Source organism: Microbacterium paludicola (assembly GCF_039529675.1).
GTDB lineage: Bacteria > Actinomycetota > Actinomycetes > Actinomycetales > Microbacteriaceae > Microbacterium > Microbacterium paludicola.
The window spans coordinates 1-54,524 of record NZ_BAAANG010000015.1 but is presented as its reverse complement, the minus strand read 5'-3'; the positions used below and the strand labels follow the sequence as shown (position 1 = coordinate 54,524).

The following is a 54,524-nucleotide window of genomic DNA, read 5'->3' as shown; positions in this document are numbered from 1 at the left end:
TCCTCGGCCCTCGGTCCTCGGTCGTTGAGCGAGCGAAGCGAGTCGAAACGGGGTGACCTTGCCGTGGCGATGTTCCGCCGTTTCGACTCGGTCGCTTCGCTCCCTCGCTCAACGACCGATGCCGAAGGTGGGGTTGTGCACCTTGCCGAGCGTGATGTGCACGGCCTGCTGGTCGGTGTAGAAGTCGATCGAGCGGTAGCCGCCCTCGTGGCCGAGGCCCGAGGCCTTCACTCCGCCGAACGGGGTGCGGAGGTCGCGCACGTTGTTCGAGTTGAGCCACACCATGCCGGCCTCGACCGCCTGCGAGAAGTTGTGCGCGCGCTTCAGGTCGTTGGTCCAGATGTACGCCGCGAGGCCGTACTTGGTGTTGTTGGCGAGCTCGAGCGCCTCCTCGTCCGTATCGAACGGGGTGATCGCGACGACCGGGCCGAAGATCTCCTCCTGGAAGATGCGGGCATCCGGCTTCACGTCGGCGAACACCGTGGGGGCGACGAAGTTGCCGTCGTCGAAGCCCTCCGGCCGGCCGCCGCCGGCGACGAGGCGGCCCTCGCTCTTGCCGATCTCGACGTACGACATGACCTTGTCGTAGTGCTCGGGGTGAACGAGCGCGCCGACCTCGGTCGCGGGATCGTGCGGGTAGCCGACCTTGACGCGCTTCGCCTGCGCCGCGTAGCGCTCGACGAACTCGTCGTAGATGTCGCGCTGGACGAGGATCCGGGATCCGGCCGTGCAGCGCTCGCCGTTCAGCGAGAACACGCCGAAGATGGTCGCGTCGACCGCCGCCTCGAGGTCGGCGTCGGCGAAGACGACGGCGGGCGACTTGCCGCCGAGCTCCATCGACAGGCCCTTCAGGTGTGGGGCGGCGTTGGCGAAGATCAGCTGCCCCGTCGAGCTCTCGCCCGTGAAGGAGATGAGCGGCACGTCCGGGTGCTTCACGAGGGCGTCGCCGGCGTCCTCGCCGAAGCCGTGAACGAGGTTGAACACTCCCTCGGGAAGGCCCGCCTCCTCGAAGATGCCGGCCCACAGCGAGGCCGACAGGGGAGTGAACTCGGCCGGCTTCAGCACGACCGTGTTGCCGGTCGCGAGAGCGGGGCCGAGCTTCCACGACTCGAGCATGAACGGCGTGTTCCACGGCGTGATGAGCCCCGCGACGCCGATCGGCTTGCGGTTGACGTAGTTGATCTGGCGCCCGGGCACCTTGAACGTGTCGTCGGCCTGCGCCACGATCAGGTCGGCGAAGAAGCGGAAGTTCTCGGCCGCACGGCGGGCCTGGCCCAGCGCCTGGGTGATCGGCAGCCCCGAGTCGAACGACTCGAGCTCGGCGAGGCGGGCATCGCGCGACTCGACGAGATCGGCGATCCGGTGAAGGATGCGCGACCGCTCGCGCGGCAGCATCTTCGGCCACGGCCCCTCCCGGAAGGCGGTGCGGGCGGCGGCGACCGCGGCGTCGACGTCGGCCTTCTTCCCCGCGGCGGCCCGGATGTACGTCTCGTTCGAGACCGGATCGAGCACGTCGAACGTGCCGCCGTCGATCGAGTCGACGTGCGTCCCGCCGATGTAGTGCTGGATCTTGGTGGGAAGGTCGGCGGGCACGTGGCGGCGGTCGTACGCGGTGGTGCTCATGCTTTCTCCTGCGGTGTCGGGTCTGTCTCGGCGAGGTAGGCGTTCATGGTTCCCCAGCGGTGCTGCCGGGCGGCGAGCTCGATCTCGATCGGGGCCGCGCCCGCGCGCAGCAGCTCGAGGATCCGTGCGTGCTCGCGCACCGACTCGGGCGCGCGACCGGGCACGAACGCGAAGGACGAGTCGAGCAGGTTGTGAAGGCGGGTCCACCCCCGGTGCACGAGGTCGACGATGTGCGGGTTGGGGCAGGGCTCGAACAGGATCGAGTGGAACTCGCGGTTGAGCCGGGTGAAGGCGATCGGGTCGAAGTCGTCGAGCAGCGCGATGAGCCGGGCGTTGACGGCCTCGGCCCGATCGAGGTCGGCGGGGGTGAGCAGCGGGGCCGCGAGGGCGGTGGCGATGCCCTCGACGACGCCGAGCGTCTGCATCGAGTGCGCGTACTCGTCGCGGTCGACGAGCGAGACCCTCGCCCCGACGTTGCGCTCGAACTCGACGAGACCCTCGGCCTCGAGGCGGCGGATCGCCTCGCGCACGGGCACCACGCTGATGTCCAGCGCCTGGGCGACGGAGCCGAGCACGAGCCGGTAGCCGGGGCCGAACTCGCGCCGCTGGATCCGCTCGCGCAGCCACTCGTAGGCGCGCTGCGACTTGCTCTCGGTGGTGACGGTGCTCATCCTGCCCCGCCCGATCCGGTCTCGGCCTCGTAGCGGGCGCGCCACTCGGCGTTCATCGGGAACAGCCCGTCGACCGGATGCCCGGCAGCGACCTGCGACGCGATCCACGCGTCCTCGGCCTCCTGTGCGAGGCACGCGTCGGCGACCTCTTCGGCGAGGGACGGCGGGATCACGATCACGCCGTCGTCGTCGCCCACGATGATGTCGCCCGGCTGCACGGTCGCGCCGCCGCAGGCGATCGTCACGTCCTGCTCCCACGGCACGTGCCGCCGCCCGAGGACGGCGGGGTGCGGGCCCCGCGAGAAGACGGGGATGTCGAAGCCGGCCACCTGCGCGTAGTCGCGAACGCCGCCGTCGGTGACGATGCCGGCGGCTCCGCGGGCCTGTGCACGCAGGGCGAGGATGTCGCCGAGAGTGCCGGAGGCGGCGTCGCCGCGCGCCTCGATGACGATCACCTCGCCCGGCGCGACGCTGTCGAACGCGCGCTTCTGGGCGTTGTAGCCGCCGCCGTGGGCCGCGAACAGGTCCTCGCGCAGCGGCACGAAGCGGAGCGTTTTCGCGGTGCCGACGAGCTTGGCCCCCGGCGTGTTCGACCGCGGGCCGTCGAGGAAGACCGAGCGGATGCCGCGCTGCCGCAGCTGCTGTGACAGACCGGCGACCGGGGCCTCGAGGAGCTTCGCGCGCAGCGCGTCGGTCAGGATCGGCGCGGGCTCGGGAAGTCCCGCCGCCTCACGCGAGCCCCACGCCTTCTCGCGCTGCAGGTCATCGACGGAGGGAAGCGACCCGAGTGACGGATCGAAGTCGTCCGTCCCCTCGACGACCCGCGAGACGAGCCGTCCGCTCGTGGGAGCGCCCGGCGCATCCGGGGCGTCCACCTCGACCTCGATCACGTCCCCCGGCACGGCGACCGAGGAGCCGGCGGGAGTGCCGGTCAGGATGACGTCGCCCACCTCGAGCGTCAGGTGCTGCGAGAGATCGGCGATCAGCTGTGCGAGCGGGAAGATCATCCGGTCGGGGGCGGTGGAGTCGGCTTGCACCAGCTCGCCGTTGCGCCAGGCGCGCACCCGCAGGCCGGCGGGGTCGACGGCGCGGGCGTCGATCAGCCCCGGGCCGAGCGGGGTGTAGCCGTCCCGGCCCTTGTTGCGGAGGTTCGAGCCCTTGTCGTTGGCGCGGAGGTCGTACAGGCCCCAGTCGTTCGATGCCGTGACCCAGCCGACGTGGCGCCATGCATCGGCCGCCGAGACATGGCGAGCGGGAGCGCCGATGATCAGCGCGACCTCGCCCTCGAACGCCAGCAGCTCGGTGCCGGTCGGGCGCTCGACCTCGGCACCGCTGGGGGCGATCGAGCTCGTCGGCTTCAGGAAGTACGACGGGGCCGCCGGGCGGCGGCCGCGCTGAGCGGCGCGGGACTCGTACGCGAGGTGCACCGCGATGACCTTGCCGGGCACCGCCGGAAGCGCTGCGAATCGGGGGTCGGTCGCCGGATGCGTCACTCCGAGCTCCTTCGCTCTCGTGCCCCGGGGAACCGACCCCGGGCGTCGTATCCGAAATGATATACGATCCGGATCGCGCGGGGAAGGCCCGGCGAGCGTGCGCCGCCTCAGGGCCGCTGCGGCCCGAGCCCTCGCGCGATCGCGGCCGTCGCTCCCAGCCACGCGCGGCGGGTGGCAGGGCGGAGCGCCGTGAAGTGGAGGTACCCGCCCGCCATCGCCGGGTCGTAAGGGATCGCGGCCACGTCGCGCGACAGGTCGCGATAGCCGTCGACGACGCTGCGCACCTCGGCCGCGCTCGCGTGGGGATCGGCCTGGCTGACGATCGCCACGGAGTTCTCGACGAGCGAGGCCGAGCGGGCGTCGCGGTCGGCGAGCGCCTCGAGCAGCAGCGCCCCTGCCTCGGCGTGCTCGGCGCGGGTGGTGGTCGCCAGCACGATCTGGTCCCACGCGAGCACGCCGGCCCCGCCGTAGCGGGCGAAGACCGCCGCGGTCAGGATGGTCGTCGGCGTCTTGCCGCTGCCGCCCTTCGCGTTGACGATCGCGATCGTGCGCGGGCCCGGCCAGTGCTGGGACACCGTGAAGATGTCGGTGCGCTCGGCGCGCTCGTCGGCACTCGGGGGGACGCGCATCCCGGTCTTCGCGAGGAAGCCGCGCCATCCCTTCTCGGCCGGCTCCTCCGCGCGCTCGGGGGTGAGGAACGAGCGGCGCCCTTCGGGGGCGGCGGGTTCCCGCCGGGTGGCGGGCTTCTCGGCGGGCTTCCCGCCCCGCTGGCGGTCGTTCGCGGACTTCGTGGCCCGGGTCCTCTCCGCGCGCGGGCGGCGCGTGTCTGCCTCGCCCTGGGGGGCACGCGTCCCGGGAGTCTGCGGCGAGACGTGCAGCGGCGCGAACAGGTCGATCGGGTCGGCGTCGGGAGCGGCTGGGGAGGGCGCGGTCGGGGCGGACGCGGCAGCCGGGGCCGGCGCGCGGCCCGGGGTCCGCGGCTTGACCGCATCGCGCTTCGGCGCGGCGGAAGGCGCGGGTCGCGGCGCCGGGGCGCCCGCCGGCCGCGGGGTCCGCTGGGGCGCCGGCGTCGGCTCCACGGAGGTCGTCGCCTTCGGCGTCGCCGCGGCCGACAGCGGCTGAGGCGCGACGGGAGGCAGCGGCTCGCTCGCGGGGCTCGGATCCGTCGCCTCGCGCTGCTGACGCCGGGTCGGCGGCTCGGGGCTCGGGTCGTCGACGACGTCGCTGTCGTCGTCGTCATCGTCGAAGGAGACGCCGAGCACCGGAAGGCTCGTCGTCACGAGGCCCGATCCGCGCAGGGGATCCGGCAGATCGATCGGGCCGCTCTCCGTGCTCGGCGTCGCCTGAGCGACGGGCTCGGGTTCCGGCTCGGGTTGGGTCGGCTCCGCGTCCGCCGGGTCGCCGTCCTCGTCCTGGGTGGCGACCTCGTTCTGGGTGGAGTCATCCGGCGTCGAGTCGTCCTGTGGGGCGTCATCGCTCTCCGCGGCCTCCTCCCGCGGCGCGGAACCGTCTGCGGCCCCAGGCTCGGGGGAATCCGACGCCTCGGCGGCCTCGGGCGCCTCGCCGTCCTCGTCCGGCTGGACGTCGCCGTCGGCGTGGACGATCAGCGGCCACGTGCCGTCGGGCTCGGTGACATGGAGGCGGACGGCGGCGTCGCGCTCCTGTGCGGCGGCGATCGCATGCATCATGATCGCGTGGCGGCCGTCCTCGACCGTGGCCGTGTCGAACTCGGTCAGGACGTCTCCCGCCACGACCGCGGCGGAGCCGTCCTCGTTCACGATCGCGATGAGCATCGCGGTGTCGGTGGTGGACATTCGTCACTCCTCCCACGGGAGCCCAGGTCAGGGCGGAATCCCGTCATCCCACAGTAGCGACGGGGTCGCCTCCCGTCGCGGGAACCGGTGCCCGCGGCCGCGTCGAAGTCCGCTCGGCCCCGTCGGGAGGTGCCCCGAGGCCCGTCCCCGCGGCGGTCTGACAGGGTCGCGGCGACTACCCTGGAAGGGGCGGACCACTCGGTCCGATCCACCGCGAACGCGCTGATGGGGAGGTGCCATGGGACGCAACGCCGAAGCCATCCAGGAGGGCGTCGCCATCGCGCTCGCCGCCGCGCGCCTCTCGGTCAAGAACGCCATCCTCGTCGGCACGATCTCGCTGGACGAGTCGTTCGATCCGCAGCACTTCGTGGACGCCGCGCGTGCGGCGCTGATCGCCCTCGCCGACGAGCAGGATGAGGCCGCGGCCGCCGTCTCCCGTGCGCGGAAGGCGGCCTGGGGGCGCCACACGCAGCCGCACGGGACGCACGACTACCGCGACCGGGACGTCCGCAACCTCCGCCGCCGCGCGAAGCAGTACTCGGGTGTGGCGAAGGCCCTGCGGGCGAAGGCCGATGACGAGGCGGAGCTGCGCGAGCTCGTCGAGCGGGCGCGCGAGGCCGCCTGGCACGACGTCGAGGTGAACCTGCAGGGCCGCCTTCGCGTCGAGGCGATGCGCCCCGAGCAGGACCCCGATTACGAGTCGATGCGCGAGGCGCGAATGCAGGCGCTGCGCCTCGTCGACCTGCAGAAGCTCTCGGCGCAGGCGCGCCGCAAGCGCACGCTCGCGGCGGTTGCCGAGGACACCGCCGACGCCGTGTCCTGAGCGACGCGATTAACGCGATCGTTCGATTCAGAGCGGACGGCGCAATCCGCGCGTAACACGCGCTGGGCATACTCGATCGTGCAGCGTAAGCCGTTGCGGGCCCACCGAGCCACAAGATCCCGGTGGTGTGTGGAGGAGTCGATCGGCTCCACGTGCCCCTGCGGTCTGTGGTTCCTGCGACTTCTCGAATACCTGTCATTCGGTAGAGAAGTGAGATGCGGATGTCGCTCAAGGTCACGATCGTCGTGGGAAACCCCAAGCCCCTGTCGCGCACCCGGAAGGTCGCAGAGCTGCTCGTGGAGAAGCTCCTCGATCCCGGGTCGTACGAACTGGAGGTGATCGATCTCGCCGACCACGTCGACGAGATCTTCACCTGGCCGTCGGAGAAGTTCGCGGGACTGAACGCCGCCGTGGCGGAGTCGGATCTGGTGGTCTTCGCCTCGCCCACGTACAAGGCGACCTACACGGGACTGCTCAAGGCGTTCCTCGACCGCTACCCGGCGAACGGCCTGGCGGGTGTCGTCGCGATCCCGGTGCACACCGGGGCCGACTTCACCCACGCGATGGGCCCCACCCATACGCTCGCACCCCTCCTCGCGGAGCTCGGGGCGACCGTGCCGGGGCGTGGGTTCTATCTGGCACTCAGCCAGCTCGAGCACCTCGACGCGGTCGTCTCGGTGGCCGCGTCGGAGTATGCGGCGAACCTCGCGGGACTCGCGCGGGTCGCCGCCGCGACCTCCGCTGCTCACGTCTGACCGACTGCTCGTCATCGATAGGAGGAGAACAATGTCCCACACCGTCCTTGCCACTCCCGCAGTCGACGCGCGTCGCTTCCGCGACGCCCTCGGGCACTACGCATCGGGCATCACCATCGTCACCGGCCACGACGGCGCCGAGCCCCTGGGGTTCACGTGCCAGTCGTTCTACAGCGTCTCCGTCGAGCCGCCGCTCGTGTCGTTCAGTGTGATGAAGACCTCGACGACCTACCCCCGCATCCGAGAGACCGGCCGCTTCGCGGTGAACGTGCTCTCGTGCGATCAGGCCCACGTGTCCGGTCAATTCGCCCGGAAGGGTACCGACAAGTGGGCCGGGGTCGACTGGACGGCCACGGAATCCGGCAATCCCGTCATCGCGCAGACGCTCCTGTGGGTCGACTGCGAGGTATGGGCGGAGTACGACGCCGGCGACCACTGGATCGTGGTGGGCAGGGTGCGCGAGCTCTCTCCGGAGGGCTGGCACTCGGGAGAGCCGCTGCTGTTCTTCAAGGGGCGCTACCGGCAGCTGAGCGCCGTCGAGGACGCTGCCTGACTCGTCCGCAAACCCAGGAGATCCGCCACCCGGAGGTGGCGGATCTCCCGTTTCATCAGGGAAAACCGGAACGTAACACGAGTCGCCCGGTCATGACATCCATCCGAAACAGAGCCTGCCTAACGTAGTGAACCAATCGATTCACTCCGAGACGGAGCCCCACGCGTCGCGGCAATGACCCAGGCACGTTCTTCCGAGCAAACGGAGCAGCCCGATGACTTCTGCGCCCCCACTGACAGCCCCTCAGGTCGTCCCTCTCGCCGCCCCTACGGGGCGTCCCGCGGTCGCCGTCTCCCGTGCCGACAAGTTCTTCCCCCTGGGTCGCGGCAGGTCGCTGCAGGCCCTGGCGGAGGTCGACCTGACGATCGCCGAGGGCGAGTTCGTCGCGATCATCGGCCCGTCCGGCTGCGGGAAGTCCACGGTGCTCCGCCTCGCGGCCGGGCTCGACGAGCCCACGAACGGCACGGTCGAGATCTTCGGCGACGCCCCGCAGACCCTCGCGTCGCAGCATCGCCTGGGCGTCGCGTTCCAGGAGCACGCGCTGCTGCCGTGGGCGTCCGTGCGGCAGAACATCGCGCTGCCGTACCACCTGGCCGGGCGCGCGGTCGACGACGAGCGGGTCGACGGGCTCATCGAGCTGGTCGGGCTCGCCGGGTTCGAGAAGGCGCGACCCAAGCAGCTGTCGGGCGGCATGCGGCAGCGCGTATCGATCGCCCGCGCGCTCGCGCTCAGTCCCGACCTGCTGCTGCTCGACGAGCCGTTCGGCGCGCTGGACGCGGTCACGCGGCGCAGGATGAACGCCGAGCTCGCCCGCGTCTGGGCCGAAGAGCGGATCACCACCATCCTCGTGACCCACGACGTCGATGAGGCGCTCATCCTCGCCGACCGGGTCGTCGTCATGACGGGGCGTCCCGGCCATGTCCGGACGGTGGTGGATGTGGACTTCCCGCGACCCCGCGACGCGGGTACCACCCGCAGCCCGGAGTTCCACGAGCTGGTGGATCAGCTCACGGCGCTGCTGGACGCGAACGAGGGCACATGAACTCGGCCGCTCGCCCTGCCGGCAGGATCGCCTACGCGATCGCCGGAGGGACGCTCCTGATCGTGCTCGCGCAGCTGATCGGCCAGTTCGAGCTGGCGGGCAAGGCGTGGCCGCCGCTCACCGACGTGCTCGCGTACGTGTCGACGCCTGCGGGCTCGAGCCTGCTGGGCCGCAACCTGTTGGTCACGCTCGCCGCGGCCGCACAGGGGTTGCTGCTCGGCACGGTGGTCGCCGTGCTCGGCGCCGCGCTCGCCCTCGTCGTGCCGATGCTCCGGCCAGGACTCGACCGCTTTGCGGCGATCCTGCACGCCGTCCCCACGATCGCGCTCGCACCGCTGCTGATCACGACCGTCGGGCGCGAGGGAACGCCCGCCGTGATCGCCGCTCTGAGCGTGGGCTTCGTGATGTTCGTGTCGATGACGTCCGGGTTGACGGCCGCGAATCCGGCGCACCACGACCTCTTCACCGTGTTCGGGTCCACCCGCCTGCAGCGGCTCGGGCGCCTCGAGCTGCCGCGCGCGGTGCCGGCCTTCTTCGACGGCCTCACGCTCGCGGCGCCGGCCGCCATCCTGGGCGCGACGATCGGCGAGTGGTTCGGCGCGCCGATGGGCATCGGGCTGCTGCTCGTCAGCGCCATGCAGAACTATCAGATGGCCCTGCTGTGGGCCGCGGCGCTCGCTGCCACGCTGCTGTCCCTGGCGGCGTACCTCCTGCTCGTACAGCTGCAGCGCCTCGCCGCCGGGAGGTTCGCATGAACCGCCTGCGTGCGATCGGGATCGGCGTGCTCCACCTGTGGCCGATCGCGGTCGTGCTGATCGCGTGGGACCTGTGGGTCGTGCTGAACGGGTACACGTCGACCGTGGCGCCGCGCCCGTGGAACGTGTTCGCCGACGTTGCGACCGGGTTCGCCGACTATGTGCCGTCGATCGGCTACACGCTCGGGATGTCGCTCGGGGGCCTCGTGGGTGGCACGGCGATCGGCTTCGTCGGCGCGGTGCTGGTGTGGTGGTCGGCCGCCCTGTCCGGGATCGTCACACCCGCGGCGCTCGTCATCCGCTCCGTGCCGATCACCGCGTTGATCCCGATCATCGCCCGCATCGTCGGCTATGGCGATCCCGCTGTGCTCACGTCGACCGCATTGATCTGCTTCTTCCCGGCTTTCGTGTTCACGCTGTCGGGGCTTGCCTCGATGCCCGAGGCCGGTCGTGATCTCTTCCGCGTGCTCGGCGCGAACAAGCGCCAGGTGCTGGGGCGGCTCGGGGTGCTCCACGCGCTGCCGAACCTCATGATCTCGGTGCGCATCACGGCCCCGACCGCGGTGCTCGCCGCGATGCTCGCCGAGTTCCTGATGGGCGCCCACGGCCTCGGGGCTCTCTTCTCCCAGTCCCGCAGCTACCAGGACATGGAACGCGCCTGGGGCACCGCGCTCATCGCCACCGTCGTGTCCGTGCTGGTGTTCGTCGCCGCGCGCGGCATCGAACGCCGCGTGAACGCGCGGGTCACCTAACTGTCGGTCCGACCTCCGCGGCCGCACTCGTCCCACCTCCCACACCCCACCCGAAGCACCATCCTCCGCACCCCGAAGGAGTCCCATGTCCCGCTTCACCATCCGCTGCCGCGCACGCCTCGCGGCCGTCACCGGTCTCGCCCTCACTTCCGCGCTCGCCCTGTCCGGCTGCGCCGGCGCCGCAGGCGAGCCTGCCTCGGGCGCCGACGGCGACGAGCTCACCACCATCCGCGTCTCCCTTGGCTGGATCACCAATGTCGAGTGGGCGGGATTCTGGATCGCCGACGCCAACGGCTACTACGAGGAGGAGGGGCTCGACATCGAATGGATCGGCGGCGGCCCGAACTCCCCGACGACCATGGCGACGGTCGCCGCCGGCGACGCAGACCTCGGCATCGTGCCCGGCACGCAGTCGTGGCTCCAGTCCTTCGCCGATGGCAACGACTGGACCGCGATCGGCGCTCTGTTCCAGGAGAGTCCCGGCGCACTGGTCTCGCTGGCCAGCGATCCGGTCGAGTCGGCCGAGGATCTCGTCGGCCAGACCGTCCTCGGCCAGGAGGGCACGCAGATCAACTACGACGCGATCTTCCGCCTGGCCGGGCTGGAGCCCGACTACGAGTTCATCCCGGTGGGCTTCGACATCGCCCCGCTCGTGGAGGAACAGGGCGTCGCGTACACGGCGTACTCGACCAACCAGCCGATCATGCTCGAGGAGCAGTACGACATGGCGAGCGATGACTACGTCGTGACCATGTACTCCGACCTCGGCATGCCGCTGTACGGCAACGTGATCTACGGCGACTCGGCCTACGTCGAGGAGAACGGCGACGCGATGGAGGGGTTCCTGCGCGCATCGATCCGCGGCTGGCAGGAGAACGGCGAGGACTTCGCGGTCGGCGCCGAGCTCGCGGTGAACGAATACGGGGCCGATCTGGGTCTCGACCTCACGCAGCAGACGCGCGAGAACGAGCTGCAGCAGGAGCTCGTGGTGGGCTCGTACGGCGACCCGCTCTTCTGGATGGACGCCGACCTCATGACCGAGGTGATGTATCCGGGCCTCGAGGCCGCCGGCTACGGCGACGTGCCCGCGCCCGAGGAGTACATCGACATGTCGTACCTGGAGGCGGCGCTCGCCGGCCTCGAGGAGTGACCCACCGCGGGGCCGGGCGCGACCAGCCCGGCCCCGCTCCCGCACGCGAAACGAGAGAAGAGCGACATGACAATCGTCGAGACCGAGTTCGCCGGCGCCTCGGAGGGCGCGCGAGACCTGAAGGCACTGCCCAAGGGGCACCTGCACCTGCACCTCGAGGCCGGCATGCGGCCGGGCACGCTGATCGCGATGTGCGAGGCGCTTGCGCTCGAGATACCCCAGACCAGCGGCTTCGTCGGCTTCACCGAGTTCGGGCTCTGCTACCGGGCCCTGCTCACGGTGCTGCGCGAACCTGAGAACCTCCAACGCCTGATCGACGAGATCTTCGAGGACCAGGCGGCTGATGGGGTCGCGTACGCGGAGCTCGGCGTCAGCCCCACGTTCTACGCCGAGGTGTACGGATCGATCGACGCCGCGCTCGAGAAGCTGGTGGAGTTCGCGGAGGTGGCGTCCCGGCGCCACGGCGTCGCGTACGGCCTGATGCCCACGGTCGACCGCACCGCGAGCGCCGAGCAGGCCATCGCGGTCGCCACAGCGGCCGCAGGGTTCGCCGGCCGCGGCGTCGTGTCGCTCGGCCTCGCCAACGACGAGCGCGGCTTCCCGTGCCGGGACTTCGCCGAGGCGTTCGCGATCGCCAGGGCCGCGGGTCTGCAGTCGACGCCCCACGCCGGCGAGCTCGTGGGCCCCGAGTCGGTGCGCGAGGCGATCGACGACCTCGGCGCCGACCGGGTGCTGCATGGCGTTCGCGCCATCGAGGACACGACCCTGGTCGCCGAGCTGGCGGAGCGCGGCATCCCGCTCGACGTGTGCCCGACGTCCAACGTGCTGCTCGACGTGGTCGGCAGCCTCGAGGAGCACCCCCTTCCGCGTCTGCTCGCAGCGGGCGTCCGGTGCTCGATCAACGCGGACGACCCCATCCTGTTCGGCCCGAATATCCGGGCCGAGTACGAGGCGTGCCGTGCCACGCTCGGCCTGACCGACGAGCAGCTCGCGGCGTGCGCATGGACGTCCATCGAGACCACACTCGCGCCGGATGAGGTCAAGGCTGACGCGAAGGCGCGGATCGACGCATGGCTGGCGGCGTGACGGCCGGGCATTCGACGACGCTGCATTTCGGTGTCTTCGAGGTGATGGGCGCGCAGGTCGGCGGCACCTACAGCTGGCCCCACCCGCGCAGCGAGAGCATCGGCTACCTCGACCCCGCGCATTGGATCCGGACGGCCAAGATCGTCGAGGACGCCGGGTTCGACTTCCTGTTCTTCGCGGGCGGATACGGCTATCCGATGATCGGCGAGGACATCTCGCGCGTCTCCGTCGAGAAGGGCATCAACTTCGGCGGCGCGGACCCTGACTACCTGATCCCGATCCTGGCGCAGCACACCACGACCCTCGGATTCGTCGTGACGCAGTCGACCGGACTGGATCATCCGGCGCAGCTCGCGCGACGGTTCGCGACTCTCGACCACCTCACGGACGGGCGGATCGGATGGAACATCGTCACGGGTGCGTCGCAGAACGCGGTCGCGGACGTGTTCGGGCACGAGGGCATGGTGCCGCACGACACCCGTTACGACATGGCCGCAGAGTACGTCGAGCTCGCGTCGCGGCTGTGGGAGGACGCATGGGATGACGACGCGCTGCTGGCCGATCGCGCGACGGGCGAGTTCGCGCGCCCCGACGGCGTGCATCGCGTCGTGTTCGACGGTGAGCATTATCGCTCGCGCGGCTACTTCAGCACGCCGCCCTCGCCGCAGCGCACACCAGTGCTGTTCCAGGCCGGCACGTCGCCCAAGGGGAGGGCGTTCGCCGCCGGGCATGCCGAGTGCGTCTTCGTGCAGGCGACGACGCCCGAGCGCACGGCGGCCGCGGTCGCCGACATCCGGCGGCTCGCCGCCGAGCGCGGGCGCGACCCCGAGCTGCTGCGCCTGATGGCGGGCATGACGGTCTTCGTGGCCGAGACCTCGGAGGGCGCGCATGCGCTCGCCGCGGAGTTCGACGCGATGCAGTCGGACGAGATCGTGGCCTCGCTGTACGCCGGCAACACCGGCATCGACCTGCTCGCCCTCGATCCTGACCTGACGCTGCACCAGGTGCTCGGTGCGGGCGGCCCGATCGGGCAGATGGGCACCAGCAACATCGAACGGTTCCTGGGCGACGACGCGCCGACCGTGCGCGAGATCCTCGACCAGCTGCGGGGCCGCGGCACACGCGGCTTCCGCGTGGTGGGCGACCCCGTCGAGGTCGCCGACCGCATCGAGCAGCTCGCGGCGGCGACCGACCTGGACGGCTTCCTGATCGAGCCGGTCTTCGCCCCCGGCGACCTGCGCGACTTCGGCGAGCTCGTGATGCCCATCCTGCGCGCCCGCGGCCGGCTGCGCGACGGCGAGCCCGGCGCCTCGCTGCGCGCGCGGCTCACCGAGCGGCCCGGGGCGCATCGGCTCGGCGCCGCGCACCCGGTGCTCGGCCGGTCGGTCGTGACGGCCTGACCCGAGCGTCGCGTCCGCGGGCGCGCGTCGCGGGCCGGCGCCCGCCACCCGGGGCACAATGGACCAGGGCCGAGGGAGGACCGGGATGAGCGAGACGACGATGCCGCGCACTCGTCACCAGCGGGAGTTCGACGCCGACCGGGCGGCGTCATCCCCCGAACGAGAGCGGCTGCTGGGGCTGGTGACGGACCTGATCCTGCGCGACGGCGTGATCGACCTGAGCCTGAGCGCGATCGCGCGGGGCATCGGCTCGAACAACCGGATGCTGCTGTACTACTTCGGGTCGAAGGAGAAGCTGCTGCACGAGGCGTCGCTCGCGGCGTTCGAGCGCTTCCCGCGCCTCGGCACGATGTTCGCGCGGCTCGCCGAGCCCGGCGACCTGTTCGAACGCCTGGACGGCGCGTGGGCAGACCTCGCGGCCGACGAGAACCGCCCGTACATCGCGCTCTACTTCCAGCGGTTCGGGGTCGCAATGCGCGATCGCGAGCAGTGGCATGCATACGTCGACCGGTCGACGCACTACTGGGCCGAGGACCTTGCCGACATCCTGCGCGACGAGGGCTACGGCGCGCGGGAGGCTCTGGTCGTGGCCACGCAGATCGTGGCGACGTGGCGTGGATTGCAGATCGCCCTCCTCGCCGACGGCGATCCGGCGCTCCTGCGCGATGCCTACCGCGCGAGCCTGCGTTCCGTGCTCACGTCCTCCGAGGGGTGACCAGCCGCGCTGCGCGCGCGACGAAACGAGATTTCTCCTGCCGGTGACGGCGCCGAAACACGACGACCGTAGCGTGTGAACCGATCAGTTCACTTACATGCGGAGGTCCTCATGGCGTCACCCTGGAAGATCGGCTTGTTCCAGTGCATCGGGTTGATGGGCTCGTGGAAGCTGCCCGAGAACACCGCGACGGACTTCCTCGACCTGGACCACTGGCTCACGATGGCACGACGCTGCGAGGAGGCGGGGGTCGACTTCCTGTTCTTCGCCGATGACTACGGATACCCCGTGGTCGACGACGCGATCCCGGCCACCGCGCTGCGCGGCGGCATCCAGTTCCCCAAGGGCGACCCGACCGCGGTGCTGCCGGCGCTCGCTGCCGTGACCGAGCGGCTCGGGCTCGTCACGACGCTGTCGACGACCGTGGAGAAGCCGCCGATGGTCGCCCGCAAGATGGCGACACTCGACCACATGACGAAGGGCCGCATCGGCTGGAACATCGTCACGGGCGCGGGGCAGAACGCCTCGGCCCGACTGTTCGGCGTGCCCATGACCGAGCACGACAAGCGGTACGAGATCGCGGCCGACCACGTCGACCTGTCGCTCAAGCTGTGGGAGGGCTGCTGGGACGAGGGCGGCCTCGTGCAGGATCGCGAGGCGGGCGTCTATGCAGATCCCGCCAAGGTGCGCGAGATCGAGCATCACGGGCCGCACTTCGACGCCAAGGGCGTGCTGACCGTGCCACCGGGCCCGCAGCGCACTCCTGTGCTGTTCCAGGCGGGCGCCTCGGCACCGGGGCGCGATCTTGCCGCCCGATATGCGGAAGCGGTGTTCCTCGCGGCGGAGGTGCCGGCGTTGAAGGAGCAGATCGCCGACATCCGGCGCCGTGCCGCTGCGCACGGGCGCGACCCGCGATCCATCCGATGCCTGATCGCGGGCACGTTCGTGGTCGCCGAGACCGACGCCGCGGCGCAGGAGCTGCGTGCCCGCCAGGTTGCGACCAAGACGCTCGACGACGCGGCAGCCTCCTATGCGTTCTTCACGGGACTCGATCTGTCCCGCATGGACCCGGACAAGCCGCTCGACCCGTCCGCCGGGCTGACGCAGACCGGACGCACGAACGTCGAGCGCTTCCTCGGCCCGAACGCCCCGACCGTGCGGGAGATCCTCGAGGAGTTCCAGCGCAACAGCGTGATGGGCACGCCGTACGTGGGCGACGTCGCGCACGTGGTCGACGAGGCCGCGCGCGTGATCGCCGAGACGGACGCCGATGGCTTCCTGGTGCAGCCCGATCACACGGGCACGTTCGACAGCTTCCTGGACCTCGTGATGCCCGAGCTCGTCGCTCGGGGCCTCGTGTCGCCGCAGAGCGAGCCGATGACGCTGCGCGAGCGGCTCGGGGCGCCATCGCCGCACCTCGCCCCGGAGCACCCGGGCGCCGCGTACCGCTCCGCCGCCACGGCGCTGGTCTGAGGGGGTCGATATGACGAAGAAGATCGCCATCGGGATGTTCCAGACGGGCCGCGTGCGCGACTCGTGGAAGATGCCGGGCAGGCAGGACGACCCGAACTTCACTGACCTCGGTTACTGGATCGACTTGGCGCGGCGGTGTGAGGCGGCCGGCGCCGACTTCCTGTTCCTCGCTGACTCGTACGGCTACCCGACGCTCGGCGACGCGATCATCCCCACCGCGATCGAGCGCAACGTGCAGTTCTCCACCGTGGACGCGCAGATGCTCGTGTCGGCGCTCGCGTCGGCGACCGAGCGGCTCGGGATCGTCACGACCGTGTCGACTCAGGTCGAAGCGCCGCCGGTCATCACGCGGCAGTACCGAACGCTCGACCACTTCTCCAACGGTCGCGTGGGTTGGAACATCGTGACCGGATCCGCACAGGCTGCGTCGGCGCTTCTGTTCGGCGAGCCGCTCATGCCGCACGACGACCGCTACGCCAAGGCCGCCGACCATGTCGAGCTCTCCCTGAAGTTCTGGGAGGGCTGCTGGGAGGACGGCGCGCTCATCCGCGACGGAGCCGCCGGAATCTGGGCGGATCCGTCCAAAGTGCACGAGATCGTGCACGACGGGCCGTTCTTCTCCACGCGAGGTGTGCTGGTCACGCCGCCGAGCCCGCAGGTGACGCCGACGCTGTTCCAGGCCGGGGCGTCGACCGCGGGGCGTGACCTCGCCGCCCGCTACGCCGAGGCGGTGTTCCTGGCCGCCGAGGCTCCCACTCTCGCGGCGCAGATCGCTGACATCCGCGCGCGAGCGGTGGGCTACGGGCGCGCCGCGGACGACATCAAGTGCCTGATCGCCGGCACGTTCCGCGTCGCGGACAGCCGCGACGAGGCTGAGGCCGCGCACCGCGCCGCCATCGAGCAGATCAGCCTCGAGCACGCGGCGACGCTGTACGCCTACTTCACAGGCATCGACCTGCTCTCGCTCGACCTCGACCGGCCGATCCCGGCGAGCGCGGCGCAGGGCGACAACGGCCGCACCAACATCGAGCGCTTCCTCGGCCCGGATGCCCCGACCGTGCGGGAGGTGCTCGAGGAGTTCCGCGCCAACGGTGTGATGGGCAAGCCGTTCCTCGGCACGCCCGGGGAGATCGCCGACCAGGCTGAGGCGATGATCGCCGCCACCGATGCTGACGGCTTCCTTGTGCAGCCCGACCCCGACGGGGGCCACGACCTGTTCTTCGGCCGTGTCATGCCCGAGCTGCGCCGTCGCGGCCTGCTGAAGGACGAGCTTCCCGGTGCGACCCTGCGTGAGCACCTGTTCGGCGAGGGCCGCCGGCGCCTCCCTGACACCCATCCGGGGGCGGCTTTCCGACGCTCGGCGGCGAGGGTGCCGGTATAGCGGGGACACGGCTGCGGAGGGCGAGAACGGCTCGCGAAGCGGCCCGCTCTCCGCGCGCCCGGAAGGTCGCGTGGGGGCGCCACACTCGGTCGCCGAGGACACCGCCGACGCCGTGTCCTGCGCGACGCGCCCGGAGGCGCGTCGGACCCGCCTCGATTCGCGAGGACCCCGGGCGATGATGTACAGTAGACGGGTTGCCAAGGCAACGGAATGAGCGCCCGTAGCTCAATGGATAGAGCATCTGACTACGGATCAGAAGGTTAGGGGTTCGAGTCCCTTCGGGCGCACAGGTTCGACAGAACCGCCAGGACTGTGTTGAGACAGTGTGGGAAACGGCTTGCTTCGGCAGGCCGTTTCTTGTTTCCCGGCAGCCGCTCTGGCTCCAGCGCCTCCTCAGACCTCACGGCTGAGCGCGGCCGGCGGCGTCTGTGGCCGCGCCGCGAGGTCAACGCGGCGCGTTCCGCAGGCGGCGCAGCGGACGTAGAGCACTGTGCCGTCGAGCGTGCTGTGCGACGACTCGACGAGCCAGCCGTGCTCGTGCGCGGTCGGGGCGAGGAGCGGCAGGGGCGACGTGCGGGGTTCTGTCACGTTCTCCACGATGATGTAATGGCCTTATGCACCTCAACCCTTACGGCGAGTATGCGGTGCTGATGGCCGCGTCGCTCGCGAACGACTGGCCGGCCGACCGCGCGGGAGTCGTCGCGCGCATCCGCGAGGGCGGGATGACCGGCGCGTTCCTCGAGACGCCGGACGACCACGCGCAGGTGCGCGCGCTCATCGACAAGTGGCTCGAGGTCGTGGACGAGACGGATCCGGATCGTCGCGCGACGCTGCTCAACGCGCAGATGGCGGAGGCGACCGCCTACCCGCGGATGACGAACCACGACGGCGAGGGCTGGCACCTCCACTACCGCGACGACTACCAGGGGCTCGCGCACGTCATCCGCGCGGTGGTCACGGTCGGCACGGCCCTGCATCTCGTCACGCGCGGGATGCACCGTCTCGCCCGCTGCGAGGCGTCCGGCTGCGACCGGGTGGTCGTGGATGTGACGCGCAACGGAAGGCGGCGCTACTGCTCCACGCGCTGCGCCAACCGCTCCGCCGTTCAGCGGCACCGTGCGCGGGCGCACTCGTAGCCTTCGGGCAAAGGTGCCTGTTCGCTCAGGGCGAACGCAACGTCACTCGCCGGGACGTTCGCCGCGCAGCTTCTGCGTGAGCTGGCGGAGTTGGCGCAGCTCGTCCTCGCTGAGCACCGACATCCGCTCCGCGATCGAGCGGCCGTGGTTGACCGCCACCTGGCGGAACGCCTGCGCGCCGTTCTCGGTCGCTGTGACCATCGCGCCGCGGCCATCCGCCGGGTCTGAGCACTTCGTCACGAGGCCGCGCGTGACCATCCGATCGACGAGGCGCGATACGCTCGGCTGGCTGATCAGCATGTTCGTCGTGACGTCGCGCAGGCGTGCGGACATGCCCTCGGCGCGTGTGACGGTCAGCAGCACGTCGTACTCCGACTGCGTGAGGCCCGTGCCGGTGAAGTCGGAGGAGATCTCCGCGAAGATCTCGTGCTGGGCGCGGAACAGGCTCTCCCACGCCTCCACAGCGAGCCTCCGATCGACCATGACTCAAGCGTATCGGCGCACCGCCGCCTCCGCCCGACCCCGCGACCCCATAGCGTGGAGCGCATGGGGTGGACACACGCACGCGACCGGATCGCTCAGACGGGGCTCGCGGTGCTGGCGGCGATCATCCTGATCCTCTCGGCGGCGTTGCCCGCGCGGGCCGACGTCGACGACTTCGTGTTCGACAGCCTGTCGGTGGAGGTCGAGCTGTCGCAGAACGAGGAGGGTGCGGGTGTCGCGCGCATCACCGAGACGTTCGTGGCGGTGTTCCCCGAGTGGGACCAGAACCGCGGAATGCAGCGGCGGATCCCGCAGGATGACGAGTGGACGCCGCTTCATCCGACGCTCGTCTCGGTGACGGATGAGGCGGGCGATCCGCGTCCCGTCGAGACCGAGAGCGACGACGGCGATCTCGTCGTCACGTCGGCCGTTCCCGAGGGGGAGTTCGTCCACGGTCGCGAGACCTTCGTCTTCACCTACACGCTCGAGTACGTCGCGGGGCCGAAGGACAACGGCCTCGACGAGTTCAACTGGGATCTGCTCGGGGAGGAGTGGGCGCAGCCGTTCGGGGAGGTCGAGGCGGGCGTCACGGTCGACGCCGACCTCGCCGCCGCGCTGACGGGAGACGCCCGCTCGTATGCGGGAGATGTGGGGTCCACCGACTCGGAGGTGCTCGAGCCGGCCCCGCAGCCGGACGGGTCGGTCCGCTTCGAGGCGCAGTACCGCGAGGTGCGGCCGTACCAGCCGGTGACCTTCGCGATCGGCTTCGAGCCGGGAACATTCACCCCGTTCGACGCGTCGGTCGCGTCCTCTCCCGCGGCGCTCGCCCAGATCGGCGGCGGTGTGCTCGGGGCGATCGCGATCGGCTGGGCCGTCGCCGTGCGGCGCCGGCGGCTGCAGGACGAACCGGGTCGCCCGGTCGTCGTGGCGGAGTTCACCCCGCCGGCGGGAGTGGATGCCGCGACGGCCGCGGCGATCCTCGGGCGGTCGGGGAAGATCATCGCCGCCGAGGTGCTCGAGCAGGCGGTCTCGGGTTCGCTGCGGATCGTCGAGTCGAAGGGAATCCTCGGCACGTCGAAGTTCACCGCCGAGCTCGTCGATCCGACGCGCGCCGACGACAACGGCCGGATCATCCTCGAGGGCCTGTTCGGCGAGGAGCTCGCGTCGGGCTCGACGTTCGAGTTCGGCACCACCAGCGCGCGCTTCTCCAAGGCCGCGCAGAGCCTGATCAGCTGGGCGGGCGCTCGGAACAACGCCCTTCGCCGGGGCATGTCGCGCAGCTACAAGCTCGGCAGGTGGCCGCTCATCATCGCCATCGCCGCCGTGGTGCTGATGCTCGGCGGCGGGATCGTCGCGCTGGTCTCCTACGTCACGCCGATGGTGCCGATCGTGCTGCTTGTCTTCGGGTTCCTCACGATCTTCGCGATCCTGATCATCCTCGGACGCAGCCCGCTCACGAGCGAGGGCGCGGTGATCCGCGACCACCTGCTTGGCCTCAAGCAGTTCATCGACTGGGCCGAGGAGGACAGGATCCGGATGCTGCAGTCGCCCCAGGGTGCCGAGCGCCGGCCCGTCGACGTCGACGATCCGCGGCAGATGCTCGTGCTCTACGAGCGGCTGCTGCCGTTCGCCGTGGTGTTCGGCCAGGAGAAGAAGTGGGCCGAGCGCCTCGCCGTCATGTACCCCGGCGATTCGCCCGGCTGGTACGCGGGCTCCGCACCCTTCAGCGCCGCGTCGTTCGCCGCCGGTGTCAGCTCGATGTCGACCGCGAGCGTCTCGAGCTCGTCGGGCGGATCGACCGGCGGCGGCTCAGCGGGAGGCGGCGGTGGGGGAGGCGGAGGCGGCGGCGTGTGACGCCGGCAGCCGCTCGCGCGGGCTTCGGTGCCGATCGGCCGTTACTCCCGCGCAGAACGGACGCTTCGCACCGGATCGCGCGCGTCCGGACATGGTGAGGGGCCTGTCGGAGAGGCATCCGACAGGCCCCCTGTCCCTTGCACCAAGAGTGTCCTGCAATCACATGTCCCGGCGACCGCCACAGCAAACAATCGCCGGTGGAATGACTCTATAACGGTGCGATAACGACGCACAAGGGCTCGCCGTTACTTTTTCGTGACAGAAATCCGGCGGGCCGCCAGGGGGCCTCGTCGCCCGCTACTCGTCCAGGTCCTCGCCGTCGACGACCTCGACGTTGTCGAGCTCGAGGTCCTCGCCGAGCTGCACAAGAACGCGGGCGGTGGGGAACTGCTTCTCGGCCCGGAAGGACAGCAGCGACGCGTCCGCGAACACGACGACCGAGACGATCTCGAGGTCGTCGCGCAGGTCGACGTCCTCGACGAGCTCCTCCTCGTCGTCCTCGACGACGGCATCCTCGATCTCGGCCGCGATCTCCTCGATCAGCGCCGTCCAGCGCGTGGCGCTGATCTCGAGCAGCTGCGTCGTGGCGGCGGCGAGCGGTTCGGGATCCGGATCGGGCACGTCCTCGAGCTCCGGATCGATGGTCACGGTGACGACGGCATCCGGACCCACGAGACGGGCCCGGCCGTGCACCATGTCGTCCTCGATCACGGGATCGTCGACCAATCCGCTGTCGGAGATCCGGGCGAGAAGGGTTTCCAGGAGAGCGTCGGTCACGCGGACATTCTGCCCGCTGGAGCGCCGAAGTCCTAGGGCCCCTGCGGAGAGCAGATCAGGCTCCCTGCTGGGGCGGTTTCGCCAGCCCGTGGCGGCCCGGCTCATCCGGCTCGGCGGCGGTGTCGGGCGAGACGGGGGAACCGCCGCTCGGCCTCTCGGCACCGGGATAGGCGGGCTGCTCCGTCTCGATCCCCTCCTCGCGCTCGTCCTCGGGCGGCAGGTGATCGAGGGGCTTCTTTGCGTCGTCACGATTGCTCATGTCCCCAGGGTCCGACATCCGAGGGTCCCCGGGGAGGGGGTTGCGACGGTGCCCGCCTCGTGTTCCGGATGCCTGCCCCGGCTCGCCGACCCCGGGCATGATGGTCGGGTGAGACGTCGCACAGGTGAGGAGACCCGGCAGCTGCTGCTGTCGATCGGTCTCGACATGCTGTTCGAACGGGGAGCGGCAATCGGTGTGGAGCACATCCGCCTGCAGGAGGTGCTGCGCCGCGCGGGGCTCACCACGGGCGCCGCGTACCGGCTGTGGGCCGACCAGACCGAGTACCAGCACGATCTCGCGCTCGCGATGCTGCGGCTGCGGTTCGCCGATCCGATCGAGAACGCCACCGCGGCGGTCGAGCAGCTGATGGAGGACGGCGCCGACGTGGACACGATCATCCGGGCCGCCTCGGAGACGCACGCGCTCGACTCGGAGCGGCGCGGCGAGGGCCGCGGCAGTCGCGACACCGAGGCGTTCCTGCTGGCGCTCGCGCTGCGGGCCTCCGGGGCCACGACCCCCGAGCTGCGCGCGGCGAGTCGCGAGCGGCATGAGGAGTCGGTCGAGGGCTTCAGTCGCTTCTACGAGCGGCTGATGAAGGCCTACGGCTACCGGATGAAGACGCCGTACACGGTCCGCGACTTCACCGAGGCGATGGCGGCGCTGGGGGAGGGCTTCGCGATCCACGCGCTCGAGGGGATCGAGCATCCCCCGCTCGACATCGCGGAGGACGACGAGGCGCCGACCGGCCGCTGGAGCCTGTTCGGCCTCGCGGTGCGGGCCCTCGCCGCCGGGTTCATGACGCGCGATGTGCCGGCGACGTCCGACGAGTCGCCGGAGGCGACGGAGGGCCGGGACCCGGAAACACCGGCGGCCCCGAGGTCTGGCGCCGATGACGCGGACTCCCGGGGCCGCAGGGCCCCCCTCCGGTCCCCCTCGCGCTGAGCGGAGCGAGCCGCGATCAGGCGAGGACGGTGTCGAGCCCGCAGAGCAGGCTCCGAACCATCCTGGACGAATTCTTGGAGCCAGGCCAAGAAAGATAAGTTGTTTCTCCTCGCGCACGGATCCGCCGGGGGAGCGGATTCACCGGGCGGGCGGATCAGCCGACCAGGCGGTCGTGGAGCCGGTGCTGGCGGGCGACCGCGGCGACCGCGGACGCCGCGTCACCGCGCTCCAGCGCATCGCGAAGCTCGTCCAGCGTCTCCCGCACGTCCCGGCGATGCTCGTCGTCCTCGGCGAGGTGCGCGAGGTTCCGCTGGATGGCGATCTCGATGTCGGCGAGCATCGCGATCATGAAGCCGTTGCTGGTGAGGCGAGCGAACTCCCGGTAGAGCGGCCGCGTCGCGACGACGGCCGGGCCGCCGGAGATGACCGCCTTGGTCGCGCCCCGGATGATCCGGGTGAGCTCGCGGCGATCGCCCGGGGTCAGCAACGGCATCGCGAGCGCCACGATCGACGTCGCAAGCCCGCCGGCCAACTCGAGCGTCTCCCGAGCGAGCCGCGGCGTCACGCGGGAGACGCGGGTGTACCGGCTGGCGGAGACCTCGATCACGCCGATGCGGGCGAGCCGCTGCAGCGCCTCGCGCACGGGCATGCGCGACACCTCGAGCCGTTTCGCCAGTTCGCCGTCCCGGATCATGGATCCCGGCGCGAGCGTCCCATCGAGGATCGCGTCCCTCACGCGCTCGAAGACGGCATCGGACAGACGGGCGGGCGCCGTGTCGCGGGACGCGTCCAGCGCCTGCGTGAGATGACCGCCTCGAGCGCCGCTCGGAACGGCTGCTCGCTCGAGCTCATCCTGCGCATCTGACTCCGGAAGAACCGGCATCTCTCACCCCACGTAGACAAGTCCGGTCGCGGCGGCAGCTCGGCGACGAGCATTGCGGCGAACGGATTCCACCCGGGGGAGGGCACGGCGAGTATATCCGAACCGCGTTTCGCGGCGGGGAACGGGACGCCGCGCGCGCCGCTGCCCGCGGTCAGCGCGCGCGGCGGCGCCAGAACCGCCGCGGTGGCCGCTCGGCGACCTCGAGCTCGGCGGCCTGCCGCGCCGCCTCGCGGCGCTGCTCGCGGCGCTCCGCCCACGCGGCGAGCTCGGCCTCGACGTCGCGCGTCGGCGTGACGACCGGCGGCCCGCCGAGCAGCTGCAGCCGCGCGTGCCGGACGCGGGCGTTGAAGTCCTCGAGCGCGTCGCGCAGATCCTGCTCGCGGGTCAGGCGGTCGAGGCGCTCCTCGAGCTCCGCGCTCTCGACCCGCAGCGCCAGGGCGGGCGGTCCGAGCCCGCGCAGGTTCTCGGTCTCGATCTTGCGGCGGATCCACCAGTCGGGATCGTGGCTCTCGCCGAGCCCGGCGAGCGGCTTTCCCGCGCCGGGCAGGTTCTCGAACTCGCCGCGGCGGATGGCGTGCTGGATCGCCTGCTCGACGACCGCGGCGCGCTCCTCGGGCGTCGACCACGTGCCGCTCTGCTGCTCGTCCTCGGCGGCATCCGGTCCGTTGTCGCGCGCGATCCGGTAGCGGGCGGCCTCATGCCGGGGATCGCTCATCGGCACCTCCCGGAAGAACTCGGTCCTTCAAGGCTATGCCCGCTCGCGCGAAACAGCGCCGCCCCGGCCGTCACTGACCGGGGCGGCGCGTGCCTCAGCGCGGTGTCACCGCACGGGAGCCGCGCTCGGCGTCGGCGTCGGGGTCACCGTCGGTGTCCCGGTGGGCGTGGGCGTCACGGTGGGCGTGGGAGTGGGCGATGCGGTCGGCGTGGGTGCCGGCGTCGCGGTCGGGGTCGGCGTGGGCGTCGCGGTCGGCGCCTGGGCCTTCTTCGCGGTGGTGAACACGCTTGGCTGCGACGCGGCCTCGCCGCCCGCCGCCGAGCGCGCCGTCACGAACCACGCGTAGGTCTTCCCCTGCTGCAGGCGCGACCACGTGGTCGAGGCGACCTCGCCCGAGGCGACCGTGTCCTCGCCGATCACCGCGACCGGGTTGTACAGCGCGACGGCGTCGGTGCGGAAGCTCGTGGTGCGCGACGTGATGTCGACGGGCAGCACGAGGTTGTCGGAGCTCGGCGCGTACCGCTGCGCCGGATCGTGCTCGTCGGCGCCGAAGTCGTCGAGCAGCGGCGAGTACGTGTCGATCATCATCTCGCCCCGGTCGACGTCGAACTGCAGCAGGCGCAGGTAGCTCGCGCCGAACCGCAGCTGGTCGGTCGGCGCGTAGCCGCCGGCCTCCGTCAGCCCGAGCTCCTCGGCCGACACCGTGTAGTTCTGGTAGTCGGCGAGCAGCTCGACGACGCCGTGCCCGACCTCGCCCACCTGCGGCTTGACGTTCGTGCCGACGCCGTGGACGTGCCCGGCGAGGATCAGGAAGACGTTGGGGTTGTCCTCGACGATCGTCTTGTAGAGCATCGGCCCGTCGGGCGAGGCGAACCAGGCGTTCCGGCCGTCCTCCTGCGTGCTCGCCGCGAGGTAGTCGTGCGAGAGCAGGATGCCGTTGCGCTCGGGATAGCGGGCGAAGATCGAGTCGGCCCAGGCGGCCTCCTCCTTCGTCACGCCGTACGACAGGCCGACCGAGACGAAGTCGATCCCGCCGGCAGAGAACAGCGTGTAGTTGTTCTGGTTGTCGCCCTCCCGCCACGGCCCGCCGTAGTCGGCGTCGATCCAGCCGTCGTCGAGGGCCTCGTAGCGGTCGGGTCCGTAGTACTGGTTGTACAGCGCCTCGGGCCCGGTCTCGGTGCCGGAGCGGTTGTCGTGGTTTCCGGCGATGACCTGGTTGGTCACGCCGGCGTCATCCAGGGTCTTCTGGTTCTCGGACGACACCTCGAACTCGCCGATCACCTGCTGCAGCTCGGCCTCGGTGCGCGGCACGCGGATGTTGTTCTCGGTGATGTCGCCCGTGTGCGCGACGTACTTGATTCGGCGCTCCTCGGCGTTGTCCGCGATCCAGCGCGTGACGTCGCCGTACGCCTTCTTCCAGATGGCGCGCTCGGCCTCGGTCTCCTGCTCCACCGCACCCTCGGAGAGGTACTGCGTGTCGGTGAAGTGCGCGATCGAGAAGTCGTACGAGGCCGGATCGGCGAAGCCCTCGGCTCCGGGATCGATCTCGTCGGCGAACGGATCCTCGCCGGTGATCATCGCGCGCACCTGCTGGCCGTCGATGTAGCGCTCGTCGACGATCGCCGACAGCTGCGTGTTCCCCTCGAGCGCCCCGCGCGAGCTGGCGAGCACGTCCCACGTCTCGGTCTGCAGGTTCCAGGCGCGCAGGGAGGCGACGCGGGTCGGGTCGATCACGCCCTCCCAGCGCAGCACGGGCTCCGAGACGTGGCCCTTGACCTGCACGTCGAACCGCTGGAAGGCGACGTCGCGGCTCGCGGGCGAGTCGAGCGTCCTGCCGTCGCCGGGGGCGAGGGCCTTCTTGTCCGCCACTGCCTGCTCGCCGGGCACGCTCAGCGTGGTGGGCACCTCGGTCGCGCTTCCCTGCCAGCCCTGGTTGGGGGTCAGGATCTCCGCCTGCGTGAACACGGCCGTCACGTCGCCGCCGTCGGGCTCCGCCACGGTCGCCTGCAGGGTCGCCGTTCCGCCGGCGATCTCCGATCCGCCGGCCGGGGTGAGGCCGGCGGGCACGTCGGGGATCCCCGCCGACGTGAAGCGGACCTGGCGGGCGCCGGTGTTTCCGAGACCGTCGGCCGCGGAGACCTCGATCGTGTGCTCACCGGCGCTGAGACCAGGGCCGATGGGATCGCCGAGCGCGATGGGAGCGCCGTCGAGCGTGACGGTGGGGGTGCCGACGATGCCGGAGTTGTCCTCGAGCTGGATGTCGAGCGCCACGGCCGCCGTGATGGTCGTGCCGTCCGCCGGGGTGCTCGACGCGATCTCGGGTGCCGTGTTGTCGGTGTTCAGCGTGCGCGTGGCGGTCTCGCCCGTCGTGGACGTGGCCGCGATCGTGTGCGCGCCGTCCGCGAGCGCGGTGGTGTCGAGCTCGGCGCGCAGGCCCTGCGCGCTGGTGCCCGTGACGAGGAAGTGGAGGTCGACCTCGCGGAACAGGTTGATGTTCGAGCCGCACGAGCCGTCGCCGAGGGCGTACGACGCCTTCGGGCGCTGTGCCTCAGCCGCGCCCTCGGCCGGAGCCACCGACACGTTCGAGATCGTGAAGTCGTCGCGGTTGCAGCCGCCGGGCGTCGTTCCCGTGACGATCTCGATCGTGTTCCAGCCGGGAAGCAGCCACTCGTTCGGGAACACGATCTCGGCCGGGCCGTTCACGTACGTCTCGCCGATCGGCTGGCGGTTGCCGTTGACCCGGATGTGGTTCGAGAACTGCGGGTCGAGCGAGTTCGAGCCGACCTCGAACGCCAGCACCGCCTCGCCCGAGCCGAGCGTCGGCAGCGTCGTGACGGCGGGTGCGTCGATCGTCCAGCGCGTCTCGACGCGCGGCAGGGCGGTGGTCGACGAGCCGCAGGAGCCGTCTCCCATCGAGTAGTTCGGGGCGATGCCGGTGCCGGTGGCGACGCCGGGCTCGCCTGTCGCGAGCGCGACCTCGACCCCGAGGTTCGAAATCGTGAAGTCGTCGAGGTTCGCGCCGCAGCTGCTCGAGATATCGCCCGCGACGATCTCGATCACGTTCTCGCCGGGCATGAGGTAGCGGTTCGGCACCGGCACGTCGACGCGCTGGCTCGCGAAGTCGCCGAGCAGGTCGATCCGGTGCCCGTTGACCATGAGGTGGTTCTCGTACCGGCGCTCGATCGAGTTCGAGCCCACGTCGAAGCTGAGGGTCGACGCTCCGGCGCCGAGAGTGGCCGCGGCGGGGGCGGGAGCGCCGTCCACCGTGAGGGCGGTCGTGCCGCCGGGCGTCCCCGACGGGATCGACGCGGCGATCAGCTGGGTCGCGCGGGTGAGCGTGCCGTCCTCGGGCGTGATCCGCGGGGCGCCGGCGGGGGCGTTGTTGACCTTGACCGTGTGCGTCACGGTGCCGCCCGCGGCGGTCGTGGCTGTCAGCTCGTGCTCGCCGTTCGCGATCGCGCGGGTGTCGAGCTCGGCGGTCAGGCCGCGCGAGGCGAGGGGATCGCCGAGCACGAAGAACGACAGCTCGGCGTGCAGGATGTCGGTCGTCTGTGTGCCGCAGTCGCCATCGCCGAAGGTGAAGGTGAACTCGTTGTCCTCGCCGTTCGCCGTCTCGCCGAGCAGTTCGAGGGCGACGTCGGTGATCACGAAGTCGTCGTAGTTCACGCCGCACGCCGTCTCCGTCGCGCCCGCGTCGATCTCGACGATGTTCTCGCCCGTGACGAGCCAGGAGTTCGGCACGGGGATGTCCACCCGCTCCGACACCCAGGTGCGGTCCTGCTCGATCACGTGGCCGTTCACGGTGATCCGGTTTCCGTACGACACCGCCGCCGAGTTGCTGCCGATGTCGAAGGTCAGGTGCGAGACGCCGTCGGTGGGCGTTCCGGCGAGAGGAGCGCCGTCGAGGGCGATGCTCGCGACCGGATCCCCCGCGGTCGTCGCGTCGGCGGCGACGGCGACCGTTCCCTCGAGCCAGGCGCCGTCGCCGGGGGTGAGCGTGGGCGCCGCGACCGGAGCGGCAGACGGGTCGGGCTTCGCGGCGGGCGCGCCCACGGGGGCGGCGTTCGCGGCGGGCGCGAGGGCAAGCGGCAGGATGAGCGCCGCCGCGATGGCCGTCACCGCGGCGGCGGTGCGCGCGCGGGCGGGACGGGGAGTGCCGGAGGAGTGTCGCGTGATCGGCCGCATGCGCGCGCCGTCCTTCCTTGCGGGGGCGGGGATCGGGCGCGTCATCGCGGAAGCGGGCGCGGCCCTCGATCACTGTGGCGTCGGCGGGTGAACGCGGTCGGAGCGGGCGGCGACGAACCGGGGTCGGAGTGGGGACGGCACGTGAACCGCCGGTGACCCCGGCGTCATCCGTAAGTCAGGGTCAGCCGAAGCTGAGCGGGTTCCACTCGCCGGGGCGCTCGAGCTGCGCGTAGCGCACGTCCGACGACTCCGGGCCGATCTCGGCGACGCACGCGAGCAGCGACACCGTCGGGTAGCCGTGGGCGTGATTGTCGCGGATGATCGCGCGATCGTCCGCGGGATCGAGGGCCGCGCTCTCTGCAAGCACCCGCAGCCAGGGCTCCCACCACTCATCGCCCTCGGCGCCGGCCTCCTCGAAGCGGCGGTGCCACGCGGCGATGCGCGGAGTCTCGAGGTCGTCGACGTCGTCGTGCGCGAGCATGTGCGTGCCGGGGCTCAGCACCTGGTGGCGCAGCTCGACGCCGTCCCACGACGTCACCGCGACGTCGCGCCCGTCGACCTCGACGAGGTTGAAGCCGAGGGTCCGTGGCGTCCCCGACGGCGATGCGCCGCCGACCGAGGCGAGCACGATCCCGCCGCGCGACTCCAACTCCTCCGGACGCACGCCCTCCGGGTGCCCCGCCCGGTTCAACAGCACGGCGAGCCGCGGTCCCTGCGCCGCGAGCCACGCACCGCCGGCGAGCCGATCCTGCACCCCGGTGAGCCCCGGCCGATCGGGCCACCACTCGCCGAGCGGATTCCACGGCCGCTGCGGATCCTCATCCCGCACCGCCAGCAGGCGCACCGGATCGTCGGAGGACACGGGGACGCGAACGATCACGGTGCACATTGTTTTTTATTGTCTCGCACGCTCGGGGCCCCAAGCGGCGCCCTCGCCGGCGGCACTGCTGGAAGACTGGCCGCATGAACACTTCGGCAGGCTCAGCGCACCGCATCGTCGTGGGGGTGACCGGCGGGATCGCCGCGTACAAGGCCGTGCAGCTCGTGCGGCTGCTGGTGGGGGACGGGCACGAGGTGCACGTTGTGCCGACGGCGGATGCGCTGCGCTTCGTCGGGGCGCCGACGTGGGAGGCGATCAGCCGCCACCCCGTCACGACCTCCGTGCACGACGACGTCGCCCAGGTGCGGCACGTCGCGCTCGGGCAGTCGGCCGACCTCGTGGTCATCGCGCCCGCGACGGCGAACACGATCGCCAAGATGGCCGCGGGCCTCGCGGGAGACCTGCTCGGCACGACGCTGCTCGCGACGAAGGCCCCCGTGCTGATCGCCCCGGCTATGCACACCGAGATGTGGCAGCACCCGGCGACGCAGGCGAACATCGCCACGCTGCAGTCGCGCGGCGTGCGCCTCATCGGGCCCGACAGCGGCCAGTTGACCGGAACCGACAGCGGACCGGGCAGGATGAGCGAGCCCGCCGCGATCCACGCCGAGGTCGTGCGGCTGCTGGAAGGCGTGCGCGACCTCGCGGGGCTGCGCCTCGTCGTCTCCGCCGGTGGCACGCGCGAGCCGATCGACCCGGTGCGCTTCATCGGCAACCGCTCGAGCGGCCGGCAGGGGATCGCGGTCGCGCTCGCCGCGGCACACCGCGGCGCCGACGTCACCCTCGTCGCCGCACACGTGGAGGAGGGTGTGCTCGCGACCGTGCCCGACGGCATCCGGATCGCGCACGCCGGCACCGCGGCCGAGCTCGGGGAGCGGATGACGGAGCTCGCGGGCGACGCCGACGTCGTGATCATGACCGCGGCCGTTGCCGACTACCGCGTCGCGAACGTGGCCGACCACAAGCTCGCCAAGGAGGACGGCGCCCCCTCGCTGGAGCTCGTCGAGAACGCCGACATCCTCAAGGGGATCGCGGCCTCCCGCCGCGACGGGCAGACGATCGTGGGGTTCGCGGCCGAGATGCCGACCGAGGACGAGACGGTGATCGAGCGCGGCATCCGCAAGCGCCGCCGCAAGGGCGCCGACCTGCTCGTCGTCAACGAGGTCGGCTGGGAGGCGGGCTTCGAGCGTCCCGACAATTCGGTCTCGATCATCGGCCCGGATGACGCCGTCGTCGCGGAGGCATCCGGATCCAAGCGCGAGGTCGCCGACGCGCTGCTCGACGCGATCCTGCAGCTTCGCCTCTGAGCCGAACCTTCCGGCCGCGTCGCCCCCGGGCGCCCCGGCGCGGGTCGCATTAGGCTCGATCACATGGCCGGCTCCGACGCACGCATCGACATCCCCGCGATCACCCTCAACGACGGCACGTCGTTCGCCGAGCTCGGTCTCGGCACCTACAAGCTCACCGACGAGGACGGCATCGCCGCGATCGAGGCGGGAATCCGCTCCGGCTACCGCGTGCTCGACACCGCGGTGAACTACGGAAACGAGCGCGAGGTCGGCGAGGCGGTCCGTCGCGTCACCGCCGAGGGCGCGATCGGCAGGGACGAGCTCATCGTCACCACCAAGATCCCCGGGCGCCACCACGGCTACGACGAGGCGATCGCCAGCGGACGCGAGTCGAACGCGACCCTGGGTCTCGGGCGCATCGACCTGCTGCTGATCCACTGGCCGAACCCCCGCGTCGATAAGTACGTCGACACGTTCAAGGGGATGATCGCGCTGCGCGACGAGGGCCTCGTCCGCTCGGTGGGCGTGTCGAACTTCACGGAGGAGATGCTTCAGCGCCTCATCGACGAGACCGGCGTCACGCCCGCCGTGAACCAGGTGGAGCTTCACCCCTACTTCCCCCAAGGAGCGCTGCGGGCCTTCCACGCCGAGCACGGCATCCGCACCGAGAGCTGGAGCCCGCTCGCCCGCCGCAGCGAGCTGCTGACCGAGCCGCTGATCCGCGATCTTGCCGAGGCGTACCAGGTGAGCCCGACCCAGGTCGTGCTGCGCTGGCACGTTCAGCTCGGCTCGACCCCGATCCCGAAGTCGGCGGATCCGGATCGCCAGCGCGAGAACGCGGACGTCTTCGGGTTCACGCTCGACGACGACCACGTCGAGGCGATCTCGGCGCTCGAGCGCGGCCGTCTGTGGGACGGCGACCCGCTCACACACGAGGAGTTCTAGGACCGGCGGCGCCGGCCGCGTCACTCCTCGCCGCGTCACTCCTCGTCGTCGAGATCCTCGTCGTCGAGGTCGTCCTCATCCAGATCCTCGTCGTCCTCGTCGAGGTCCTCCTCGTCGAGGATCGAGATCATCCACTTCACGCCGAACCGGTCGGTGCACATCCCGAACAGGCCGCCCCAGTCGGGCTCGGACAGCGGCAGGGTGATCGAGCCGCCCTCCGAGAGCGCCTCCCACCACTCGCTGAGGTCCTCCTCCTCGTCACCGCTGATCGACACCGAATGCCCGCCGGGGCCGTCGTACGGCACGCCGGAGGGGGTGTCGCTCGCCATCAGCACCATTCCATCCGGCGTCTCGAGCACGGCGTGCAGCACGAGGTCTGCGTCGTCGGGGTGGTGGTCGAGCTCGCTGTCGCCGAACGTCTCGATCTCGAGCTCGCCGCCGAACACCGACTGGTAGAACTCCATCGCCTGGCGCGCGGTGTCGCGGAAGGTCAGGTAGGGATTGAGCACGGGCACGGCGACTCCTGACGGCGGGTGTCTTCGGGTGGACGGGGTTCAGTCTCGCCCGGTCGCCGACGCCCTGGCAAGGGTCACGATGCCCGCGTGTCGGTATCGATCACCCGGCCCGCGGGTCAGTCCCGGCGGGCCGCCGTCTCCCGCTCCTGGATGCCGAGGCGGCTGTGGCGGCGCGAGTAGAGGAAGTACACGACGACGCCGATCGCGAGCCAGACGAGGAACCGGATCCACGTCTCGAGCGTGAGGTTCAGCATCAGGTACAGGCAGATCACGGCCGACAGAATCGGCACCACCGGCACCCACGGCACCTTGAAGGCGCGGGGCAGGTCGGGCCGCGTGCGGCGCAGCACGATCACGCCGATCGAGACCAGGACGAACGCGGCGAGCGTGCCGATGTTGACGAGCTCGGCGAGCGTCGACAGCGGCACGAACGCCGCGAGGAGCGCGATGATCACGCCGGCGATGAGGGTGATCCGGTACGGCGTGCGGAAGCGCGGGTGCGTCTTGGCGAGGCTCTTCGGCAGCAGGCCGTCGCGCGCCATCGCGAAGGCGACGCGGGTCTGGCCCATGAACAGGATCATCGCCACGACGATGAGGCCGATGCACGCGCCGATAAGGTGTACACGCTTCCGGCGACGGGCACGGTCGAGGCGAACTCGGCGTAGCAGAGGGCGGCGAGGGCGCATGCGACGCCGGCGATCAGGAACGACAGGGCGATGGCCGGGCCGGCGTTCGTCGCCGCGGCGTGGCCGGTGAGCACGAAGATGCCCGCGCCGACGCAGACGCCGACGCCGAACAGGATGAGGTCGAAGACCCCGAGGTCTTCTTCAGCTCGTGCTCGGGCTCGGCCGTGTCGGCGATGCTCTGCTCGATGGACTTCGTGCGGAACAGGCTCACTTCTCTCCTCGTCTCGCGGTCGCTTCTTGTCTCGCTGTCGCTTCTTGTCTCGCTGTCGCTTGTGGTCGTGGTGTCACTTCTGGGCGCGCGGTCACTTCTCGTCGCGCCAGCTGTGCGCCGGCTCGTATCCCAGCAGGCGCCGCGCCTTGTCGATCGACAGCAGCGTCGTGTTCTCGCCGACCTCGCCGGTGACGGGGACGTCGGGGAAGACCTCGGCGAGCAGCTCGGCGTTCGGGCGCGTTGTCACGGTGTCCGCCGCCGCGATGATGAAGCGGTCGAATCCGGCCGGCGCGGTCTCCAGGGCGCGCGCGACGGCCTGGGCGCCGTCGCGGGCGTCGATGTAGCCCCACAGGTTCCACTTCCGATCGCGCGGATCGGCGTCGTACGGGAACGCGGCGTAGTCCTCCGGCCACATCACGTTCGAGAACCGCAGCGCGGTGATCGACAGGGTGGGGTTCCAGCGCACGAGCTCGATCGCGAGCTGCTCCTCGAGGTGCTTCACCAGCGAGTACACCGACTCGGGGCGCGCGGGATACTCCTCGTCGACCGGCACATAGGGCGGCGGCACATCGAACGGCAGGCCGAGGACGGTCTCGCTCGAGGCGTAGACGATCCGGTCGATCCCGATTCGCGTCGCGGCCCAGAACACGTTGAACGTGGTGGCGATGTTGTTGTGGAACGTGGCCACGTCGGGCGCCAGGCCCGGGGCGGGGATCGCCGCGAGGTGCACAAGCGCGTCGAACCCGTCGTGCGTGTCGCCGACCGCGGTCAGCGCGTCGACGACCTGTCCGTAGTCGGTCAGATCCACCTGCACGAAGTCGCGGTCGCGCGCGCCGACGCGGTCGAACCCGACCACCCGGTGTCCCGCGGCGCGCAGCTCGCGCGCGACGACCGATCCGAGCTTCCCCGATGACCCCGTGACAGCGATGCGCATGCGTTTCACCCTGCCACGAGGCGGCGGTCCGCGCTCAGCGCTTGACGCCGCCGACGAAGTACGCGAGCGGGCCGATCCAGTTGATCAGGATGATCGGGATCCACGCGGGCTTGGTCATCCTGACCTGCGTCGCGGGGCGCGCCCACAGGTCGGAGAACGCCGCCAGGGCAAGGCCGATCTGGACGAGGCCGACGAGCGCGAGGGCGACCTTGGCGAGGGGTGAGACGTTCCGCCGTGCGGTGCTGGTCTTGGTGGTCATGCCGCCATTGTGCTCCGCACGCCCCGGGCGTGTCTGGGGGCTTGACCCGCGCGGGTCAGCGGGCGCCCGGACCGTGCGGGGCGTGGTACTCCGACTCGCCGCGCTTCCAGTAGCCCTTCACGACCACGCGGTCGGCCGACAGGCCCCAGCGGTCGACGAGCAGCGCCCGTCCCGCCCGGACGATTCCCTGCTCGGCCGCGACGAAGCCGAACACGTCGCCCGCCGGGCGGTCGTCGGCGGTGATCGCCTCGAGCCGGGCAGCGAGCGCCGATCCCGCGGGAGCGTCGCCGCGGTGGACGAATTCGACCGGTGCCGAGGTCTCGATCTGCACCTCGTGGTCGGCGTCCGCGACCTCGATCAGGATCGTGGCGGGGGCGCCATCCGGGATCAGTGCCGCGTAACGACGGATCTGCGGGATCGCCGTCTCGTCGCCCGCGAGCAGCCAGCCATCCGGCGTGCCGCTGATGCGCATCGAGCCGCGCGGTCCGCCGACCCCGATCGCCGAGCCGAGGGGAGCGGACGCCGCCCACACGCCGGCCGCGCCTTCGTCGCCGTGGACCGCGAACTCGAGGTCGAGCCAGCCCGTGTCGCCGTCGACGCCCCAGTACAGGGGAGTGAACTCCCGGCTCGGCTGGGCGCGCATCTCCTCGACCGTGGTCGGTGCGGGCGCGGCGGGGTCCGGAAGGAAGATCCGGATGTGGTCGTCGTGTCCGGTCGATCCGAAGCCCACGAGGTCGGCGCCCTCCACGCGGACGCGGACGTAGCCGGGAGTGATCCACTCTCGGGCGGTCAGGGTGCAGAACCGGAAGCGAAGCTCCAGAGGTTCCCGCTCGAGCGTGAAGGTCGTCGGGGTCGAAGTCGCATCCGTCATGAGAGTTAGGCTAACCTTTCCACGCCGGGCTTAGGGTTGCCTTACCTGAACCTGAATGTGTGCCCCGGCCGATCCCCACACCCGAAAGACCGCGGCTGATACCGCGCTCTGGATAGGAGCATGTCCATGTCTGCACTCCGATCGACGCCCCCGGGCCCGCTCGTCGTCCGGCCCCTCGCCGGCCTGGCGCTGCTCGCCGCTTCGGCCCTCACGCTCGCGGCGTGCGCCTCGCCCGCGGCCGAGGCCGAGACGGCCGCCGAGCAGCCCGCGGCCGAGCCCACCACGGTGGAGGTGGAGGACAACAACGGCGTGCAGACGATCGACCTTCCGCTCGACTCCGTCGTCGCGACCGACAACCGCACGTTCGAGACGCTCGCCGACTGGGGCGTCGAGCTCAGTGCCGCGGCGGTCGCTCTCATGCCGTCGACCATCCCGTACGCGACCGACGACTCGATCATCGACCTCGGCAACCACCGCGAGCCCGACCTCGAGGCGGTCGTCGCCGTCGAGCCCGACCTGATCATCAACGGCCAGCGCTTCGCGCAGTACCACAACGACTTCGCCTCGCTCGCGCCCGACGCCACCGTGCTCGAGCTCGACCCGCGCGACGGCGAGCCGCTCGACGCCGAGCTCGCCCGCCAGGTCACCGCGCTGGGTGAGATCTTCGGCAAGCAGGACGAGGCGGAGCAGCTTGTCGCCGACCTCCAGGCCGCGATCGACCGCGCCAAGGCGGCGTACGACGACAGCGAGACCGTCATGGCCGTGAACACCTCGGGCGGCGAGGTCGGCTACATCGCGCCGGGCGTCGGCCGCACGCTCGGCCCCGTGTTCGATCTGCTGGGCCTGACGCCCGCGCTCGAGGTCGAGGGCGCAACGGACGATCACCAGGGCGACGACATCTCGGTCGAGGCGATCGCGGACTCGAACCCCGACTGGATCCTCGTGATGGACCGCGACGCCGCCGTCGCGGCGGACGACCCGGCGTACGAGCCGGCCTCCGACATCCTCGAGAACTCGGAGGCGCTCAAGAGCGTGACGGCGATCCAGGAGGAGCACGTGATCTACATGCCCGCCGACACCTACACGAACGAGGGAATCCAGACGTACACGGAGTTCTTCAACGAGCTCGCCGACGCGTTCGAGGGCGCCGAGTGACCTCGGTGTCCTGAGCCGCGGGCGGCGGGGCCGGCATGGCCCTGCCGCCCGCATCCGCACGTGTCCCGACCCGGCGATCCGGAGCCTTCCCCATGACGACCACCACCTCCGCCCCTCGGGTGCGCTCGCGCCCCGCGGGACGGCTCTTCGACCCGACGCTGCTGATCGGCGTCGCGGTCGTCGCCGCGCTGCTCGTGCTGTCGCTGTTCACCGGCGTGTACGACGTCGTGGGTGCCGACGACGGCTCGGAGATGTTCGCGATCACGCGCATCCCGCGCACGGTCGCGCTCGTGCTCGCCGGCGCCGCCATGGCGATGTGCGGGCTCGTGATGCAGCTGCTCACGCAGAACCGCTTCGTCGAGCCCACCACCACAGGCACGACCGAGTGGGCGGGGCTCGGGCTGCTGACCGTGATGATCATCGCGCCGCAGGCGGGCATCGTGCCCCGCATGACCGGCGCGATCGTCGCGGCGTTCGTCGGCACAATGGTGTTCTTCCTGTTCCTGCGGCGCGTGTCGCTGCGCTCGTCGCTCATCGTGCCGATTGTCGGCATCATGCTCGGCGCGGTCGTGGGATCCGTGTCGACCTTCATCGCGCTGCAGACCGACACGCTGCAGAACCTCGGCGTGTGGTTCGCGGGCAGCTTCACGTCGGTGCTGCGCGGCCAGTACGAGGCGCTGTGGATCGTGCTGCTGGTTGTGATCGCGGTGTTCATCGCGGCCGACCGGTTCACGGTCGCGGGCCTGGGCGAGGAGATCTCGACAAACGTCGGCCTGAACTACAACCGGATCGTGCTGATCGGCACCGCGCTGATCGCGATCGCCACCGGTGTGGTCACGGTCGTCGTCGGCAGCCTGCCGTTCCTGGGGCTGATCGTGCCGAACATCGTGTCGATGCTCCGCGGCGACGACCTCCGCAGCAACCTGCCGTGGGTGTGCCTGCTCGGCATCGGCGTCGTCACGGTGTGCGACCTGATCGGGCGGATCATCATAATGCCGTTCGAGGTGCCGGTGTCGCTGATCCTCGGCGTGGTCGGCGCGGTCGTGTTCATCGCCCTGCTTCTGCGGCAGCGTCGCCGTGGCTGACGTCGCCATCGCCGCCCCCGCACGCGAGCGCCGCTCGGGATCGCTGCCCACCGCCCGCGCCCGCCGCCGGTACACGATCGTGCTTGGCGCGCTGATCGTGCTCGCGGCCGCATTCGGCTTCGGCCTGCTCGCGTGGGGCAACCCGATGCCCGTCGGCTCGGACGGCTTCTGGCGCATCGCCGAGCTGCGCGGCACAGCCGTGACCACGATGGCCGTCGTGGCGGTCTGCCAGGCGATCGCGACCGTGAGCTTCCAGACCGCGACGAACAACCGCATCATCACGCCGTCGATCATGGGCTTCGAGTCGCTCTACGTGGCCGTGCAGACCTCGGCCGTGTACTTCCTCGGCGCCGCGGGCGTCGTGGCGATCCAGGGGCTCGGGCAGTTCGTGCTGCAGGTCGCGCTGATGGTCGGGTTGTCGCTCGCGCTGTACGGCTGGCTGCTGTCGGGCCGCTACGCGAACCTGCCGATCATGCTGCTGATCGGCATCGTGATCGGCGGCGGGCTCGGATCCGTGTCGACGTTCATGCAGCGGCTGCTCACGCCGAGCGAGTTCGATGTGCTGTCGGCGCGCCTGTTCGGATCGGTCTCGAACGCCGATCCCGCGTACTTCCCGGTGGCGATCCCGCTGTGCGTCGTGGCGGCCGCGCTGCTGTGGGCGCGGGCCGACCGGCTGAACGTGCTGGCCCTGGGGCGCGAGGCGGCGATCGGCGTGGGCCTGAACCACCGCTTCGAGACGATGAGCGTGCTGTTCCTCGTCTCGATCCTGATGGCGGTGTCGACCTCGCTCGTGGGGCCGATGACCTTCCTCGGCTTCCTCGTCGCGACACTGTCGTACCAGCTCGCCGACACGTTCGACCACCGTCTGATCTTCCCCGTCGCGGCGCTCACGGGCTTCGTCGTGCTGTCGGGCGCGTACTTCGTGATGAAGAACGTGTTCTACGCGCAGGGCGTCGTCTCGATCATCATCGAGCTGGTCGGCGGCACCCTGTTCCTCATCGTCATCCTCCGGAAGGGCCGTCTGTGATCTCCCTCAGCCAGGTGCGCAAGGACTACAGCAGCGAGGTCGCGATCGGCCCCGTCGACCTGCAGATCCCGGCGGGCGGCATCACCGCCCTCGTCGGGCCGAACGGCGCCGGCAAGTCGACCCTGCTGACGATGATCGGGCGCCTGCTCGGGATCGACTCCGGCACGATCGAGATCGCCGGCTACGACGTCGCCACGACCGCGTCGAAGGATCTCGCGCGGATCGTGTCGATCCTGCGTCAGGAGAACCACTTCATCACGCGGCTGACCGTGCGCCAGCTCGTCGGCTTCGGGCGGTTCCCGTACTCCAAGGGACGGCTGACGGTGGCCGACGAGGAGATCGTGAGCCGCGCGATCGACTTCCTCGACCTCGGCGACCTGGAGGGGCGGTACCTGGATCAGCTGTCGGGCGGGCAGCGGCAGCGGGCGTACGTGGCGATGGTGCTGGCGCAGGACACGGAGTTCGTGCTGCTGGACGAGCCGCTCAACAACCTCGACATGCGCCACTCCGTGCAGATGATGAAGCACCTGCATCGTGCCGCGGCGGAGCTCGGCCGCACGATCGTGATCGTGCTGCACGACATCAACTTCGCCGGGCACTATGCCGACCGGATCTGCGCCGTCAAGGACGGGCGGGTCGTCGAGTTCGGCACGCCCGACGAGATCTTCACCGACGACGTGCTGACGCGCGTGTTCGAGACGCCCGTGCGGGTGATCGAGGGCCCGGCCGGCCCGCTCGCCGTCTACTACTGACGCGGCGGCTACAGCCGGGATCCGTCGTCGTACTCGTCGCGGCCCGGGTTGTCGCCCTTGCGCGCCTCGAAGGCGAGGAAGAGGCCGAGGGAGACGAGCAGGCCGATCAGCAGCCCGAGCCACACGTTCTGCAGGTACACGGCGCCGAGGATCGCGCCGACGACGAGCACCGCGACGCTGCGCAGGATGAGCCACATGCGTCTCAGGCTAGGCGCTCGCGCTCGGCGCGACGCTCGAGCCCGTCGAGCAGCAGGTCGAGGCCGAACTCGAACTCCGACTGATCGTCGCACCAGCCGAGGGTCGAGCCGGGGTCGTCGTGCGCGATGTGCGCGAGCATCTCGACGAGGTTCGGTGCCTCGGCGGCCATCTGCGTGAGCAGCTCGGGCGAGGCGTCCTCGTCGGCCGACCCGGCCGGATCGAACAGCTCCTGCGTGAAGCCGAAGGCGCGGCTGCCGAGCGCGTGCATCGCGTGATGGACGAGGTCGTGCGACATCCCGCCGCTGCGCATCAGCCCGACGAGCGCGTCGGTGTAGCGCACGATGTGGGGGCCGACGCTCGTACGGCTCTCGAAGACGCCCGGCGCCCACGGGTGGCGCAGCATCACCTCGCGCGCTGTCAGGATCCGCTGGCGTAGGTTGTGCTTCCAGCCGCCGGTCGCCTCGAGCGCGGCGACGGCATCCTGCATCTCCGCCGCGACCGCGTCGGCGAGGCCGTCGAGCAGGGCCTCCTTGTTCGCGACGTGGTGATACAGCGACATCGCCTCGACGCCGAGCTCGGCCGCGAGGCCGCGCATGGTCAGGCCACCGATGCCCTCGCGGTCGGCGAGGGCGACGGCGGTCTGCAGGATCCGGTCGCGGCTGAGGGCCGCGCGGACGGTCGTATCGGTCATGGTGCTCAGATTCTAGGCCGCGCCCCTTGTCTCCCTTACGTTGTATGGATACCTTACGCAGTAAGGCTGTTCGCGGAAGGGAGCGGATCATGTTGGCGTGGATTCTCGGGATCGGGGGCGCGGTCGTCGCGCTCGTCGTCCTGCTGCCGGCGGGGCTCGTCCTGTCGATGCGGCTCAAGTGGCAGCCGGGGCTGCGGTTCGTGCGCCGCCTCGGGCGTGACCACTTCAACCGGGCTGTGCTGCGCACGGCGGGCGGTCCCGGAGAGTCGACGCACGTGATCCGGCATCGCGGGCGGCGATCCGGGACCGCCTTCCGCACGCCCATCGGGCTCAGCCCCACGGGCGACGGGTGGTTCGTGATGCTGCCGTACGGGCGCACCCCCGACTGGCTGAAGAACGTGCTCGCGGCGGGCGAGGTCGAGGTCGAGGTGGACGGCGGCGTGCACGCCGTGACGAATCCGCGGGTCGTCTCGCGCGCGCACGTCGCGCCCCTGCTGTCGCGCGCGGAGCGGACCGTCGCCGCCGTGTTCGGCGTCGACGACTTCCTGCTGCTGCGGCGCGCTCCCGTGCAGGCGCGGCGATGAGGGCGCTGCAGCGCGAGAGGTACGGCGGGCCCGAGGTGCTCGCCGTGCGCGAGGTCGCGACGCCGCGGCCGGGCCCGGGGCAGGCGCTTGTGCGCTTGCGGGCGAGCTCGCTCAACACCGCCGACCTCGACCTGCTGTACGGCCGACCGCGCGTCGCCCGCATCGGGTACGGGCTCCGGCGTGGACAGTCGGGCGGAATGGGGCTGGATCTCGCGGGGGAGGTCGTGGAGGTCGGCGAGGGCGTGACCGGGCTCCGCCCGGGAGATCGGGTGTGGGCGGATCTGTTCGACCAGGGGCACGCGGCCCTCGCCGAGTACGTGTGCGTCTCGGCGGTCGCCCTGCACCCGATCCCGGACGGGGTCTCGTTCGCCGATGCCGCGACGGTGCCGCACTCGGGCCTGCTCGCGTTGCAGGGGCTGAAGCCGGCGGGGCCGATCGGCCCGGGGGAGCGTGTGCTGATCAACGGCGCGGGCGGATGCGTCGGTCCGCTCGCGATCCAGCTGGCGAAGGCGCGGGGCGCGCACGTCACGGGAGTGGATGAGTCCGCGAAGTTCGACCTGATGCGGACGGCGGGCGGGGACGAGGTCGTCGACTACGCGGCCGTCGACATCACGCGCTGGGGCCGCCGCTTCGACGTGGTGCTCGACATCGCCGATACGCGCGGCCCGCTCGCGATGCGGCGGTGCCTCGCGCCGGGTGGGCGGTACTCGCTGATCGCGCGGCGGCTCGGCTCGTTCGCGTCGTACGTGCTGTTCGCGCCGCTCGTCGGCCGCCTCACGGGAACGCGGATGGGCACGATGTTCTGGAAGCCGAATCCGGCCGAGCACCTCGCGGAGTTCGGCGCCCTGCTCGCGTCCGGCGCCGTTCGGCCGATCGTCGACAGCACCTGGTCGCTGGAGAATGCGGTGGCGGCGTTCGAGCATCTCGACGCGGGCCGCGCCCGCGGAAAGGTGCTGGTTGTGCCTTAACGGGCGCGGTGGTCCTCGGGGTGAAGGCGCGGGGCACGGCGCGGCTCGCTCACCCCGGACGCGAGGATGTACCGGATCGCGCGCTGCCGTTGCCCCGCCCACGGCGCGAGCAGCTCGAGCATTCCGTCGTCCTCGACGCGGCTGCCCGTGAGGGCGTAGCCCACCTGGTGCGCGAGGTGGAAGTCGCCGACGCTCACGGCGTCCGGGTCGCCGAACGCGCGGATCCGGGTCTCGGCGGCCGTCCACGGGCCGATGCCGGGCAGGGACGTCAGGATGGCCTCGCGCCGGTCGGCCGGGCACGTCTCGACCGCGCGGACGAGGGAGTCGCCGCGGCGGGCGGCCTCGACGATCGTGCGGCTCTGGGGCGGCTCGAGGCCCGTGCGGTGCCACGCCCATGAGGGGATGCGCCGCCAGCCGTCGATCGTCGGGGGAGCGAACATCGGCTTCGGCGTCGGGCCGGGGACGCGCTCGCCGAACCACGTGACGAGCCGGCGCCAGGCGGCGAAGGCCTGGATCGCCGTGACCTTCTGCTCGGTGATCGACTGCACGAGGGCGTCGAAGAGCAGGTCGCCGCGGCCGAGGCGGAGGCCGGGGTGACGGTGGTGGGAGTCGGCGATCAGCGGATGCAGCGAGGGGTCGAAGCCCTCGTCGTCGTCCTCCGCGCCGCACAGCGCGGGGGCCTGCGCGATCGCCCATTCGCGTCCCGGTCCCCAGGCGGCGGCCCGGACGGATCCGTCGCCCATCTGCCGCAGCGCGAGGCTCGCGACTCCCTGCGGCGTGCGCACGGCCCGCCAGATCACGCCGGCCCGCCACGCCTGGGCGGGGTCGCCCGGCCCGCGCTGGAACACCGCGACCGTTGAATACAGGTCGAGGGGGCGCGCCGGCCGGTACACCGTCTCGAGCCGTGGGCCCGGGTCGGGCCGCGGGTCGCGCTCGCGCACGGCGATGCGCGACTCGAGCGCGGCGGACGGGATCACACGCTCACGCTACGTCGTGCCCCTGACAATCAGAACCGGTCCGGCGAGGGGGCACCCGAGCCGTAGCGCACCGAGACATCCGCGTGGCGGTCGAAGCGGTAGCCGACGCCGCGGACGGTGCGGACGATGTCCTGGAACGCGCCGAGCTTCGAGCGCAGGCGGCGGACGTGCACGTCGATCGTGCGCTCGCCGGGGGCGTCGGCGTCGTTCGCGTCCCAGAGCGAGGAGACGAGCTCGCCGCGCTCGATGGTGCGGCCCTCGCGCAGCACGAGGTACTGCAGCAGCTCGAACTCCTTGAAGGTGAGGCCGGCCGACTCGCCGTCGATCACGACGCGCTTGCGCGAGATGTCCACGACGACGCCGCGGGCGGCCTCGGCCTGCTCGTCCGACTCGGTCTTGGTGCGGGCGACGGCGCCGGGCTCGTGCAGGGCGAGGCGCACGACGTCGACATCGCGGCCCCCGGCGTGCTGCGGGGCGAGGGCGACGGCGGCGTAGGTCTCGGCGCTCGGGGCGAGCTCGGCGAGCGTGCGGCGCAGGGCGTCGACGAGCACCGGCAGGCTGACGCCGTCGGCGGCGGCCTTCAGCTCGTCGAGGCCCACGTAGAGGGCGAATCCGCGGGGCGTGGCGGCGGGCTTCGCAGCCGGAGCGGGGGCGGCCGGGGCGGCGGTTGCGGGCGCTGCGGCGCGCTGCTCGGCGACCGGCGGCAGCGGGCGGAGGTGGCGGACCGGGGCGGTGGGGCGGTCGAGGAGAGCGGGGGCGTTCGTCATGATGATGATGTCCTTGCGGGATGCACCTGTGCGGTGCGGGTGTGTGTCTGTGCGACCGATCGCACTCAGATGGCGATCGGAGGGTGAGGATCCGGTGATCCGGATTCTCGGCTGCGCGTCCGCATCAGATGCAGGCGAGCCGTGTGCGCTGGTGAGAGGTCAGCGGCACATTCGACAGCACATGCCAACGCGCCCGGGCATCATCATCCCGGTGGTCCCGTTCGCCTCCAGGGCGGACAGAAGCGTGGCGTTGGCAGACATGGGGCAATTGTGTCCGGGCGTGTCGCACCGTGTCAAACCGTTTCAGCGATCGGTGCGTCCTATGACGCAATGTGACATCCGGGGTTCCCGGTCTGCCAGCAATGTGAGCGGAGCGGCTCAGCCGGTCGGTTCGTCGGCGGTCGCCGCGAGGTCGCGCAGGAACCGGATGATGACCTCACGCTGCTCGCCCGTGAGCCGTGCGGCGACGTCGAAGCGGCGCGCGTGGCTGCGGCCGATGCTGTCGCGCGCCGCGCGGCGCGTCTCGTCCAGGACCTCGACGATCACGCTGCGCCGGTCGGACGGATGGGGGAGGCGCCGGATATGCCCCGCCGCCGCGAGGCGGTCGAGCAGCTTCGTCGTGGAGGCGGTCGAGATCCCGAGGTGCGCGGCGATGCTTCCCGGGGTGACAAGCGTGCCGTTCTGCTGGCCGACGATGATGAAGCGCAGCGCGCGCATGTCGGTGTCGCCGAGCTTCATGTAGCGGCGCGAGGCCTCGCTCATCCGCTCGTCCGCCTCGCGCCAGAGGCGCAGCGCCTGCAGCAGCTCGACGACCTGGTCGATGTCGGCGGCGGAGATCCCCTCGAGCGACACCACTTCCTGCCTGGGGTCGAGGACGCGAGGATCGAACAGCGACGGATCGTCGCTTCCCCGCACCTCGGTCTCTCCCACACCCGCATGATATTCCCCTTGGCAGTATGTAGTTTCGGATGTATCTAGCTAGGCTAGGAACATGACTGATCGCTCGGGCTCGCATCTCACCCGCCGCGACCTGCGCGGGCCTCGCGTTCCGCTCTGGCTGCGCGTGCTGCTGCCGTCGGCGCTGATCCTTGTGTGGCTGGTCGGTGCGGCCATCGGAGGCCCCTACTTCGGGCGCGTCGACGAGGTGTCGTCGAACGACCGCACCGCGTATCTTCCGGCCACGGCGGAGGCGACCGAGGTGCAGGAGCGGCTCTCGGGATTCACAGAGGGCGACGCGATCCCGGCGGTCGTTGTGTTCTCCTCGGACGGCGAACTCGCGCCCGACGAGCTCGAGGGGATCGCCGACCGGCTCGCCGAGGCGGCCGACCTGGATGTCGTCGCGGGGGAGGCGTCGCCGCCCATCCCGTCGGAGGACGGCCGCGCGGTGCAGGCTTTCGTGCCGCTCGACAGCGGCGCGGATCTCGGGGAGGCGACGACGGAGCTGCGCGAGGTCGTCGCGGAGGGGCTTCCCTCCGGCGTGGACGTCCACATCACGGGACCCGCGGGGTTCACGAGCGATCTCGTCGGAGCGTTCGCCGGCATCGACGGGCTGCTGCTCGGCGTCGCGCTCGCCGCGGTGCTCGTGATCCTCGTGCTCGTCTACCGCTCGCTGCTGCTGCCGATCGCGGTGCTCGCCACGAGCATGTTCGCGCTGTGCGTGGCGCTGCTGACGATCTGGTGGCTCGCGAAGGCGGACATCCTGCTGCTCAGCGGACAGACGCAGGGGATCCTGTTCATCCTGGTGATCGGCGCGGCGACCGACTACGCGCTGCTCTACGTCGCCCGCTATCGCGACGAACTCGTGCGCACGCCGCAGCGGTGGACCGCGACCGTCCGGGCGCTGAAGGGATCGGTCGAGCCGATCGTCGCGTCGGGCGGCACGGTGATCGCGGGGCTGCTGTGCCTGCTGCTGAGCGACCTGCGTTCGAACAGCTCGCTCGGACCGGTCGCCGCGATCGGCATCGTGTTCTCGGTGCTGTCGGCGCTGACGCTGCTGCCGTCGATCCTGTTCGTGCTGGGGCGTGCCGCGTTCTGGCCGCGGCGGCCGAGGTTCGACGCCGAGGCGGGCGATGCCGGCGAGGGATCGGGCGGCCTGTGGGCGAAGCTCGCCCGCCTGATCGCGCGTCGGCCGCGGGCGATCTGGATCGCGACCGCCGCGGTGCTCGCCCTCGGCTGCGTCGGCGTGACCCAGCTGCAGGCGTCGGGGGTGCCGCAGTCGGAGCTGGTGCTCGGGGCGTCCGAGGCGCGCGAGGGGCAGGAGGTGCTCGGCGAGCACTTCCCGGCCGGGTCGGGAAGCCCCGCGTCGGTCGTCGTGCCCGAGGAGCGCCTGCAGGATGCGGCGGACGTGCTGCTCGCCCACGACGGCGTGGCCGAGGTCTCGGTGGCCGTCGATCGCGAGGGGATGACCGCGCCCGTGACCGCGGAGGGCATCGGCGCCTTCGGTCCTCCCGGGACGCCCGCGCCCGAGCCGGTGGTCTCGGACGGTGACGTGCTGCTGCAGGCGACGCTGGCGGATGCGGCTGACTCGCTCGCGGCGGAGCAGACAGTGCGCGAGCTTCGCACAGCGTTCGCCGCGGAGGTGCCCGGCGCGCTCGTCGGAGGAAGCACCGCGACCGATCTCGACACGAACGACGCGTCCATCCGGGATCGGAACCTCATCGTGCCGCTCGTTCTCGGCGTGATCCTCGTGATCCTGATGCTCCTTCTGCGATCGGTGCTGGCGCCGATCCTGCTGACCCTGACGACCGTGCTGTCGTTCGGGACCGCGATGGGGGTCGCCGCGCTCGTGTTCGAGCACGTCCTCGGGTTCCCGGGGGCGGATCCCGCCGTGCCGCTGTACGGGTTCGTCTTCCTCGTCGCGCTTGGCATCGACTACAACATCTTCCTGATGTCGCGGGTGCGCGAGGAGTCGCTGACTCACGGGACGCGGGAGGGCATCCTGCGCGGGCTGCGGCTGACGGGCGGGATCATCACGTCGGCGGGCCTCGTGCTCGCGGCGACGTTCACGGCGCTCGCGGTGATCCCGGTGCTGTTCCTCGTGCAGATCGCGTTCATCGTGGCGTTCGGCGTGCTGCTCGACACGTTCATCGTCCGGTCGCTGCTCGTCCCCGCGCTCGCGACGGACGTCGGGCGGGCGATCTGGTGGCCGTCGAAGCTCTCGCGGGAAGAGCGCTGGCCGGATCAACATCCGACGAACTCGGGCGCCGGCCACATGCCGTCGACGATGAAGCCGTCGCTGTCCGGATCGTTCACGAGCCGCACCTCCTGGGCGAGGATGCTGCCGCCCGCGGGGATCGGCGCGGGCTCTCCCGACTCGTAGACCAGGTCCATCGCGGCGAGGTCGCGGCAGACGAAGGCGAGCACGTGCGAGGGCGGGGCCGCCAGATGGACGATCAGGTCGTCGAGGCGATCGGCGGCCCGGACCTGCAGGCCCTTCGCGCGGATCGCCGCCAGGTCCTCCTCGGCCTGCGCGATCACGTCCTCCGAGGCGATCGCGCGCAGCTGCTCGAGCGCACCGGGCTCATCCATGTAGAAGGCGCGGAGCGACTCGAGGTAGTGCTCGAAGGTGGCCTTCGCGACGATCCCTTCCATGGGGTCGATGGCAGCCATCCGCTTTCGGATGTCCTCCGGATCTTCGAGGGCGGTCTGAGGCGGTCCGGAGGCGGCGAGGGGCGCCGGCGCGGGAGTCGACGCGGCGCGTTCGGCCCCGGGGCTCGCCGCGCAGCCGGAGCTCGCGGCCACGATGATCGCGGTGATCAGGATGAGGAGGGGACGCAGGTTCGCCATGCGATCGACGCTAGGGAGGGGGTCCTCGGCCAGCGGCGTTGTCCACAGCGAATCGCCAGCGCGGATGAGTCTTGGGGCCTGTGGACGGACGTAACCTCGGGGCGTGACTGAGTTGACCTTCACCAATGACCGGGCCGAGTCGCGCTACGAGCTGCATCGCGGCGACGAGCTGGTGAGCGTGCTCGACTACCGCGACAACGGCCGGACCGTCGCGCTCACGCGCGCCTTCACCAACCCGGCCCACCGCGGCCACGGGTATGCCGCCGTCATCACCGACCGCGCCGTGGCCGAGATCGAGGCCGCGGGCGACCGTTCCGTGCTGCCCGTGTGCTGGTACGTCGCCGACTGGTTCGCCGCCCACCCCGAGCGCGCCTCCGTCCTGGAGGGCGCGGCCGCGCGCTGAGGCCCACGGCCCGCCGGCTCGACGCGGGCTTATCGCGCGTCCGCGTGGCCCGCGCACGCCTGTAGCCGCCCCGGGAAAGGGACGGTGCAGGCGCCGGATGATGTCTAGCGTTGCCGGGCGAGCGGCCTGGATCGCCGCCTGGCTCGGCGCCGGGTGAGTGCGGTGGGGGCTTTGCGGTAGATGCCGCGCGGGTCGATCCACGGTGGTGCCTTGATCTCCGGCACGCCGAGGTTCATCCGGATGCCCCATCCCGAGGTCTCGATCGTGTGGTGGTGCCACCAGCAGAGCAGCACTCCGTTGTCGGTGTGGGTCGGGCCGCCGGAGGCGTGCTCTTCGACGTGATGCACCTCGCACCAGGCCGCCGGGACCGTGCAGCCGGGGATGACGCAGCCGCCGTCGCGGGCGGCGATCGCCTTGCGCTGGTGGTGGTTGAAGAGCCGCTCCTTGGTGCCGAGCCGGACGATGCGTCCGTTCCGATCGAAGACGACCTTCTGCACGGCGCCGGTGCAGGCGATCCGGTGCGCGACGGTGGCGGGCACGGGAACGTCCACGCCCTCGATGGCCGCCGTGCCGTTGGGGGCGGTGAGGTCTTCGAGGGCGACGTGGACGAGCAATGTCGGGGCCGCGCCGCCGAGGGTGGGGGTCTGTTCGCTGCGGGTGGCGGCGTCGAGGGCCGCCTGCAGGATGTCGTGCCGCTTCTGTGCGGGTGTGCGGAGGTCGGCGATGACCTCGTCCCCAGTCCACGGCTCATCCGGGCCCTTGTCGCCGGGAAGGGGCCCGAAGCGGACGGCGGGGTTTGCGTGCGCATCCCAGAGGCGCTGCAGCACTCCGATGAGCTCCGGGGTGGCGTACCCGTCGACCCGGTGCACCCCGTCCTTGAGCACGCCGACGGTGATGCCGCGGCGAGCGGCGGCCCGCTCGGGGTCGGGAGGTGTGCCGTCCTGGTCGAGCAGGATGCCCCAGGTCTGCACGTTCACCTTGAGCTCGGCGAACGTGCACGGCAGGGCTCCGGTCTCGGACCCGGTGGCGAGGTCGACCAGCGCCTGTTCGGCGAGTGCCGCCATCTCGGGATCGGCGCGATGCTCGACGCCGGCGAGCATGTCGGAGATCTGGGAGGCGGCCTGAGTGCCGACGCGTCCCTCGTCGATCGCGGTCGCCAACTCCGGAAGCAGTGGCGGGAGGCTCTCGCCCGTGAGGGAGAGGCGAGACGAGGTGCGCTTGTCGAGTCGCACACGGCGGAGCACCTCGCCCGTCGGCGCCTGCGTGACGCGCTCGATCAGCTCCGTGCCATTGCGGCAGCCGCGCTGCGCGGCCAGGTTCTGATCGCCCGGGCGGAGAGAGCGCTTCGCCACTTCGCCCGCCGCACGGACCCGAAGTGCGTCGAGGGTGCGGCCGCATTCCTCCACCACACGGGCGAAGTCGACGGCATCCGCGTCGGAGAGGCCGCTGATCCTGCCGAGCTGATCGCGCAGGTCCCAGCATGCGAGCCCGACTCGACTGACCGCGTCGAGCGGATCTCCGAAGTCGGGTACCTCATCCATGGCCTCAGTATAGTAGATACGTACGACATTGGGAAGAGATCAGGCGGAGAAGATTCGAAGAACCGGACGGCGACCCGCTGCTTGGCCACCGGCCGGTAGCCTGGCGCGCATGCGCATCCTGATCATCGGCGGCACCGGCAACATCAGCTCTCACGTGACGGCCTTGGCGGTGGAGCACGGGCATGAGGTCACGCTGCTGAACCGCGGCAACCGCGACCTGCCCGACGGCGTGCGGGGTCTCGTCGGCGACGCGGGCGATCCCGACTCGATCCAGAGCGCGATCGGCGATGAGACGTTCGACGTGGTGGCCAACTTCCGCAGCTTCTCGCCGCAGCAGGTGACCGACGACATCCGGATCTTCAGCGGTCGGACGGCGCAGTACCTGTACATCTCGAGCGCGTCGGCGTATCAGAAGCCGATCGCGCAGCTGCCGCTCGTCGAGTCGACGCCGCTGCGCAACCCGTTCTGGCAGTACTCGCGCGACAAGATCGCCAGCGAGGATCTGCTGGTGGCCGCGTATCGCGAGAGCGGCTTCCCGATGACGATCGTGCGCCCGAGTCACACGTATGGCGAGTCGCTGATCCCGATCGAGGGGGCGTGGACGACGCTGCAGCGGATCCTCGACGGGCGTCCGATCGTGGTGCACGGCGACGGGACGAGCTGGTGGACGCTGACCCACTCCCGCGACTTCGCCCGCGCATTCGTCGGCCTGTTCGGCAACCCGCACGCGATCGGCCAGGCGGTGCACATCACGAGCGACGAGAGCCTCACGTGGGACGAGATCGCGCGTCAGCTCGGGCGCGCGCTGGGCCGCGAGCCCGAGATCGTTCACGTCGCTTCCGAGGCGATCGCGCGGGAGATCCCTGCGATGGGCCCGGGCCTCGTCGGTGACAAGGCGCACTCGGTGCTGTTCGACAACACGCGGATCAAGCAGCTCGTGCCCGGATGGGTCGCGACCACGCCGTTCTCGGAGGGCGCGCGCGAGATCGTCGCCTGGTACCTGGCGGATGCGTCGCGGCAGCAGGTGGATCCGGAGCTGGATGCCGCCTTCGACCGGCTGATCGAGAAGCACGGCTGACATCCCGGGGCACCGTCAGGAGCAGCCGGCGCCCGACGGGTTCTCGAGGCAGTCCTGGTCGACCAGGGCTGTGTGGACCTCGACGATCCGGATGTCGCGGGCCGCTGCCGGCCCGGAGATGACGCCCTCGACGGTGCGAGTACCCCACACGCCGAAGTCGACCACCGCGGTGTAGAGCGGGGTGACCGTCAGCGTGTACGTGCCCTTCTCTGCGTACGAATGGCTGGTGTCGGTCGGGCTGAACTCGGCCTGCCCGATTGTCGCCCAGGATGCTCCGCCGTGGACGGTCTCGGTGACGGTCTCGTCGCCCCAGTCCTGCCGGAATCCCGCTGGCGTGAAGGTCACAGACACCGGGAACCCGAACAGCTCGCCGGCGAGCGTCTGCGCGCTGGAGGTGGCGATGGTGTTGAGCGGCATGTTCTTCGCGCCGATGCCGTCGGGCTCGGTGGCGATCGAGGGAGCCGCCGGGACGAAGCTCGCGATGTCGGTGATCGTCACGACCTCAGGAGGTGTCGCGACCTCGACCGGCGCAGGCTCGGCTTCGACGGGCTCGGGGACGTCGGTCGCGCAGTCGGCGCCGACGACGTTCTCCGAGTCGTCGAGGCAGACGATGGGGCCGTCTGTTTGGTCGGGCGGCGGGGTGTAGGTGTCGGGCGCCGGGGGAGCCCAGTTGCCTATGGGGCCGAAGCCGATGGGTTGGCCGCCGCCGATACCGGTACCGATCGGGGGTGGCGGGGTGTAGTTGCCCCCCGCGACGACATCGTTTGCAGTACCGCTGGGCGGCGCGACCCAAAAGTCAAAATCACCGCCTTCGCCCGCGTCCGCCGACCCAGCGAGCAGCAGTACCGAGGCCAGGGCGAGGCCTACGAAGCGCATTCCGGATCCTCTATGCGTTCCGAATGCGCCAGCGCGAGGAAGGTTGGCGTCGGCGACTCTTCCATCGTGATGCGGGCTGCCTGACGATCCGGGCGCTCATCGGAGACAACCGAATTGCCGGCCACATCCAGCACTTCGACGTCCGAGACGTCGACGCAGACCGTCACAACAACGCTTTGCGTCTCAGGATCGAAGGACTCGGTCGTGAATCGGGAGTACCGAGTCTCCCCCGAAACGGTCCATCCAGCCGCATGCATCTGGCTCAGGGTCTCGCGTTGGTGGGCGTTATAGTCACCGACGGTCAGATCGAAGACGCCCTGGAAGGATTCCGGGTCGTCGAGTTGGACTGCGTTAGTGGCTTGGTTGTACGCCCGATACGTCTCCTCGGCCGCCGCAAACGCCTCATCCTCGCTCGCAAATCCGGTCGCCGCGGGTGAAGGCGAGCCCGACGGATCCGGTGCGGGCGCTCCCGTGCAGCCGGTCAGCCCCACCACGAGGAGGGCGACAAGTCCGAGGGAGGCACGACGCGACACCATGCCCCCAAGGTAGGGCGCAACGGCGATCGGATGCATGAGTTATCCCCAGGGCAGGGGCGCCGCCGTAGGCTCTTTGGATGAGGTTGTGGTCGCTGCATCCATCGCTGCTCGACCGGCAGGGGCTCACGGCGGCGTGGCGCGAGGCGCTGCTTGCGCAGGCCGTCCTGCTGGGGCGCACGCGCGGCTACACGCGGCATCCGCAGCTCGAGAGGTTCCGCGCCCAGCCGGATCCCGCCGCGACGATCGGCACGTACCTCGCGGTCATCGCCGAGGAGGCCGGCCGCCGTGGCTACCGCTTCGATTCCGCGCGCATCGTGACATCCGGTGACGAGGCGATCCGGCCGATCCCGGTCACGTCGGGACAGGTGGACTTCGAGTGGCAACACCTGCTGCGCAAGCTCGCCGCGCGGTCGCCCGACGTGCACGAGCGCGTGGCGGGCGGTGGGCCGGTCCTGCACCCGCTGTTCGAGGTGATCCCGGGCGGGATCGAGCCGTGGGAGCGCGCCGGTTAGAGCTCGGCGAGCCACTCCAGGATCAGGCGGGCGGCGGGTTCCGGGTTCTTGATCATGGTCTCGTGGCCGCTTCCCGGCACCTCGCGCAGGCGGGCGCGGGGGATCGCCGCGGCGACGAACTCGCACCAGTCGCGGGGTGAGACGGTGTCGGCCTCGCCGCGCAGCACGAGCGTGTCGGCGGAGATGCGCGGATAGATGATCTCGGGCCTGTGGACGAGCATCGCGCGCATCTTGCGGCGCAGGTTCGGGCCGGCGCGCAGGTACTCGCGGGCGCCGGTGATCAGCACCTTGGGGCTCTCATCGGCGAGGTCCTTCGCGAGCTTGCGCAGCTGCACGAGCGCGCGGCGCTGGCCGATCTGCACCGTCGGCCCGATCATCACGAGCCGTGAATGGAGATCCTGATGTCGCGCCGCGACCTCGGCGATCACCTGCGTGCCCATCGAATGCCCGATCAGGATCGGATCCTGGATGCGCTCGGCGCGGACGAACGCCGCGACGATGTCGGCGAGGCGCTCGATGGTGGGGGTGCGGGCGGGCTCGGGGGAGTCGCCGAATCCGGGCAGGTCGAGGGCGATGACGCGGCCGTGCTCGACGAGCAGGTCGGCAAGGCCCGTGAAGACCGTGCGGCCCATTCCGATGCCGTGGACGAGGACGAAGGTCGTGCTGCCGCGGCCGCGGGCTTCCCAGATCAGCGTCGCGCCGTCGTGCGTGAACGCGGACGCGGGGTGGACGGGCGGCTCGGGCGGCATGGATAGACCGTACCGGCGGGGCCAGACTGTGCCTGTGAGCTCGTTCAAAGATCGGTACCTTCGCTGGCTCAACCGCACGCTGAACCCGCTGACGCTGCGCGCGGCTCGCAGCGGCCGAGGTCCGTTCTCGCTCGTGGAGCACGTGGGGCGCAAATCGGGCCGGACGTTCGAGGCGCCGCTGATCCTGGCGCAGGTTCCGGATGGCTTCGTCGCCGAGCTCACCTATGGCGACCGGGTGAACTGGTACCGGAACCTGGTCGCCGGCGGTGGGCGGGTGTTCCATCGCGGGGAGTGGTACCGGGTGGTCGCGGTGGAGCCGTACGGCGTGGAGGAAGGGCTGCGCGCTTTCGGGGCGCCGGCTTCGTGGGTGCTGCGGGTGCTGCGGCGGCGGGAGTTTCGGCTGTTGCGGGTTGAGTCGGTGGACTAACCGAAGTACGGCGTGAGCATCGGCAGCATGCTCGGAAGGCCGAAGCCGATCATCGACGCCAGGATGGCCGTGCCCCAGACAATTCGCACGAGCTTCGCGCCCTTCACCTCACGCTGGAGCGCGGCGAACCGTTCTGCGTCTGAAGGGTCGTAGGGCGTTGCCGCACCCCAGCGGGCTGCATCAGTGATTGCGCCCCGCAGTGACTCGAGGGCTACCGGATCCAGCACAGAGGGCTGGCGCAGTAGCCATCTCACGAGTCGGGAAGACTTCATCACGGCGACGTCATCGGGCTGCTCGCGGATGGTGATCTCGCGGGCGCCGACGATCGCCAGGACTGGCGTGACAGGAATGGTGCCGAGATTCGCGAGGATCTGCCGCACGCGCTTCGCCTCGAAACGCGAGTGGCGCAGGTGATCGGTCTTCTGCCCGTTGACCAGGATGCGGCGGCTACCGACCCAGACTTTCGCGTCCTCGTGGAACTTGCTGTTGATGGTGAAGACTCCCGCTGGACCGACGACTACGTGGTCGATATCGGCGCCACGCGTGCCGACCGGCACTGCGTGAAGAACTATCCATTCGGGACCGAGGGAACTGAGATGTCGCGCTACTTCAAGCTCGCCGAGCGCGCCGAGGTACCACGGGCGCGAATCCGCGGAAAGGGGGCTGAGACCGAGGCTGCGAGCGATGAGCGAGCGCGGTTTGGTGCGCCCCTGAGCGCGTAAGCATTCGGCGATCACCGCAGCCGCAGGCTCTGTAGCACGCGCAGCCGGCTCGAGGGTCCGTGCATCCTGCATGTGGTGGGTCCTCACGCGGATTCGGCGGTCAGCACCGAGAACCCGCGTTCGGCTCGCATCGCGAGCGAGACACCGGTCTGGCGGACGAGGGACGTCAGACTTCCCGTAGGAGGGCCAGGCAGCAGAATCATCGGCTTCGCATCGATTCCGTGCTTGCGTGCGACATGTGCGTAGTCGAGGGACTGGCCGAGCGCCGTGCGCACATCCCGGCGTGACGTGGATCGCTTCGCCTCCACAACCCAGCGACGGTCCTATAGTTCGTCAAGCCCGGAGTAGGTCGGTTCTGAGGGCGTGGAAGACTTCGCGGG

At 70.9% G+C, this 54,524-nt stretch carries 56 protein-coding genes and 1 tRNA gene; 29 read left to right on the top strand and 28 right to left on the bottom strand.

Annotated features, from left to right (window positions below):
• Positions 1-108 precede the first annotated feature (108 nt).
• From hpaE to ABD161_RS07925, 4 genes are all read right to left on the bottom strand, one after another.
• Positions 109-1,623, bottom strand: coding sequence for a 5-carboxymethyl-2-hydroxymuconate semialdehyde dehydrogenase (gene hpaE, locus ABD161_RS07940; RefSeq protein WP_344001327.1), 1,515 nt, complete (start codon positions 1,621-1,623; stop codon positions 109-111).
• Positions 1,620-2,294, bottom strand: a complete 675-nt coding sequence (locus tag ABD161_RS07935) for a GntR family transcriptional regulator (RefSeq protein ID WP_344001325.1) — start codon at positions 2,292-2,294, stop codon at positions 1,620-1,622. The genes hpaE and ABD161_RS07935 overlap by 4 nt, the downstream gene beginning before the upstream one ends.
• Positions 2,291-3,787, bottom strand: coding sequence for a fumarylacetoacetate hydrolase family protein (locus ABD161_RS07930; RefSeq protein WP_344001323.1), 1,497 nt, complete (start codon positions 3,785-3,787; stop codon positions 2,291-2,293). The genes ABD161_RS07935 and ABD161_RS07930 overlap by 4 nt, the downstream gene beginning before the upstream one ends.
• A 107-nt stretch (positions 3,788-3,894) precedes the next feature.
• The gene (locus tag ABD161_RS07925; protein ID WP_344001321.1) at positions 3,895-5,601 is read right to left on the bottom strand and encodes a ParA family protein; all 1,707 of its coding nucleotides are present in this window, start codon (positions 5,599-5,601) and stop codon (positions 3,895-3,897) included.
• A gap of 238 nt (positions 5,602-5,839) precedes the next feature.
• On the opposite strand from ABD161_RS07925, the gene ABD161_RS07920 reads away from it, so the two are divergent.
• The 13 genes from ABD161_RS07920 (at position 5,840) to ABD161_RS07860 (ending at position 17,773) form a co-directional block, all read left to right on the top strand.
• On the top strand, positions 5,840-6,424 hold the full coding sequence (locus tag ABD161_RS07920; protein ID WP_344001319.1) for an asparagine synthase: 585 nt from the start codon (positions 5,840-5,842) through the stop codon (positions 6,422-6,424).
• A 215-nt stretch (positions 6,425-6,639) separates the two neighbouring features.
• On the top strand, positions 6,640-7,179 hold the full coding sequence (locus tag ABD161_RS07915; protein ID WP_344001317.1) for an NADPH-dependent FMN reductase: 540 nt from the start codon (positions 6,640-6,642) through the stop codon (positions 7,177-7,179).
• A 31-nt stretch (positions 7,180-7,210) separates the two neighbouring features.
• Positions 7,211-7,732, top strand: coding sequence for a flavin reductase family protein (locus tag ABD161_RS07910; protein WP_344001315.1), 522 nt, complete (start codon positions 7,211-7,213; stop codon positions 7,730-7,732).
• Positions 7,733-7,946: 214 nt separating this feature from the next.
• A complete protein-coding gene (locus ABD161_RS07905; protein WP_344001313.1) occupies positions 7,947-8,774 on the top strand; it encodes an ABC transporter ATP-binding protein in 828 nt (275 codons plus the stop codon).
• Positions 8,771-9,529 (top strand): ABC transporter permease, encoded by a 759-nt coding sequence (locus tag ABD161_RS07900; protein WP_344001311.1) that lies wholly within the window; start codon positions 8,771-8,773, stop codon positions 9,527-9,529. Before ABD161_RS07905 ends, ABD161_RS07900 begins: the two co-directional genes overlap by 4 nt.
• Positions 9,526-10,281: an ABC transporter permease gene (locus ABD161_RS07895; protein WP_344001309.1), complete on the top strand. Its 756-nt coding sequence runs from the start codon at positions 9,526-9,528 to the stop codon at positions 10,279-10,281. Before ABD161_RS07900 ends, ABD161_RS07895 begins: the two co-directional genes overlap by 4 nt.
• An 85-nt stretch (positions 10,282-10,366) precedes the next feature.
• Positions 10,367-11,431: an ABC transporter substrate-binding protein gene (locus ABD161_RS07890; protein ID WP_344001307.1), complete on the top strand. Its 1,065-nt coding sequence runs from the start codon at positions 10,367-10,369 to the stop codon at positions 11,429-11,431.
• A 66-nt stretch (positions 11,432-11,497) separates the two neighbouring features.
• Entirely contained in the window at positions 11,498-12,517 is a 1,020-nt protein-coding gene (add, locus tag ABD161_RS07885) for an adenosine deaminase (protein WP_344001305.1), read from the top strand.
• The gene (locus ABD161_RS07880) at positions 12,502-13,917 is read left to right on the top strand and encodes an NtaA/DmoA family FMN-dependent monooxygenase (RefSeq protein WP_344001303.1); all 1,416 of its coding nucleotides are present in this window, start codon (positions 12,502-12,504) and stop codon (positions 13,915-13,917) included. The genes add and ABD161_RS07880 overlap by 16 nt, the downstream gene beginning before the upstream one ends.
• Before the next feature lie 85 nt (positions 13,918-14,002).
• A complete protein-coding gene (locus tag ABD161_RS07875) occupies positions 14,003-14,632 on the top strand; it encodes a TetR/AcrR family transcriptional regulator (RefSeq protein WP_344001301.1) in 630 nt (209 codons plus the stop codon).
• A 111-nt stretch (positions 14,633-14,743) separates the two neighbouring features.
• Positions 14,744-16,105, top strand: coding sequence for an NtaA/DmoA family FMN-dependent monooxygenase (locus ABD161_RS07870; protein ID WP_344001299.1), 1,362 nt, complete (start codon positions 14,744-14,746; stop codon positions 16,103-16,105).
• Between the two features lie 10 nt (positions 16,106-16,115).
• Positions 16,116-17,486, top strand: a complete 1,371-nt coding sequence (locus ABD161_RS07865; RefSeq protein WP_344001297.1) for an NtaA/DmoA family FMN-dependent monooxygenase — start codon at positions 16,116-16,118, stop codon at positions 17,484-17,486.
• 214 nt (positions 17,487-17,700) lie between these two features.
• Positions 17,701-17,773: transfer RNA gene (locus ABD161_RS07860), tRNA-Arg, on the top strand.
• 106 nt (positions 17,774-17,879) lie between these two features.
• Here the strand turns inward: ABD161_RS07860 and ABD161_RS07855 are convergent.
• Positions 17,880-18,074 carry a hypothetical protein gene (locus ABD161_RS07855; protein ID WP_344001295.1) on the bottom strand — a complete coding sequence of 65 codons (195 nt, stop codon included), beginning with the start codon at positions 18,072-18,074 and terminating at the stop codon, positions 17,880-17,882.
• A gap of 26 nt (positions 18,075-18,100) precedes the next feature.
• On the opposite strand from ABD161_RS07855, the gene ABD161_RS07850 reads away from it, so the two are divergent.
• Entirely contained in the window at positions 18,101-18,622 is a 522-nt protein-coding gene (locus ABD161_RS07850) for a CGNR zinc finger domain-containing protein (RefSeq protein ID WP_344001293.1), read from the top strand.
• A gap of 42 nt (positions 18,623-18,664) precedes the next feature.
• Here ABD161_RS07850 and ABD161_RS07845 read toward each other — a convergent pair whose 3' ends face one another.
• Positions 18,665-19,105, bottom strand: coding sequence for a MarR family winged helix-turn-helix transcriptional regulator (locus ABD161_RS07845; protein ID WP_344001291.1), 441 nt, complete (start codon positions 19,103-19,105; stop codon positions 18,665-18,667).
• A gap of 63 nt (positions 19,106-19,168) precedes the next feature.
• Here ABD161_RS07845 and ABD161_RS07840 point away from each other — a divergent pair, with 63 nt between their 5' ends.
• A complete protein-coding gene (locus ABD161_RS07840) occupies positions 19,169-20,959 on the top strand; it encodes a DUF2207 domain-containing protein (protein ID WP_344001289.1) in 1,791 nt (596 codons plus the stop codon).
• A gap of 297 nt (positions 20,960-21,256) precedes the next feature.
• On the opposite strand, the gene ABD161_RS07835 is transcribed toward ABD161_RS07840, so the two are convergent.
• Together ABD161_RS07835 and ABD161_RS07830 are read right to left on the bottom strand one after the other, a co-directional pair.
• Entirely contained in the window at positions 21,257-21,736 is a 480-nt protein-coding gene (locus ABD161_RS07835; protein ID WP_344001287.1) for a cytochrome C5, read from the bottom strand.
• 55 nt (positions 21,737-21,791) lie between these two features.
• The gene (locus ABD161_RS07830; protein ID WP_344001285.1) at positions 21,792-21,995 is read right to left on the bottom strand and encodes a hypothetical protein; all 204 of its coding nucleotides are present in this window, start codon (positions 21,993-21,995) and stop codon (positions 21,792-21,794) included.
• Between the two features lie 108 nt (positions 21,996-22,103).
• On the opposite strand from ABD161_RS07830, the gene ABD161_RS07825 reads away from it, so the two are divergent.
• Positions 22,104-22,937: a hypothetical protein gene (locus ABD161_RS07825; RefSeq protein WP_344001283.1), complete on the top strand. Its 834-nt coding sequence runs from the start codon at positions 22,104-22,106 to the stop codon at positions 22,935-22,937.
• A 154-nt stretch (positions 22,938-23,091) separates the two neighbouring features.
• Here ABD161_RS07825 and ABD161_RS07820 read toward each other — a convergent pair whose 3' ends face one another.
• From ABD161_RS07820 to ABD161_RS07805, 4 genes are all read right to left on the bottom strand, one after another.
• Positions 23,092-23,820: a GntR family transcriptional regulator gene (locus ABD161_RS07820; RefSeq protein WP_344001281.1), complete on the bottom strand. Its 729-nt coding sequence runs from the start codon at positions 23,818-23,820 to the stop codon at positions 23,092-23,094.
• A 151-nt stretch (positions 23,821-23,971) separates the two neighbouring features.
• Positions 23,972-24,535, bottom strand: coding sequence for a DnaJ family domain-containing protein (locus tag ABD161_RS07815; protein WP_344001279.1), 564 nt, complete (start codon positions 24,533-24,535; stop codon positions 23,972-23,974).
• Between the two features lie 105 nt (positions 24,536-24,640).
• Positions 24,641-28,765: a metallophosphoesterase gene (locus ABD161_RS07810; RefSeq protein WP_344001277.1), complete on the bottom strand. Its 4,125-nt coding sequence runs from the start codon at positions 28,763-28,765 to the stop codon at positions 24,641-24,643.
• 136 nt (positions 28,766-28,901) lie between these two features.
• A complete protein-coding gene (locus ABD161_RS07805) occupies positions 28,902-29,609 on the bottom strand; it encodes an NRDE family protein (RefSeq protein ID WP_344001275.1) in 708 nt (235 codons plus the stop codon).
• A gap of 74 nt (positions 29,610-29,683) precedes the next feature.
• On the opposite strand from ABD161_RS07805, the gene coaBC reads away from it, so the two are divergent.
• Both coaBC and ABD161_RS07795 read left to right on the top strand, forming a co-directional pair.
• Complete coding sequence (gene coaBC / locus ABD161_RS07800; RefSeq protein WP_344001273.1) at positions 29,684-30,907, top strand: bifunctional phosphopantothenoylcysteine decarboxylase/phosphopantothenate--cysteine ligase CoaBC; 1,224 nt, start codon at positions 29,684-29,686, stop codon at positions 30,905-30,907.
• A gap of 63 nt (positions 30,908-30,970) precedes the next feature.
• The gene (locus tag ABD161_RS07795) at positions 30,971-31,834 is read left to right on the top strand and encodes an aldo/keto reductase (protein ID WP_135114843.1); all 864 of its coding nucleotides are present in this window, start codon (positions 30,971-30,973) and stop codon (positions 31,832-31,834) included.
• Positions 31,835-31,869: 35 nt separating this feature from the next.
• On the opposite strand, the gene ABD161_RS07790 is transcribed toward ABD161_RS07795, so the two are convergent.
• The 6 genes from ABD161_RS07790 to ABD161_RS07770 all read right to left on the bottom strand — a co-directional run bounded on the left by ABD161_RS07790 (position 31,870) and on the right by ABD161_RS07770 (position 35,310).
• Positions 31,870-32,349, bottom strand: coding sequence for a VOC family protein (locus ABD161_RS07790; protein ID WP_135114844.1), 480 nt, complete (start codon positions 32,347-32,349; stop codon positions 31,870-31,872).
• Positions 32,350-32,465: 116 nt separating this feature from the next.
• Positions 32,466-32,930 (bottom strand): amino acid permease, encoded by a 465-nt coding sequence (locus tag ABD161_RS15975; RefSeq protein ID WP_425560833.1) that lies wholly within the window; start codon positions 32,928-32,930, stop codon positions 32,466-32,468.
• Entirely contained in the window at positions 32,927-33,109 is a 183-nt protein-coding gene (locus tag ABD161_RS15970) for a hypothetical protein (protein WP_425560832.1), read from the bottom strand. Before ABD161_RS15970 ends, ABD161_RS15975 begins: the two co-directional genes overlap by 4 nt.
• A 228-nt stretch (positions 33,110-33,337) precedes the next feature.
• Positions 33,338-34,180, bottom strand: coding sequence for an NAD-dependent epimerase/dehydratase family protein (locus ABD161_RS07780; RefSeq protein WP_344001270.1), 843 nt, complete (start codon positions 34,178-34,180; stop codon positions 33,338-33,340).
• 34 nt (positions 34,181-34,214) lie between these two features.
• Positions 34,215-34,439 carry a PLDc N-terminal domain-containing protein gene (locus ABD161_RS07775; protein WP_135114847.1) on the bottom strand — a complete coding sequence of 75 codons (225 nt, stop codon included), beginning with the start codon at positions 34,437-34,439 and terminating at the stop codon, positions 34,215-34,217.
• Positions 34,440-34,494: 55 nt separating this feature from the next.
• Positions 34,495-35,310, bottom strand: a complete 816-nt coding sequence (locus ABD161_RS07770; RefSeq protein ID WP_135114848.1) for a siderophore-interacting protein — start codon at positions 35,308-35,310, stop codon at positions 34,495-34,497.
• Between the two features lie 126 nt (positions 35,311-35,436).
• On the opposite strand from ABD161_RS07770, the gene ABD161_RS07765 reads away from it, so the two are divergent.
• The 4 genes from ABD161_RS07765 to ABD161_RS07750 all read left to right on the top strand — a co-directional run bounded on the left by ABD161_RS07765 (position 35,437) and on the right by ABD161_RS07750 (position 39,329).
• Positions 35,437-36,465 (top strand): siderophore ABC transporter substrate-binding protein, encoded by a 1,029-nt coding sequence (locus ABD161_RS07765; RefSeq protein ID WP_344001267.1) that lies wholly within the window; start codon positions 35,437-35,439, stop codon positions 36,463-36,465.
• A 92-nt stretch (positions 36,466-36,557) separates the two neighbouring features.
• A complete protein-coding gene (locus ABD161_RS07760; RefSeq protein ID WP_344001265.1) occupies positions 36,558-37,550 on the top strand; it encodes an ABC transporter permease in 993 nt (330 codons plus the stop codon).
• Positions 37,543-38,577 carry an iron chelate uptake ABC transporter family permease subunit gene (locus ABD161_RS07755; RefSeq protein WP_344001263.1) on the top strand — a complete coding sequence of 345 codons (1,035 nt, stop codon included), beginning with the start codon at positions 37,543-37,545 and terminating at the stop codon, positions 38,575-38,577. Before ABD161_RS07760 ends, ABD161_RS07755 begins: the two co-directional genes overlap by 8 nt.
• Positions 38,574-39,329, top strand: coding sequence for an iron ABC transporter ATP-binding protein (locus ABD161_RS07750; protein WP_344001261.1), 756 nt, complete (start codon positions 38,574-38,576; stop codon positions 39,327-39,329). The genes ABD161_RS07755 and ABD161_RS07750 overlap by 4 nt, the downstream gene beginning before the upstream one ends.
• 8 nt (positions 39,330-39,337) lie before the next feature.
• On the opposite strand, the gene ABD161_RS07745 is transcribed toward ABD161_RS07750, so the two are convergent.
• The gene (locus tag ABD161_RS07745; protein WP_135114853.1) at positions 39,338-39,526 is read right to left on the bottom strand and encodes a hypothetical protein; all 189 of its coding nucleotides are present in this window, start codon (positions 39,524-39,526) and stop codon (positions 39,338-39,340) included.
• 5 nt (positions 39,527-39,531) lie between these two features.
• Positions 39,532-40,218, bottom strand: coding sequence for a TetR/AcrR family transcriptional regulator (locus ABD161_RS07740; protein WP_344001259.1), 687 nt, complete (start codon positions 40,216-40,218; stop codon positions 39,532-39,534).
• An 89-nt stretch (positions 40,219-40,307) separates the two neighbouring features.
• On the opposite strand from ABD161_RS07740, the gene ABD161_RS07735 reads away from it, so the two are divergent.
• Both ABD161_RS07735 and ABD161_RS07730 read left to right on the top strand, forming a co-directional pair.
• Complete coding sequence (locus tag ABD161_RS07735) at positions 40,308-40,802, top strand: nitroreductase family deazaflavin-dependent oxidoreductase (RefSeq protein ID WP_344001257.1); 495 nt, start codon at positions 40,308-40,310, stop codon at positions 40,800-40,802.
• Positions 40,799-41,770, top strand: coding sequence for an NAD(P)-dependent alcohol dehydrogenase (locus ABD161_RS07730; protein WP_344001255.1), 972 nt, complete (start codon positions 40,799-40,801; stop codon positions 41,768-41,770). Before ABD161_RS07735 ends, ABD161_RS07730 begins: the two co-directional genes overlap by 4 nt.
• Here ABD161_RS07730 and ABD161_RS07725 read toward each other — a convergent pair.
• The 3 genes from ABD161_RS07725 to ABD161_RS07715 all read right to left on the bottom strand — a co-directional run bounded on the left by ABD161_RS07725 (position 41,767) and on the right by ABD161_RS07715 (position 44,444).
• Positions 41,767-42,747 carry a DNA-3-methyladenine glycosylase family protein gene (locus ABD161_RS07725; RefSeq protein WP_344001253.1) on the bottom strand — a complete coding sequence of 327 codons (981 nt, stop codon included), beginning with the start codon at positions 42,745-42,747 and terminating at the stop codon, positions 41,767-41,769. The genes ABD161_RS07730 and ABD161_RS07725 overlap by 4 nt on opposite strands.
• Positions 42,748-42,776: 29 nt before the next feature.
• Positions 42,777-43,514 carry a winged helix-turn-helix domain-containing protein gene (locus tag ABD161_RS07720; protein ID WP_344001251.1) on the bottom strand — a complete coding sequence of 246 codons (738 nt, stop codon included), beginning with the start codon at positions 43,512-43,514 and terminating at the stop codon, positions 42,777-42,779.
• 378 nt (positions 43,515-43,892) lie between these two features.
• Positions 43,893-44,444: a MarR family winged helix-turn-helix transcriptional regulator gene (locus tag ABD161_RS07715; RefSeq protein WP_344001249.1), complete on the bottom strand. Its 552-nt coding sequence runs from the start codon at positions 44,442-44,444 to the stop codon at positions 43,893-43,895.
• Between the two features lie 61 nt (positions 44,445-44,505).
• On the opposite strand from ABD161_RS07715, the gene ABD161_RS07710 reads away from it, so the two are divergent.
• Together ABD161_RS07710 and ABD161_RS07705 are read left to right on the top strand one after the other, a co-directional pair.
• Positions 44,506-46,833 carry an MMPL family transporter gene (locus tag ABD161_RS07710; RefSeq protein WP_344001247.1) on the top strand — a complete coding sequence of 776 codons (2,328 nt, stop codon included), beginning with the start codon at positions 44,506-44,508 and terminating at the stop codon, positions 46,831-46,833.
• 570 nt (positions 46,834-47,403) lie between these two features.
• Positions 47,404-47,703, top strand: a complete 300-nt coding sequence (locus ABD161_RS07705) for a GNAT family N-acetyltransferase (protein ID WP_344001245.1) — start codon at positions 47,404-47,406, stop codon at positions 47,701-47,703.
• A gap of 104 nt (positions 47,704-47,807) precedes the next feature.
• Here ABD161_RS07705 and ABD161_RS07700 read toward each other — a convergent pair whose 3' ends face one another.
• Complete coding sequence (locus ABD161_RS07700; RefSeq protein WP_344001243.1) at positions 47,808-49,244, bottom strand: HNH endonuclease signature motif containing protein; 1,437 nt, start codon at positions 49,242-49,244, stop codon at positions 47,808-47,810.
• Positions 49,245-49,353: 109 nt separating this feature from the next.
• Between ABD161_RS07700 and ABD161_RS07695 the strand changes: the two genes are divergently transcribed.
• The gene (locus ABD161_RS07695; RefSeq protein ID WP_344001241.1) at positions 49,354-50,322 is read left to right on the top strand and encodes an SDR family oxidoreductase; all 969 of its coding nucleotides are present in this window, start codon (positions 49,354-49,356) and stop codon (positions 50,320-50,322) included.
• Positions 50,323-50,337: 15 nt separating this feature from the next.
• Here ABD161_RS07695 and ABD161_RS07690 read toward each other — a convergent pair whose 3' ends face one another.
• Positions 50,338-51,198 carry a hypothetical protein gene (locus tag ABD161_RS07690; protein WP_344001239.1) on the bottom strand — a complete coding sequence of 287 codons (861 nt, stop codon included), beginning with the start codon at positions 51,196-51,198 and terminating at the stop codon, positions 50,338-50,340.
• A complete protein-coding gene (locus ABD161_RS07685; protein ID WP_344001237.1) occupies positions 51,186-51,770 on the bottom strand; it encodes a hypothetical protein in 585 nt (194 codons plus the stop codon). The genes ABD161_RS07690 and ABD161_RS07685 overlap by 13 nt, the downstream gene beginning before the upstream one ends.
• 41 nt (positions 51,771-51,811) lie before the next feature.
• Between ABD161_RS07685 and ABD161_RS07680 the strand changes: the two genes are divergently transcribed.
• Positions 51,812-52,246, top strand: coding sequence for a pyrimidine dimer DNA glycosylase/endonuclease V (locus ABD161_RS07680; protein WP_344001235.1), 435 nt, complete (start codon positions 51,812-51,814; stop codon positions 52,244-52,246).
• Here the strand turns inward: ABD161_RS07680 and ABD161_RS07675 are convergent.
• Complete coding sequence (locus tag ABD161_RS07675; protein WP_344001233.1) at positions 52,243-52,995, bottom strand: alpha/beta fold hydrolase; 753 nt, start codon at positions 52,993-52,995, stop codon at positions 52,243-52,245. The two genes, ABD161_RS07680 and ABD161_RS07675, sit on opposite strands and share 4 nt — an antisense overlap.
• A gap of 34 nt (positions 52,996-53,029) precedes the next feature.
• Between ABD161_RS07675 and ABD161_RS07670 the strand changes: the two genes are divergently transcribed.
• Complete coding sequence (locus ABD161_RS07670) at positions 53,030-53,422, top strand: PNPOx family protein (protein WP_344001231.1); 393 nt, start codon at positions 53,030-53,032, stop codon at positions 53,420-53,422.
• On the opposite strand, the gene ABD161_RS07665 is transcribed toward ABD161_RS07670, so the two are convergent.
• The gene (locus ABD161_RS07665) at positions 53,419-54,216 is read right to left on the bottom strand and encodes a nuclease-related domain-containing protein (protein WP_344001229.1); all 798 of its coding nucleotides are present in this window, start codon (positions 54,214-54,216) and stop codon (positions 53,419-53,421) included. The genes ABD161_RS07670 and ABD161_RS07665 overlap by 4 nt on opposite strands.
• Positions 54,217-54,524 lie beyond the last annotated feature (308 nt).

What these genes read in the sequence shown, in the direction of transcription:
- ABD161_RS07690 (WP_344001239.1), bottom strand. Translation starts at nt 51,198, where the DNA reads ATGCGCTTCGTAGGCCTCGCCCTGGCCTCGGTACTGCTGCTCGCTGGG.
- ABD161_RS07890 (WP_344001307.1), top strand. Translation starts at nt 10,367, where the DNA reads ATGTCCCGCTTCACCATCCGCTGCCGCGCACGCCTCGCGGCCGTCACC.
- hpaE (WP_344001327.1), bottom strand. Translation starts at nt 1,623, where the DNA reads ATGAGCACCACCGCGTACGACCGCCGCCACGTGCCCGCCGACCTTCCC.
- ABD161_RS07740 (WP_344001259.1), bottom strand. Translation starts at nt 40,218, where the DNA reads ATGACCGATACGACCGTCCGCGCGGCCCTCAGCCGCGACCGGATCCTG.
- ABD161_RS07850 (WP_344001293.1), top strand. Translation starts at nt 18,101, where the DNA reads ATGCACCTCAACCCTTACGGCGAGTATGCGGTGCTGATGGCCGCGTCG.
- ABD161_RS07880 (WP_344001303.1), top strand. Translation starts at nt 12,502, where the DNA reads ATGGCTGGCGGCGTGACGGCCGGGCATTCGACGACGCTGCATTTCGGT.
- ABD161_RS07820 (WP_344001281.1), bottom strand. Translation starts at nt 23,820, where the DNA reads ATGCCGGTTCTTCCGGAGTCAGATGCGCAGGATGAGCTCGAGCGAGCA.
- ABD161_RS07900 (WP_344001311.1), top strand. Translation starts at nt 8,771, where the DNA reads ATGAACTCGGCCGCTCGCCCTGCCGGCAGGATCGCCTACGCGATCGCC.
- ABD161_RS07675 (WP_344001233.1), bottom strand. Translation starts at nt 52,995, where the DNA reads ATGCCGCCCGAGCCGCCCGTCCACCCCGCGTCCGCGTTCACGCACGAC.
- ABD161_RS07915 (WP_344001317.1), top strand. Translation starts at nt 6,640, where the DNA reads ATGCGGATGTCGCTCAAGGTCACGATCGTCGTGGGAAACCCCAAGCCC.
- ABD161_RS07730 (WP_344001255.1), top strand. Translation starts at nt 40,799, where the DNA reads ATGAGGGCGCTGCAGCGCGAGAGGTACGGCGGGCCCGAGGTGCTCGCC.
- ABD161_RS07775 (WP_135114847.1), bottom strand. Translation starts at nt 34,439, where the DNA reads ATGACCACCAAGACCAGCACCGCACGGCGGAACGTCTCACCCCTCGCC.
- ABD161_RS07745 (WP_135114853.1), bottom strand. Translation starts at nt 39,526, where the DNA reads ATGTGGCTCATCCTGCGCAGCGTCGCGGTGCTCGTCGTCGGCGCGATC.
- ABD161_RS07875 (WP_344001301.1), top strand. Translation starts at nt 14,003, where the DNA reads ATGAGCGAGACGACGATGCCGCGCACTCGTCACCAGCGGGAGTTCGAC.
- ABD161_RS07830 (WP_344001285.1), bottom strand. Translation starts at nt 21,995, where the DNA reads ATGAGCAATCGTGACGACGCAAAGAAGCCCCTCGATCACCTGCCGCCC.
- ABD161_RS07680 (WP_344001235.1), top strand. Translation starts at nt 51,812, where the DNA reads ATGAGGTTGTGGTCGCTGCATCCATCGCTGCTCGACCGGCAGGGGCTC.
- ABD161_RS07805 (WP_344001275.1), bottom strand. Translation starts at nt 29,609, where the DNA reads ATGTGCACCGTGATCGTTCGCGTCCCCGTGTCCTCCGACGATCCGGTG.
- ABD161_RS07920 (WP_344001319.1), top strand. Translation starts at nt 5,840, where the DNA reads ATGGGACGCAACGCCGAAGCCATCCAGGAGGGCGTCGCCATCGCGCTC.
- ABD161_RS07815 (WP_344001279.1), bottom strand. Translation starts at nt 24,535, where the DNA reads ATGAGCGATCCCCGGCATGAGGCCGCCCGCTACCGGATCGCGCGCGAC.
- ABD161_RS07765 (WP_344001267.1), top strand. Translation starts at nt 35,437, where the DNA reads ATGTCTGCACTCCGATCGACGCCCCCGGGCCCGCTCGTCGTCCGGCCC.
- ABD161_RS07695 (WP_344001241.1), top strand. Translation starts at nt 49,354, where the DNA reads ATGCGCATCCTGATCATCGGCGGCACCGGCAACATCAGCTCTCACGTG.
- ABD161_RS07700 (WP_344001243.1), bottom strand. Translation starts at nt 49,244, where the DNA reads ATGGATGAGGTACCCGACTTCGGAGATCCGCTCGACGCGGTCAGTCGA.
- ABD161_RS07780 (WP_344001270.1), bottom strand. Translation starts at nt 34,180, where the DNA reads ATGCGCATCGCTGTCACGGGGTCATCGGGGAAGCTCGGATCGGTCGTC.
- ABD161_RS07840 (WP_344001289.1), top strand. Translation starts at nt 19,169, where the DNA reads ATGGGGTGGACACACGCACGCGACCGGATCGCTCAGACGGGGCTCGCG.
- ABD161_RS15975 (WP_425560833.1), bottom strand. Translation starts at nt 32,930, where the DNA reads ATGATCCTGTTCATGGGCCAGACCCGCGTCGCCTTCGCGATGGCGCGC.
- ABD161_RS07665 (WP_344001229.1), bottom strand. Translation starts at nt 54,216, where the DNA reads ATGCAGGATGCACGGACCCTCGAGCCGGCTGCGCGTGCTACAGAGCCT.
- ABD161_RS07685 (WP_344001237.1), bottom strand. Translation starts at nt 51,770, where the DNA reads ATGCATCCGATCGCCGTTGCGCCCTACCTTGGGGGCATGGTGTCGCGT.
- ABD161_RS07760 (WP_344001265.1), top strand. Translation starts at nt 36,558, where the DNA reads ATGACGACCACCACCTCCGCCCCTCGGGTGCGCTCGCGCCCCGCGGGA.
- ABD161_RS07910 (WP_344001315.1), top strand. Translation starts at nt 7,211, where the DNA reads ATGTCCCACACCGTCCTTGCCACTCCCGCAGTCGACGCGCGTCGCTTC.
- ABD161_RS07720 (WP_344001251.1), bottom strand. Translation starts at nt 43,514, where the DNA reads ATGACGAACGCCCCCGCTCTCCTCGACCGCCCCACCGCCCCGGTCCGC.
- ABD161_RS07795 (WP_135114843.1), top strand. Translation starts at nt 30,971, where the DNA reads ATGGCCGGCTCCGACGCACGCATCGACATCCCCGCGATCACCCTCAAC.
- ABD161_RS07810 (WP_344001277.1), bottom strand. Translation starts at nt 28,765, where the DNA reads ATGACGCGCCCGATCCCCGCCCCCGCAAGGAAGGACGGCGCGCGCATG.
- coaBC (WP_344001273.1), top strand. Translation starts at nt 29,684, where the DNA reads ATGAACACTTCGGCAGGCTCAGCGCACCGCATCGTCGTGGGGGTGACC.
- ABD161_RS07710 (WP_344001247.1), top strand. Translation starts at nt 44,506, where the DNA reads ATGACTGATCGCTCGGGCTCGCATCTCACCCGCCGCGACCTGCGCGGG.
- ABD161_RS07925 (WP_344001321.1), bottom strand. Translation starts at nt 5,601, where the DNA reads ATGTCCACCACCGACACCGCGATGCTCATCGCGATCGTGAACGAGGAC.
- ABD161_RS07735 (WP_344001257.1), top strand. Translation starts at nt 40,308, where the DNA reads ATGTTGGCGTGGATTCTCGGGATCGGGGGCGCGGTCGTCGCGCTCGTC.
- ABD161_RS07895 (WP_344001309.1), top strand. Translation starts at nt 9,526, where the DNA reads ATGAACCGCCTGCGTGCGATCGGGATCGGCGTGCTCCACCTGTGGCCG.
- add (WP_344001305.1), top strand. Translation starts at nt 11,498, where the DNA reads ATGACAATCGTCGAGACCGAGTTCGCCGGCGCCTCGGAGGGCGCGCGA.
- ABD161_RS07905 (WP_344001313.1), top strand. Translation starts at nt 7,947, where the DNA reads ATGACTTCTGCGCCCCCACTGACAGCCCCTCAGGTCGTCCCTCTCGCC.
- ABD161_RS07935 (WP_344001325.1), bottom strand. Translation starts at nt 2,294, where the DNA reads ATGAGCACCGTCACCACCGAGAGCAAGTCGCAGCGCGCCTACGAGTGG.
- ABD161_RS07870 (WP_344001299.1), top strand. Translation starts at nt 14,744, where the DNA reads ATGGCGTCACCCTGGAAGATCGGCTTGTTCCAGTGCATCGGGTTGATG.
- ABD161_RS07845 (WP_344001291.1), bottom strand. Translation starts at nt 19,105, where the DNA reads ATGGTCGATCGGAGGCTCGCTGTGGAGGCGTGGGAGAGCCTGTTCCGC.
- ABD161_RS07865 (WP_344001297.1), top strand. Translation starts at nt 16,116, where the DNA reads ATGACGAAGAAGATCGCCATCGGGATGTTCCAGACGGGCCGCGTGCGC.
- ABD161_RS07770 (WP_135114848.1), bottom strand. Translation starts at nt 35,310, where the DNA reads ATGACGGATGCGACTTCGACCCCGACGACCTTCACGCTCGAGCGGGAA.